Consider the following 41,168-nt stretch of genomic DNA (forward strand, 5'->3'; position numbering starts at 1 on the left):
AACTTCAAGGAGTTGTTCAGTGTAGGAAAGCTTTTCGCCAGACTGTTGTTTAACCGATGGAGTACCGATGCGACTCAAAGAAAAATCAAAGAAATAGACAAGGTCGTAGAGATGTTTAACAGGCATGTTTCCGGAGTGGTCAATGCATTACTCACCAACCTAAACAATGCAATGGCCGAACGCCTAAACGGTAAAATACAGGAACTCAAAACAGTGGGAAAAGGCTATCGAACATTCGCCAACTTTAGAAGCGCTATTTTATTCTTCCATGGAGGCCTAAACTTATATCCTCACTAACTTAAGGGTAGAACCCCATATATCATCAGTTGATATGGTTTAATACCGGAAGATCCAAGGCCCACTCCAATCCCCACCAACCGTCTGGTCAGCCGTTTGTCGGGGTTCGAATGCGGCAGATTTCCCCACGGATGATTGTGATTGAAATCAATAGACCAAGCGTTGGCTTTCACTGTTGGGACAAAGACCACGTTTCTGCTGACCCAAAACATCATACCCCGGTTACAACCCTCCCGAAACATCGATAAAACTTCCTGTGGTAAAGGACGACTTTTCGGATAATAGCCAAAGAATGGCCTCGGCGACCTCCTCTGCCTGTCCTCCTCTTTGAAGCGGAATCTTTTCCTTCAATCTGTCTATCCTGCCTGCCTCTCCACCGGATGCATGGATATCTGTATGAATCAAACCCGGCCTTACTGCATTGACCCGGACCCCTTCTCCTGCTACTTCTTTGGCAATACCCAGCGTAAAGGTATCAATGGCACCTTTCGAGGCGGCATAGTCCACGTACTCGAAGGGGGAGCCGGTTTTGGATGCGATGGATGATACGTTGACGATCGATCCTCCCTGGCCTCCGTACTTTGTTGACATACGGAGGATCGCTTCTTTGGCACACAGCATGGTGCCTAAGACATTGGTTTGCATGATTCTGGAAAGGCGGGCACTGTCCATCGATTCAAAACGCATCTGTTTCTCCAGGATTCCCGCGTTGTTGACCAGACCGTAGATACTTCCTACTTCTCTATCTACCAAGGTGAACATCCGTTCGATTTCTTTGGGCTTGGAAATATCAGCCTGAACCACAAAGGCATTTGAGCCCAAAGCTGCAACCTGATCCGCAATTGAATCGGCCTCTTTACGGCTTTTCAGGCAGTGAATCACCACTGCATATCCCGATTTGGCAGCCAGCAGAGCCGTGGCAGCGCCTATACCCCTACTCGCTCCTGTGATCAATACAGTTTTCATCTCACCAAGTTAAGTTATACCAAGGTATTCCATCCATGCCTATCCCGGACCTTTCCCGTTCTGATATCCTGCAGTTCATTTTTCAGGCTGTAAAAGAGGCAGTCATCCTGGACGGATGGGAAATAATCCTTTCCATTGATCCCTATCCGGTCTATGGGTGAGATCACGGCTGCTGTCCCTACCCCAAATGCCTCTATCTCTTTCCCCGCTTCAAAAGCAGCAATCAACTCCCGGTAGCTGATCTTCCGCTCTTCTACAGGAATGCCCAGGTCCTGAGCGAGGGTCAGGATCGAATCCCGCGTCACCCCATCCAAGATGTTGCCTGACAAGGCCGGTGTGATGAGTTTCCCATCAATTACAAACATCAGGTTCATGGTACCGGACTCTTCCATGTATTCGTGATGGATGGCATCGGTCCAGATCAACTGGTCATACCCCTCCCGGTTGGCAAGCTGAGTCGGCAGGATTGCAGCTGCGTAGTTGCCTCCGCACTTGGCCGCTCCCGTGCCGCCGTCCACTGCACGAACGAATCCGGTTTCGACCTTCACGCTGACATTTTGATCATAGTATTTGCCCATCGGCATGCAGACAACCATAAAACGGTATTCACTGGCTCCTTTCACCCCCAGCCTTGGTTCGGAGGCAAACACAAAGGGACGGATGTACAGGGAAGCATCCGGGTCCGATGGCACCCAGTCTTTCTCCAGTGCTACGAGTTGTCTGATTCCCTTCAAAAACAACTCCTCAGACAGCTCGGGCATTGCCATCCGGTAAAGGGATTGATTGATGCGCTGAAAATGTCTTTCCATCCGGAAGATACTGATCCCGCCAGCGGCGTGCCGGTAAGCCTTGAAGCCTTCAAACACTGTCTGGCCATAGTGCAGGCAAAGCGCCAAAGGACTGAGCGTAATGTCCCCGAAGGGAACAATCGCTGCGGAATTCCACGAGCCGTCCGAAAAAACAGCTTGCAACATGTGGGAGGTAGGATTTTTACCAAAAACAATCGGGTCATGAATTCCCGGTTTTAATGCCGAAACGTCCGCTTGGGTTACGGGGATAGGGTTTAAGTCAATCATCATTCAATAGGTTATGTATAGGATTTAAATGGTGTAAATCATGCTCGGCTACAAACAGCATCAGATCACAGCAGTTCATCCGTTGCTGTAAACGCGGATGCCTGCTGGTCTTCTGTAAATCCTCCTTCGGGAAACCGGAAAGTAAATACAGGGTCCTGTTTCTTTCCTCCTGAAACAATCCGCAAAGTATTTCCAGACTTTGCTTGTTAAAATCGCCCTCATGGGTGGCCCTGTTGCTTAAATCGGCGGGTCCCATCACCGGCTTTTCTTCCCGGATATCCTGAAACCTCAGTCTCCATACAGGCTCCAGCACCGAGAGATGGCCCAGATGCTCCTTGACCGACCATTTGCCCTCGGGTTTGCGCTGACAGCCCTCTTCAGAGGCTCGACCTATTCTTTCCATGAAAAGACCGGGCGAACCAGCCAGCCGTTCAGCCAATGATTCAAATGCTGAAACACCAGTATTGAATTCAAACTTTCGATCAAACCAGTTAATCCGCTGTAGGTCTTTTCGAAAAGAGAACTCCATCTTGATGTTTGCGCGGGCATAGACTCCCTTTTCTACAGGCCGCTCGACGAACCCCAGCCTCCTGTACAGCGCAATAGCCTTTTCCTGTAAGGTATTGGAATAGAGCACCATTTTGTCCGCGCCCATACTCTCCGCCTTTTGCATTGCTGCAAGGCAAAGAAGCTTGCCTGCCCCCAATCCCCTGTGCTCCTCCTTTACGGCGAGCTTGATCATTTCCATCTGGCCGCTATCCCGCAGCCGCAGACCGACCGTTCCTATGATTGTCCCCCGGTAGCTCGCGAAGAGGATTGCACCACCGGTGTCGATGACCGTTTGCCGGGGATGATCCAAGAGCTCCAGATCGGCCGGTTCCAGGGTGTAGAACTTTTGGATCCACTCCCTGTTGAGTGACCCGAAATAATGGGAATGCTCCTCGGAGAATTCAGAAATCAAAATACTGTCTTCTTTCTTCATACAAATTATTTCACCGGGACAGATGTCATATAGCAAATCTGGAAAAAGACCTGAAGTGAATACAGATACAATTTTATTATTTTTGATGAGTACAGTTGGAAAAAACCAAAAAACACAACGACTATGTCCCAGGAGTTCATTTATCAGAGTATAGCCCGCAGCATTGAGCATCAGATCAAGAAGCAGGTATATAAAATCGGGGACAAACTTCCTTCGGTGCGCGAGATCTGCAGGGAAAAGGGCGTGAGTATGAATACCGCCCTGAGTGCCTACTATCATCTGGAGTCAAAGGGACTGATCGCTTCCAAGCCGCAGCGGGGTTACTTTGTGAGCTACTCCCATCAGAAATTCCCAGGATTGCCGGAAACCAGCCGTCCGGTGAGGGATGAAGATGCGGACGAAACAGAAAGTCTGATTTCCCGGGTGTTCTCGGTACTGGGCACAGACAGCCATGTTAATTTTTCTTTGGGGGTGCCGGCAATTTCCCTTTTGCCCGCCGCCAGGATAAACAAGTCCCTCACACGGGCGATGCGGGAACTGCCCGGCAACGGGATCATGTACGACAGCATTCAGGGAAACCAAAAATTGAGAAACCAGATCGCCAAAGGCAGCATAAGCTGGGACGGCAACCTTGCAGAAGACGACTTGGTGACAACTCCCGGCTGCATGGGTGCGCTGTCCTTTAGCCTGATGTCCATTACCAAAAAAGGGGACATTCTGGTCACCGAAAGCCCGGTATTCTTTGGGGTATTGCAACTGGCCAAGAGTTTGGGATTACAGGTATTGGAACTCCCGACCCACCCGGAGACAGGGATAGAGATAGAAGCGCTGAAACAGGCAATCAACCAGACCAAGGTTGCAGCCTGTCTGTTGGTCAGTAATTTCAACAACCCGACGGGAAGCTGTATGCCCGATGAGCATAAACAGGCCGTGGTGGATCTTCTGGAGCATCACCAAATACCACTGATTGAGGATGATCTTTATGGCGATGTGTATTTCGGAAACCACCGGCCCAAGTCATGCAAAAGTTTTGACCGGAGTGGAAACGTGCTGTGGTGTGGATCGGTATCCAAGACGCTGGTTCCCGGCTATCGGGTGGGCTGGATAGCGCCGGGCAGGTTTAAGGACAAGATCATCAGCACCAAATTATACCAGTCTGTTTCGTCCACGGGGATTTTACAGGAAGCCGTGGGCAATTTTCTGGAGACAGGGAGGTATGAAAACCACCTGAGAAAGCTCAGGAGCATCCTGTATTCCAATTCCATCCAATATCTAAAGGCAATCGGCAACTATTTTCCGGAGGGCACCAAGGTGAGCAGACCCACGGGAGGTTTTCTTATTTGGATTCAGCTGGATCCCAGGGTGGATACAGCCCTTCTGTTTCAAGAAGCATTGAAACACAAGATCTCCATTGCCCCGGGCCGAATGTTTACCCTTCAGAACCAATACCGGAACTGCATCCGGTTGAGCTACGGGATGCCATGGAGTGAACGCATCGCTGAATCGCTGAAGATACTGGGAGATTTGAGTAAACAGAGTATGCGTTAACGCACCACTTTTCTACCATAAAAGATTAAAAAACAGCACTTGACAACGCTGCAAATGCTATCTAAAAAAAAAGGAGCCTAAAGCTCCCCTTCATCGGTGAAGGAATAGTATCCCTCCCGGCCCACGATAATGTGGTCCAAGACCGGAAGATCCACGGCCTTTCCAACTTCCATCAACCGTCTGGTCAGTCCTTTGTTCTGGATGCCACACGACATCGTTCAAACACTCATCGGATCATTTAAAACTGTCCAGGACTGGCTTTCCTCTCCAGCTTTTTGGCATATCCAATCCCAAAATCCAGGCAATCGTAGCTCCGGTGTCGTAAGTCATGATCAGGTCTTTGACTTCGTGATTTACTTTCACTCCGGGACCGGAGATGATCCAAGGGATATAAATTTCCTCCAGAGATTTTCCTCCGTGTCCCTTCCCCACTCCCCCATGGTCGGCTGACAACATGATGATCGTGTCATCTGTCAGGCCAGCCGCTGCCACAGCATCGAGTAGCTGACCGATCTTGGCGTCAACTCTTTCCAGTTCCTGATAGTACTCGGGTGTGTCATGACCGATGTTATGCCCTACCCCATCAGGTTCGCTGAGGTGCAAAAACATAAATTTGGTTTCTTTCTCCTGAATGATTTCTATTGCCTTGGCCATACACAGCTCCTCCGTCTCGCCATGGTAAACGACATCAATTGCATCCTTCTCTACCAATGGTCCGATTCCCTCCCAGCTATAGACTACCGCTGTCTTGGCGTCTGGGTTTTGATCCCTGATTACACTGAAGATGGACGGGAATAGTCCATACTTTGTCACCTCATACGGCTGGATTTCAGGCGTCTTACTTCCCCATTCGGTAAATCCATGGGCAGTTGGCCCGGCACCCATGAGCATTGACGCCCAGTTTACCGCGCTGGAGGAGGGCAACACAGTCCTCGCCTCCAGCGAATGTGAGCCGCCCTCCATCAGTTTCTTTAGATTCGGCATATTCGCCTTTGGGATGGCATAAGCCCCCAAGCCGTCAAAGCCTATCAAGATCACATGCTTGGCCTTTTTGACTTGGGACATAACACTACTTTGAAAGGCGAAAAAAAGCAAAAGACTAACGATGAGAAGGCGTTTCATAACAAGAGGTTAGGTTATAATTGGGATTTCCTTTGGCTCCGATAATAGTAGATATTTCCGGCGAAGTCGCAGATGTAAAATCCATTGGTCGAGATAGCTGCAGATGTCATAATCGGTGCGCCTAGAGAAGTTTTCCACAGCAAGGTGCCTTCTTTGGCATCAACCGCGTAGATTTTTCCATCCATCGCTCCAAAAATCAGTTGGTCCCCCACCAGTATCGGAGTGGATTCCAGACTTTGCTGCTGGTCCGCGTAATAAGAAGGCGTGTAAAACAAAGCCGGGTCCACTTCAAATTGCCACTGCTTCTTTCCGCTTGTTCTTTCAAATGAAGCTATCCCTGGATTAGAGCCGGCCAAAATGATCCGATCATCCAATACGATTGGGGCTGAGGTCCCCGTGTTTTGCATACCTGTAGCAAAGCCAGCTATCGTCTCCCCGGTTTGTAAATCGATCTGATGGAATTGGCTTTGTTCTGCCACCCAGAGATATCCATCTTTATAGGCGAGCACCCCGTCTCTGAATCGCAATCCTTGATCCGATCTTGACCAAAGGAATTTTCCGGTAAACCTGTCAAACGCTTCCAGCGCCCCCCAGTGTCTGCCTGTGATCAGCACAGAATCCGCAATCGTCATCGTAGGTGTTGTCCCCTCACCCCCACCTCTTTTGCCCGAGGTCCAGATTACATCGCCACTGGCAGCATGGATAGCCGAAAGTGTCTCCGCAAAACCGGTATAGACGATCTCTCCATCCGTCACCAGCCCCGTGACAAAGCCGGGCATGCGTCCATATTGCAAATCCCTCTCCCACTTCAGCTCCCCCGACGCAACATCAAGCGCGTATGTAATTCCCAGCATATCTGTGGCAATGACCAAATCCTGAGCAATCACCGCTTGGTTTTTCACGCCGTTTTTGGTTCTGAACTTCCATTGCATCTCGCCGCTGAAAGCATCCCAGCAAGCAATAAAATTCTTATCCTCATTGCTGTCGTCGAAACCGGCAGCCAAAACATATCGCTCATGCAACACCGGAGAACCCATAAAAATGTTAGACCCGATATTGGCTGACCATTCCAGTTGATAGGGAGGTTTCTGATCTGAGGAAGCAATAGCATCATGGGCTGAATTCCCGGCAAGATTGAACCAGGCAAGCTTTGCATTTGCATCCGAACTATCAGCCGGAACGAGTCTAAACATGGTTTTTCTGTGGATAATTTCTCCGCTTTTGAGATAAGCATCGACCACAAAGGTCATGGTATCCGAATCTACAGGAGCTGTTTCCGCCCGCCAGTTCCAATCAGTCATCTTTTCCATTTTAGACCAGTCCCCATCCAAAGCAGTTTTCCAATTGAGCCCTTTTCTATCCAGCAACCGATACAGCACACTATCCACCTCCGAGCCACTGTCATAGACATTCACAGAGAATTGCAAAAGTCCATCACGGGACACCACCATCTTCTCTTCTTGCGGATTGACGATCTGAATATCTCGGTTCAAGTAAGTCCAAATCAGTTGACTCTCCGTATCGCCATTGGCATCAACTTGAATCTCCCGAAAACTGGAAGGAGAATGATCAATTCCGCCTTTAGCCAGCGTGGCAGTACTGTAAGTGATGACTCCGCTTTCACCGTGCGTTTTCACCATATTATTGTGCCAATGTCCGTAAACCCATGACTTGAGATTATAGTCATTGAGGTGAATTGACTTCTCCTCATTTACTTTGAAATCAAAATTCTCTCCGTTGCTCAGTAGATCGTGGTTAAAAAATATTTTGGGTATGTCTTTATCATAGGCATCGACCAGATTTTGCATCCAAGTCCCTATGTCTTCGCGGGTGAAACTCGGAGGATAATCACCGCTCATCATCGGAGTAATCACATACAAGGTGTTTCCCGCTTCCAGTGCATACCAGGCCGGCCCAAACTTTTGTTCAAAATACTGCTCGCCATATTCCCCTTTGATCAAGTCATGGTTTCCCAGATTGTAATAAATCGGAACACCAAGCTGGGTCTCGGTGAGGTGTTCACTGTGCCATTTCATCCCGGATTCATAGCAGATATCACCCGTGTGCACCACAAAATCCGGCTTGTGAACCTTGATGTATTTCTTCAGATCATCCACCCAGTCTCCATACTCATAAGTTTCTGTATCTGAGATATGCAGAAAAGTCACCTCTTCTTTTTTGGCTTTTGCCATCACTCCAAAATCATAGTTTTGTGAATTGGGAGTAATTGGAATGTATCGGGTCGGAGCATCAAAATTCGCACTGGGATAGACGGTGACGAAGCGCTGCTTTTCCCAACCCTCCAATTCGAACAATCCCTCCGAATTCGTGCGAACGACGTGAAGTCCATCAGAAACGACCGCCTCAGGAACACCTCTTTCGGAAGGGTCTTTTCGACCATTTCCATTTTCATCCCAGTAGATGGTTCCCTTGAGCTGCGCAAAGACTGACTGGCTCATACTTATCAAAAAAAGTAAGACCAAGGAAAACTTACTATTCATTTCAAATTTCATTAGCATCATTGACTTAAGACACGGATATACAAATCTTGACCGTAGGTAGAATAAGGCAAAAAACAAGCTCCATTTACCCCGGAGCTTGCTTTCCCATTAGTAAACCATTCTATCTATTTAATCAAATTCGTCAAGGCCTGGGCTTACCAGTACTTGGTTTGCTCGAGATTCGGATTCAACACCAGTTGCTGTTGGGGTATGGGCCGGTAGTAATATTTGGGCCCCTCAAACATCGGAGGATTGTTTTTGTTCTTGGTAAACCGCACAAACCCTTTGGTGCCTTCCGATAGGTAGAAGCTTTGCGGAGTTCCGTTTTCGTCCTGGAGAAAGTACTTGGAAAGTGAGCTTCTCACTGCATCCGGAAGGCCTGCCAAAACGCCCTCGTCACCCGGCTTTTGCAACAAGGCGATATCCTCTACCCCGTCTCCGGTCACGTCAAAAGCACCCAGGCTTGGGAAGTACATTCCCTCTTGGCCTGTGTTGAACTTATCACCTGCTGCCCATCGCATCATATCCGTGTATCGAAAGCCCTCGCAGGCCAGCTCCACTCTCCGCTCTCTCCGCAATTCGAGCAGGGTGCCATTTCCGGCAATGGCCGGGTATTGATTGGCTAGGTAAGGATCGGCACTTGCTCCGAGCGGAAGTGCGGGCATACCGACCCGCGCGCGGATTACATTCACGGTTCGATCCAGATCTCCCTGAGTCAAGGTTCCCAATTCAGCCTTTGCTTCGGCCAGATTGAGCAACACTTCGGAATACCTCATGACCGGAAGGTCCGTGAAGTTGAGATTCCAGCCTTTTCGCTCCGATTCATTGGGATAGAATTTCACCTGAAGATAGCCTCCGAAATTCGGGCTCGTTCTCACCGGATCGCCTGCTGCGGTGGTTTTGAATCCCGGGTGGACGATGGTTGCTGCCATCCGCGGATCCCTACCTTTGAACATCTCTACAAACGGCTTCTTGTCAAACCCTGCCTGCGAAGTAAAGGGAGTACCGTCAGCCATCAAATAAGTATCTGCCAAGTCTTTGCTGAGTGACCACTGCCAGTTGAATACCACGTGCGAGTTGTTTCCCACGCCCAATTTTTCGTCGTTGTCTGCCCACCAGATCATCTCCGGATTGCCGTTTAGATTGGCGCTTTTGAAAAGGTTGGAATAATCGGCAGCACTTCCGGTGGAATACACACTGAAAACACCGCTTTCGACAATCTGCTCTGCGGCACTGGCAGCCCGCTCCAAAAAGGCATTTTCACTGCCGCTCAGCCCCAATTCCGGGTGATATTTTCTAAAAGTCCCTTCATACAAGGCAAACCGGGACAAAAGCGCAACAGCTGCATACTTGGTAGCACGGGTCCGGTCAGTGCCGGTTTTTATATTAGCGGCAGCAAACTCCAAATCCGCCATGATGTTGTCCACGACCATTTCCCGTGGGTCTTTTTCCTTATACAGCAGCTCCTCGTCGGTGTCTCTCAAGTCCACGTCATACCAGGGCACGTCGCTGTACCGCTGCACTTTGTCGATGTAAAACCAAGCTCTGAACAGCCTTGCAATCCCCACATAGTGATTGATATCCACCTCGGAACCCTCCACATTATCCAGCCGAGCCAGCATGTAGTTGATTCTGCGAAGATTGGACCAGTCGTTCCAACCCCCGACATTTCCCGCACTGACGCCACCTACGAGCACCTGATCCACTTCGTTTGCTCCGGTATTGAGGGAGATGTTGTCCGAACCCAGGTCCTCATAGCTATACTGCATCTGTGCGTAGAATCCATTGGTATAGGTTTCCAGATCTTTCACATTTCTGAAAAACTGGTCAGAGGTGATACTGACATGCGGGTCCCGCTGAAGAAACTCGTCGTTGCAGGAAGTGGAGATTCCAAGGATGAAACTCCACGCTAGTAACTTATAAATTGATGTTTTCATATTCTTTTCAGATTAATTTAGAAAGTGAAATTCATACCCAAAGACATGGTTCTCTGGAACGGATAAGCAGTCGTATTGCTGCTGCCGCCCGAGCCGATCACTTCAGGATCCAGCTTCGCTTTCAGATTGGAGATCTCCCAGAGATTTTCGCCGGTAAAGTAGAATCTGACTTTCTGGATTCTTGATTTTTCGAGCATCTTCGGAGAAAGGCTGTATCCCAGGGTGAAGTTTTTCAGCCTGACATAGGCCGCATTCTGCAGATAGCGGGTCTGGGGAAGACCCAATTCAGATCTGTCCTCTGCGATGTAGGCTTTGACTCTCGGGAAATAGGCATTTGGATTTTCGGGAGTCCAGGAATCCAGGTTATGAACCTGTACATTGGTCCAAGGCTGGGCATACACGCCCCAGAAGTAATGGTTGCTGTTTTCGGGATACCAGTCTTTTTTGCCGACACCCTGAAAGAACACCCGGATATCGAATCCTTTCCAGGCACTGTTGAGGTCCAATCCAAACTGGTATCTCGGTGTGGTATTTCCGATCACACGGAAGTCTCCGTGGTTTTCCAAGGTCCAGTCTCCCCGATCAATCTTGCCATCATCGTTCAGGTCTTTGAACTTCAAATCTCCCACATTGAAGATGTATCCCTGGTCATCCGAGCCAACGGCACGCTGATCCAGCGTCTCCAACTCATCCTCTGACTGGAAAAACCCGTCTGTGGTCAAGCCCCAGATCTGGCCCAGCTTCATTCCATTGTAGTAGTCGTTCAGGTTTCCGGTAGGATTATCATAGGATGTGATTTCGGTCTGATAATCACTGAGGTTAAAGCCTACGCCAACCATGATCGGCGAACCGCCCAGCGAGCCATGATGATTCCAAGAGATCCGACCTTCCCAGCCTTTCGTAACCAAGTCACCCGCGTTAATCTTTGGCTCAGAGGCTCCCAATACTGCGGGAAGTGTCTTGCCTTTCACCAGCATATCCTTGGTCTTGCGGGAATAAGCATCAAAGTTGACCCCCAGCTTTCCGCCGAAAAAGGCGAGATCCGTACCGAAGTTCAAGCTTTCCACGGTTTCCCAAGTCAGTGAACCGGCCACCAGTCCCGGAGGCGATACGGTGAGCGGACGTTCTCCACCCAGTATTTGGCCGATCTGGCCAGCACCTAGTGAGGGAATGTATCCATAGTCGTCTACGGCCTGGTTACCCAGCGAGCCGTAGGACGCTCTCAGTTTGAAGAAATCAAGCTTGATACTTCTGGAAACCCCTTCCATAAAACCCTCGTCAGAAACTACCCAAGCGACTGACGCAGAAGGGAAGAAGCCGAACCGATCCTCCTTGGGGAATCGGGACGTACCGTCGTATCGGCCGTTCAGCTCCAAGATGTACTTATTGTTAAAGGTGTAATTCACGCGATAAAAAGCACCACGCACTGCCCAGTCGGTATAGCCTTCCCCTCCGTTCCAGGTCCCTGTTGCAAGAGCCACAGAAGGCAAGTTGGTCGTGATCAGTCCCGCACGGGAAACGCTGAAGGAGCCCAGCTCTCTCTCTTCCTGGTTGTACCCCACCAATGCCTGCACGAAATGTTTCCCTCCAAATTCCTTTTTGAAATCCGCATAGGCATTCAGGATCGTATGGTTTACTGATTCAGAGTAGTTTTGTGCAAAGGCGGGGTTTGTACCTGTGAACAAATCTGCCTGATCGGGCCCGTTCTTATAGGCGATGGGCACATCAAAGGAATGTGCATATTGGCCCACTCTTCGGAATGTAGCATCACCCTTGATACTGAAGACATCTTTAATTACCGTGATGTCCACATCAAATTTGGACAGCATGTCATTCCCTTCAGAAACCGACCTTCCTCCCTCCTGCAACCTGCCCAGCAGGGCCGCGCCGGCACTGGTCCAGCTGCCGTCGGGGTTTCTGGGTACATCGAGGGAATTAGTCCTGTTTGCATTATGAAAAAACAGTGAGGAATTATAGTAAGGCTGATCGTAATCGATCTTGGAGTAGGCGGTATTGTTACCGATTTTCAACCAGTCCGTGATCGTAAAATCTACTTTGGAGCGAAGATTAAGGCGCTCGTAGACATCATTGCCGTACTTGAGCATCCCGTCCTGACGGTAATATCCGGTCGAAAACAGGTAGTTGATCGTCTCATCCTTTTTTGAAATGTTGAAATTGGCTGAGTAGCTCGGGCTCGTCTGGTTGTAGACTTCATCGAGCCAATCTGTCTGCCCCACGTAGAGGTATCGCTCAGGATTATTCGGATCCACGATTACATCCGGAAGCGAAGGATTAGCAGACCGCTCTTGTGCATAGGCTCTGGCTTCCTCAGGATACAGATTGTAGAGCGGTGTGGCCGCTTCATGCTTGTACTTCATGACCTGATAAGGGTCGGTGACGATTTCGGGTATTTGCCCCAGCGTCTTCACACCATAGATGACGTTTGCATTCACCGTCATCTTCTCCGACTGAGCCACCTTGGTCGTAATCAAAACCACTCCAAAAGCCGCCCTGGCACCATAAATGGCCGAGGCCGAGGCATCTTTCAGCACGGAAACGGCGGCAATATCATTTGGATTTATTGCGCTCAATTCTGCTGAGGTGACTGGAATGTTATCCACCAAGATCAGAGGAGAGCCGCCATTGAGCGAGGTGAATCCACGAATGTTAAACGCAGGGCTGTCGCCTGCCTTGCCGCTGGCACGGGTGATATTGAGGTTGGGGATAAGGCCCTGCAGACCCTCTCCTACGGACGTTACCTGTCTGTTTTCCAGCGTCTCGCCCTCCACCATATCCACAGCTCCGCTCAAATTCACCTTCTTCATCGTGCCATACCCCACCACAACCACATCATTTAGGGTAATCGCCTGTGGACTTAAGATGATATCGACACGGCTCTGATCTCCAATCGTGTATTCCTGGGCCTCGTAGCCAACGAAGGAGAAGACCAAAACGCTTGCATCATCTGGCACTGTCAGCGAATACCCCCCATCCACGTCGGTGACTGTACCGGTCGTAGTTCCCTTCAGTACGACAGTGACTCCGGGCATCCCGCTGCCTGTTTCAGAATCCTTTACAATACCGGAAATGGTTTTGCTAACCATTCTCTGCGAAAAAGCGCTCTTATCAGTCGCATATTCGACACCCAAACCGGAGTGAGCCTTGGCACCTTGCTGCAGGCTGAATGCCAGTATGGGAATCGCCAACGCGAGGCTCCATACAGGGCTGTTTCGTGTAAACCTGTTTTTCATAAGCGTAAATAATTTGTGTTTATTGTGAATTGTTCTTCCGTTATAATTTTCCTATTAGGAAATAAATATAAAACTAGCTAGATGATTAGATTCCTCAAATCTATACATATGACTCATATTCAAGCGAAAAAGTAGTATTAATTTTTCATTAACAGAAATATATTTTCATTAAGAGAAATTTAACGCAAATTCAGGCAAAATGGAAGTATTTTCTTATTAGGAAACTTTCATTACTTTGTCATCAAATAGAAAATCATGAGCAATTCAGATTATTTGACCCTACAGATTGGCAACAAACTCAAGGCAATCCGGAAAGAAAACGGATGGAAGCTGGGGGACCTGGCAGAAAAATCAGGCATGAGCATGGCGATGATCTCCAAGATCGAAAACGGGCGGGTGATCCCGACCTTACCTTCGTTGATCCAGCTTATCCAAACCCTGAATCTGGACATCTCGGAATTTTTCAGTGACCTGAAGTCAGAAAATCACTTTAAGGGGTATATCCTTCGGAAAAAAAATGAGTACACACCGCTTCACAAGGAAGAGGAGTCGACCGGTTTTGAGTACGAGATGATCTTGAATTATCCGATAGAGAAATCCTCCATGGAGATCTCCTTGCTCACGCTGAAAAGCCAGGCTGAGAGAGCGGCTGTTTCCACGGCTGGATTTGAGTACATCTACATAGTAAAGGGAAAGATCCAGTACAAGCTTGGATCCGAGACGTTTGAACTTGAGGAAGGCGACTCACTGTTTTTTGACGGCAACATTCCCCATGTCCCAAAAAACGAATCCAATGACGACGCAATACTTTTGGTGATCTATTTTATCACCATGGCCTAGACATTTACGGCCAACTCAGGCTGCTTTTTTGACTTTGCTTCAAGCAAAAACAGCGTGATGACACATACAACAGTCATAATGACTCCGGCCAGCTGGTTTAGATCTCCCAAAAAGTTAACCCAGGTCACCTGAGTGTTGCTGAATTCTTTGAACAGCATCACTCCGACACTCCCCGTATAACCGAGCGCGTCCGCCACGTAAAACAAAAAGCCTACATTTCCGCTAAATCTCAAGAGCGCAACAAAACGCTCAAAGATCAAGCAATGGAATAGTATATAAGGCAGATAAAGCCCCACGCCGTTGATGATCATCCACCAGATCGGAGACACGGCTCCCTTCTCAAACAGCCAGGTCAGTACCACAATCCCCATGCAGCATCCGATACTCAGGTACATCCCATAAGCAAACGCTTTGCGATTATCCCGGATCAAAACCCCGAAGGCCGCAATCAGCAAAACCAGCACTGCAACGGGAATCTCTGTCAGTGTGATCAACTCGGGCTGGCCCTGCATACCGAGTTCGGCCCAGAATTCCACCATGAAATTGTCGCGGAAATCACGCACCACCGTGAGCAGGATATACACGATCACCAGACCGCCGAATACCAGGCCGTGTTTTCTCAGGAAATCCATACGTTGCGCGGCATTCATCGGAAGCCGCTCAGAGCGAAGACTCAGATCTTCTGCAGAACGCTGCTGAGAACTGCTGAGCATCTTAACGGAAATTAGAAATAGCGGAAAAAATACCAACCCTGTAAGAAATGGCATGATAAACTCGCCCACCCCAAATCCCTGCATCAGCCAGACGCCTACGGTCTTCACAAATCCGGTAGAGAAGATAAACGTCGCGCTTAAAGCCGCAGCCAGGAGCTCCGTATTTTTTCTCCCTTCCAGATAGGAAAACACCAATCCAAACACCATCCCAAGCGGCATGCCATTCAGAAATAAGGCATACGGCTTAAAACTCACCGGCAATAACGCAAAAGCCAACAGCATCAACAGACTGAATCCGACCAAGGCCACCAAGGACGTCGCCCGTTTGGTAGAGGTCATTTCGGAGACTAGCTTGATGCCTACAAATTTGGAAAGCATATATCCCAAGACCTGGCTAATCACCAAAACGGTCTTGAAATCCATCCCGTGAAAATCCAGCCCTTCGTATTGTCCGGCAAGAAATGACTTCCGAACTGCATACATCCCGGTATAGCACAGAAAAGCCCCTACCATCAAAAAAACCGTAGACTTCTCTGGAAGGTACTTTCGGGATACACCACTCATTATTTTCATATTATGAAATTTTTCAAATCATTTTCCTCTCGCCTGTACTTCGAGTTCAAATCAAATCACACCCCGCGCCCATTTTTCCCAATTGAATAAACAGCCCTACAAATCGAGTAATTAGCTTAAATACAATCATTTGATGCGTCTATCCAATTATCGATTCAAAGGTAGAGGCACAGGGTTTTAAATTTGAATCCTGCATATTAAGTGATTGTTAACTTTTCTTACAAGAAAATAATTTTCAAAATAGGAAATTTTTTGGGTTTATTTGCAGTCAATATATCTACCGATAATTGACTTGAAAAAAGTCTGAAGACAGAATTTCTGAATATGAAGAATGAAGCCTTGGCAATGGTCTTTAGTGAAGCTGAAAAGCCATTCCACCCACTGCCTGTGGATCTGCCGCTCCTGAGCTCAGGTGAAGCACTTGTAGAGATCACCTACACCACTATATGTACCAGTGACCTGCACACCTTCTATGGGAGGCGCGGTGCACCTACTCCGAGTGTGCTCGGGCATGAAGTGATCGGAAGGATTGCCAGCCTTCCCGAAAACGGAGTGGAGGATTTCTATGGAGAGCATTTAAGAATCGGTGACTTGGTGACTTGGTCGGTCTATGCCCATAACCACGCAGGAGAAATGGCCTGCAAAGGCATCCCCCAAAAATCCACACCGCTTTTCAAATACGGGCACGAGCGAATAGAGCAAAACGATGTACTCAGCGGCGGATTTGCAACACACTGCCATCTGAGAAAAGGCACGGATATCTTCAAGATTCCTGAGGGAATCACTGCGAGAGAAGCTGCTCCGCTTAACTGTACCCATGCCACCGTTGCAGGAGCGATCCGGCTGGCGGGTGACTTGTCCGGCAAAAATGTGCTGGTGATCGGAGCGGGAATGCTGGGAATCTCAGCCTGCGCCATGGCTCAATATGCCGAAGCCAAACATGTTTTTGCAATGGACCTGGATGGTAGACGCGCGGAAAACTCCAAGAGGTTTGGCGCGAATACAGCAATTGATGCCAAGCTTTCGTCCGAAGAAATCCTGCAAATCATCCAGCCACTAGGCGGCATAGATGTGGTGATAGACACCTCCGGATCGGCTGCAGCGATGGAGAAAGGTCTTGCGATCTTAAATATCGGCGGAATCTCTGTCTGGGTGGGCGCGGTGTATTCTGAGCGAAATATCTCCCTGAATGCAGAAACTGTGGTAAGGAGAATCCTGACCATCAAGGGGCTGCACAACTACATCCCGGAGGATCTTTCCTATGCGATCAAATTTCTGAAAGCGACTCACATGACTTATCCTTTTGCGAGCCTGGTTGAGACCGATCTGCCCCTGTCCAAGCTTGACGAGGCATTTAAAGTCGCCAACGAATCCGGCAATTACCGGGTGGGAATCACTCCAAACTAATCAAAACATTCATTTATACTTTCGAATAAAAATGAGCGAAAAACACTACATCCGTCTGGTTGTCTTAGACATGGCGGGCACGACCGTCAATGAAAACAATGTAGTCTATAAATCCCTCCAACAGGCGATCAACCTCCTTGGGCACGATTTTTCCCTGGACAACGTCCTGCTGAATGGAGGCGGAAAAGAAAAACTCCAGGCAGTGCGCGACATCATGAGGTCCGCTTACGCCTCCGCAGAAGACCTGGAAGCCGACGCGCAAAAAGCATTTGAGGACTTTTTGAATATCCTAAAGGAGGCCTACGCCCATCTGGAGGTATCTACCTATGCCGGTACAGAAAGTCTGTTTGGATACCTGAGGGAAAATGGGATCAAAGTCGCTTTGAATACCGGATACAACCAAAAGACGGCCCTTTCACTTCTCGAAAAGCTGGGCTGGAAAGAAGGGGAAACCTTCGACGCCTTGGTTACTGCCGACGACGTGAAGAACAGTAGACCTGCTCCGGACATGATCTATGCAGCTATGGAAAAGTGCGGCATTTCCAATGCAAAGGAAGTGGCAAAGGTAGGAGACTCCATCGTCGATATCGAAGAAGGAAAGTCCGCCGGTTGCGGATTGACACTTGGTGTGACTACCGGTGCGCAGACTGCCGACCAGCTGAATACTGCCGATCCGGACTTCATTATTGACTCCCTGGTGGAACTGAGAGAAATCATTGCATTGATGCCAGCCCGATCTTAACTCTCAAGCAGGATGGAACGCCGGATTTTTCTCAAGAATTCAGCAATGGCCAGCCTCAGTTTTGCGCTGTCCCCTGCCCTGCTGGAATTTGGTTCGTTTGCCCAAAAATTGAGCTTCGGAATCATCACCGACCTCCATCAGGACATCATGCACGACGGCCCGGAGCGCCTGGATCAGTTTTTATCACAGGTAAAAAAGAAGTCTCCCGACGCCATCATCCAGTTGGGTGATTTCGCTTATCCTTCTACTTCGAATTTGCCCCTGATTGAAGCTTTCAATACTGCACATCCAGAAAGCTACCACGTCATCGGCAACCATGACACAGACTCCGGACATACCAAAGCACAGTGTCTGGAAGTGTGGGGTATGCCCGCTCCGTACTACAGCAAAGTGGTAAAGGGAGTCAGGCTGATCGTTTTGGATGGCAATGAAAAAGGTTCTCCTACGCATCAGGGAGGCTATGCTTCTTATCTAGGGCCGGAGCAAATTGCCTGGTTGGAAAAGGAGCTTCAGAATGCCCAAGAGCCCGCTTTGATCCTCTCCCATCAACCTTTGGCAGGTGTTATTGCGGTGGACAATGCCGCGGAGATCCAGAAAATCCTGAGTAAATACGCTTCCAAAATCCTGCTTTGCGTCAATGGCCATTCCCATATTGACCAGCATTTGGTCATCGGTCAGGTGAACTATCTCCACATCAATTCTGCCTCTTACTATTGGGTAGGCGAAGATTACAAGCATCAAAGTTATGATGCCTCAGTGATTAAAGATCACCCCTATATAGAGATGACCTGCCCGTACGAAGACAGCCTGTTCGCTTTCCTGACCATTGATCCACAGGCCAAAAAAGTAACCGTCACGGGCAAAAAGAGCAAGTGGGTCGGTCAATCACCTGCAGCGCTTGGCTACAAGATCGAAGGCGATCCAAGTCTGACAAATCTGGTAGTCCCAGAAATAAAAAATCTCCGTATCGGCTGATATCAAAAAGACATCCTCTCATTTTTCTCCAAAGAAACCACTCCATGAATCAACAACATGCTATCGTAATCGGCGCAGGTATCGTAGGCTTATCGATGACCAGAGCACTTCATGCAAAAGGCTGGAAAGTCACCGTCATCGAACGGCATCCGCAAGCACAGGGTGCCTCGGTCAGGAATTTTGGAATGATCTGGCCGATCGGTCAAGAGCAGGGTCCGAGCTACAACCGGGCAATTCACTCCCGGGAGATCTGGCTTGACATGTCCCAAAAGGCAGGTTTCTGGGCTGAGAAAACGGGAGCCCTGCATCTAGCCTACACAGATCTGGAGCTTCAAGTGGTCGCGGAATATGTGGCAGCGATGAAGCATCAGAAATCTGCGCATCAGCTCACTCCTGAAGAAGTGCTACAGAAAAGTCCCGCGACTGTTCAGCAAGGCCTGAAGGGAGCACTTTGGACGGAGGAAGAGATGATCGTTGACCCACGGGAGGCAATCGCAAAAACCGGCCAGTATCTGGAGTCCCTGGATGGAGTCACTTTTGAATGGGGCAAAGCGATCTCCCGCATCGAAGGGAATACGGTTTACAGCGGGCAGAAAACCTGGTCGGCGGACAAAGTATTCGTCTGCAGCGGTGCTGATTTTGAGACGTTGTATCCTGAATTGTTTGAAGCTACGCCGATCACCAAGTGCAAGCTCCAGATGATGCGGCTGGTGCAGCAACCTCAGGATTGGCGTATCGGCCCACCCCTTTGCGCTGGACTGAGCTTTATCCATTACAAGGGATTTCATGTAGCGCCTTCTTTGCAACAACTCAAGGAAGTCTATACCGCACAACACAAAGAACTTTTGGACCTCGGCATTCACGTGATGGTTTCGCAGAATGGACTAGGCGAACTCACCATTGGGGACAGTCACGAGTATGGCTTAAACTTCACGCCATTTGACACCAAACACATCAACGACCTGATCTTAAAGGTATTGAAGACCTTTGCCCAGTTTAAAGATTGGGAAATCGGAAGCTCCTGGCATGGGATCTATCCCAAGATGACCAATGGCGCTACGGAATTTGTGCATCAAGTCGATGAAGTCGTCACCGTCGTCAATGGCATGGGAGGCGCGGGCATGACCCTTTCCTTTGGACTGGGCGAAGAGGTAGTGGCTTCAATCTAAGGGATTACTCTTCGGAAATTTGGTTTAAGTGCATCCTTATCTACACACTTTTTGGGATAGCCTCTAGAGAATTAATTCTTCTTCGATTTTTTCTTTTTTAGAGCCGATTTCTTCTTTGCCTTCTTTTCCTTCAGCTTCTTTTGGGCTTTTTCTTTTTTTGCCTTCTCCTTTTTCTTTTTTTCAGCTTTTTTCTTGGCTTTCTTCTTCTTTTCCTTTTTTCTGTCTTTTTCTTTTAGCTCTTTATTTTTGCTGTTGTCATTCAATTTCTTTGACTTCTTTTTTCCCGTTTTTTTAGTATCCTTTTCTGATTTCACCCCTACGATATCTTTGCCCGGAGTGCCGGGAATCGCACTCTTCAATTCTGAATCTGTAGGATCAACAGTCACCTTAGCGGGAGAAGTTGCGGCTTCAGTTTCTGATTTTTTTTTCTGATTATCACTGTCGATTTTATCGATTTCTTTCATTTCAAGTGCTGATTTAAATTACTTCATTGTTAAGAAAATGTTAACCAAAAGTACAAAGTCGGGCCCGGAGGCTAATATTAAGTTTTTGCATTGGCCGAAAACTTAACATTGGAAAATTGAATTCTCCAGCTTCGATTGAACGAGCCGAAAAATTTCCAAAGTCTTCTTTCGCCAACAGAGTACCTGAAGTTCGTCTAGGCGCTGGGTGTGATTTGTATCCCATCCCGATATCCTAACCAATTTGTAATTGGATAAATCAAGATGTATCGAAATCAAAGAAACCGGAATCCAGGTATCATTGGGTGGATACGATAAAATGAACAAACAGAATTCATCTTCTCGGCAAAAGAAAATTAAGCCTTGGAAGAAATTGGAGAAAAAAATTTGCAAAATGAACCACTATCCATCCAATCATTATCTCCACAAGCTCTATTAAAGTTTTGTTAAAAATTTTCATTCAGGCTTGCCAATGCTTCATCCCTATTAAAAAATCAAGAAATGTGATGAACGGGCGTCGGCTGACTGATTGAAACCAGCTCAAGTAAGTGACGAGACACTAGTCTTTTTCTGAGCTACCACAAGTTAATGATTTAGTAAACGACAGCATTCCGAAAGAAAAGAGGAGACTCGGTAATTTTGGACATCACCGATGAGATTCATTTTTTCACTCCAACCCACCAAAGACGCATGGATTCCAAATTGCCGAATGAAGAGCAGCAACCGCTGATTGGCTCCGAGAAAATGGACAGAAGATCGTTTCTCCAAAAATCAGCCCTGACGCTTACCGGGGTAAGCTTGTTAGGGCCCTTTTCCTTTTTTGACCAAACCGAAGGTCTCCAAGAATATCCATTCACGATGGGAGTCGCCTCCGGGGAACCATGGCCAGATAGCGTCGTGATATGGACCAGGCTTGCACCCAAACCCTTGGAAGGCGGTGGACTGACAGATGAAACAATCCCTGTAAGCTGGGAAATAGCCTTAGATCAGGGATTCCAAACTATTGTACAAAAAGGAACTGAGACTGCCACTCCTACTTTTGCCCATTCTATCCACGTTGAAGTCGATGGTCTGGAACCCGCTCAGCATTACTACTACCGATTCAAAGCAGGGAATTTTGTCTCCCAAACCGGTAAAACCAAAACGGCTCCAAACTACGGAGCGGATGTGGCGGAAATGAATTTTGCTATTGCATCCTGCCAAAACTACGCCGCCGGATTCTATACCGCCTATGACCATTTGGTGAAAGAAGATCTGGATGTGTTGTTCTTCCTGGGTGATTACATCTATGAGAAAGGCAGCAGTGCTGACGCGCTACGCAAGCATCTCCCGGATAAAGAAATCACGACCTTGGAAGACTACAGGATCAGATATGGGCAATATAAAAGCGAACCTTCGCTGATGGCTGCGCATGCGGCATTTCCCTGGATAGTCGTCCCGGACGATCATGAGGTCAAAAACAACTGGGGCGGAGACGGACCTCCGTATGATGACAACGAGGCCTTCCTCCGAAGACGGGCTGTGGCGTTTCAAGCCTACTACGAGCATATGCCTCTGAGAAAAACCTCAATCCCGAAAGGCATTTCGATGGATATTTACAGGAAATTCAGTTTCGGAAAGCTGGCAGAATTCTCCATGCTAGACACGCGTCAGTTCAGGACTGACTTTGCATGCAGTGGAAATGCGGAGGTGGATTGTGCTGCGAGGTTTGACCCAAGCCGGACTATGTTGGGAGACAATCAGGAAAAATGGCTGGCGGAAACCCTTGCCAATTCCCAATCCCATTGGAATATTCTGGGGCAGCAGGTGGGTATGGCACAAGTCGGAAGAAAAGTAAACGGAAGTATGTCCTACGGAATGGATAAATGGGATGGATATGCAGCCACCAGATCCAGATTGTTTGACAACGTCCAAAAGAATAATGTCAAAAACCTGATCGTGCTCACCGGCGATTCCCACAAAAACTGGGTGAATGAGCTTCACTTTGATCCGGACGACCTGGAATCACCGATTGCCGGCACGGAATTCATGGGGACCAGCATCAGCTCTGCCGGCGATGGACGGGAAGATTCTCCTGTGGGCAAAGAACTGATGTCCGACAATCCGCATATCAAATTTTACAACGAACAACGTGGATACGTTTCTTTTCGGCTTTCCCCACAGGAATTGCTGTCGGAGTTCAAGGTAATCCCCTTTGTCACCAAGCCGGACGCAGCACTCCAGACTATTGCCAGATTTCAGGTTACAAACGGGATTCCTGGCTCCAAGCTTGTATAAACGAGCAATTGGAGAGGGCGAATCTTCATGTGGTCAGTTGGCTGAAACCCCTCTGGGTGTGGTCAAATTATCGTTTGGACTGGGTGGAGATTGCCTACCCTGCTCCCTGACAGTGGTCGGGATCGATGCCCTTCTTCTACTCCGTATGCTGTCAGCAATAGCGGATTCCCGCCAATGCTTTTCGGGAGCCCCGGGAACGTGTCTTTTTGGTGGCGTTGTCTCTACCTCACCGTCCACAGCCGGCTCTACCGGCAGGCTTCTCCATACGCGCTATTAGGACAGGCTCTCTTTTACCTCCCCCCCGCCCTCTCCACATGGAGAGGGAGCTTGAGCAGTGGTAGAGAGGGATATTCGAGTCCATTCCGAGATGGGCTCAACCTGAATCTAAGCCATCAACCGAAGGGATATGTGCCGTCCCTATGGAACTCTGAAATTTATTTTGGTTCCTTTTCTCCAGCCATTGTGGTTCCACACTTCGACACGCTCAGTGACCGAGCTCACCAACCGCGGCTGGCTATGGGATTGGATGGCCCGATGGAAGGGATTGAGAGGCATCCTACTTCACTTGACCACTTCACTTATAAGTATGACCGGGACGATGTCCGTATAGTTGGCAAAGTCAGCCCGTATGGCATCTCTATTCGGGCCTATAGCCTGTTGATATGCCGATAAGTCCTTGACATAGAATGTCCCTACTGCAATATAAGGCAGAGGAGTATTTGGAACGCCGCTGGCCAGCCCTTTTTCGATGGTGTATTTGACCAGATTGGTTCCCAGAATACCGGCCACCATCGGCATGTGTTTGGTTTCATAATAGTTCATATCAAAGACCTTCCCTTCTGCGAAAGGATCGAGAACGGATACTTTAATCAAGCCTTTGTCCATCTCCTCCAAATTGTTGTTCCGAACACTCACAAGATGGGGTTCTTGGCCGAATGATGAAAAGCCAATGCACAATAGAAACAAGATTATTAAAATTGGAAACTTCATGGTGTATTTTGGTTTTTTGAGAACATTGGTTAGATAACTATTACTGGTTACTATAAATATACTTCCGTCCGCCTTAACACACATGCCCAGGAAGTCGAAAATTCAATCAGTGGGAGCTGCATCATGCCCACATCCAGAGACCATCCCGAAGCACTACTCCTGACCTTCGGATACCGATCTTCTAACATTTAAACCGACTTCAACGACTACCTGTCTGCTGACTTTTCGCCACCAGTGGGACATAACTTGAATCGCTTTTTTCATCTTACGACTTTTCAACTTTCAGGCTTTCGACTTGTCAGGACTTGCTTCGAGTCCCCGTCAGTATTGCAAAATAAGCGATCCTTCTCCTTCCGGAGATTGGTGTACACCAAGATTCCTGATTTTGACAGCTTCTATCTTGCACTCATCAACAGAACGCAAATTTAAAATGAGAACAACCGGTAACTATGCAGTAGTAAACGGCCTGAAGATGTACTATGAGATATATGGTTCAGGTCAGCCACTTTTACTTCTTCCCGGAGCACTTTCGGGAATCGGGACAGCCTTCGAGAAGTTGATCCCGCTTTTGTCAAAAGACAGGATGATTGTTGCGGTAGAATTCCAGGGCTACGGTCATACAGAAGACCTGATTGACCGTCCGCTCACCTACGAACAACTCGCACTGGACGTCATTGAATTACTCCAGGCACTGCAAATCCAGCAGGCGGACATTTTCGGATACAGTACAGGTGCGGGAGTAGCATTGCAGGTTGCCATTAAAAGACAAGATCTGGTACGAAAGCTCATTCTGGCCTCCGGAAGCTACAACAGTAATGGCAGACATCCGGATCTCAAGATACTTTTCAATCCGGAATTTATGTTGCAGGCGTTGAATGGATCGCCCTATGAAAAAGAATATCACAGCACAGCCCCCAACCCTGAAGGCTGGTCCGCACAGCTCAATAAGGTGAGCACTTTTGAAAAGGAAGAACAGGACTGGGCCGAAGAGGACATCAAGAACATCAAGTCCCCGGCTTTAATAATAGCAGGAGATTCGGATATAATTCTTCCCGAACATACCGTTGCCTTATATAGGCTATTTGGTGGAGAAACCCTGGGAGAGTTGGCGATGCCCGCATCCCAGCTTGCTATCCTCCCGGGCACGATGCATTCCATGCTGACCCAACGGACAGATTTGCTCATGGCTATGATTCCCAAATTTCTCGATGATTAATGGGATGTCCAATCAGTTGAGAGTGGAAACCATTCATAAATAAAAAGCCGATCAAACCACGCTGCAAACCACCGGTGTCAGCGACACGCACTTCCAAGCTAAACTGACACCCCATAAAATAACCAAGATGATCAGGAACTATTACTATTTCGTAGTTGGGCTGCTTGCAATTCTATTTGCCTTCACCCACGCATGGAACGGCCATTCGGTATTATTCCCCCTTGTTGAGGCCTTAACTGTCGAACAGTCCCTTAAAACAAGCTTTTTCTATATCTGGCATATCATCAGCGTAGAGAATCTGATCTTTGGAATTGCTTTCCTAATCATGTCAGTTGACAGGGACTTTGCAAAAGTCAGATTTACGGCCAGGATGATGATTTTCATCATGGTGGCCCGATGGCTTGTAATTGCGGTTACCACTATCTCTAAAAACCGGGATGAAATTTCCGGCATTTTAGTAGACTCTCTGGCAATATTTCTACTTGTCGGGCTGATATTTCTTGGAACCACCAGACGGCAGTCCCATTTTTATTTGAAGGGGCAAGGGAAAGAAAATAAGTGAAAGCAAATCAATTAATCCCACATTGATCACAGGAACGAACCAACTATAAAGCTCATGAATAAGAACAAAACAACTGTTGTAGAAGCACAGATGCTTATCAGAAAACCTGCATCAATCGTCTTTGATGCATTTGTTGACCCTGCAATCACCACAAACTTCTGGTTTACAAAGTCCAGTGGACGGCTGGAGGCCGGAAAAACCGTCAAATGGGAATGGGAAATGCACCATGCAGAAACAACGGTCCTAGTGACAGACCTAATTCCGGACAGGAAGATATCCACTGAATGGGGGGACCCGATCACTAAAGTTGACTATGAATTTACACCCGTGTCAGAAAACTCGACCTATGTAGTCATTAAAAACTATGGGTACACAGAAACAGGTCCGGAATTAATTCAAGTGGTGATGGAAAACACCGGCGGGTTCACCACCGTGTTAGACGGCTTAAAAGCATACCTGGAACACGACATTAAACTCAATCTCATCGGAGATAAATTTCCAAAAGAAATAAAGGGTACTGAAGACTAATCTTTCATTTTGCACTAAAGATTCCCTCCTCCCCGAATCATGTCAACTGACGAAAAAAAATGAAAGCAAATGAATGACACTGAGACCGTAATTTCGAATTACATCACGGCATACAACAACTTTGACGTCTCGACTATGGTGAGAGATTTTTCTGATGAAATCATTTTTGAGAATATCCAGGACGGCAAGATTACGATGAGTTTGCATGGAATTGAGGCATTCATTGAGCAGGCAGAAACCTCAAAGAATTACTTTTCAGTGAGAAATCAGAAAATCACGGCGATCAATTGTGATGACAACAGGGTCGTTGTTGAAGTTGAATTCAAAGGTGTGTTAGCTATGGATTTTCCCAATGGAATGAATAAAGGACAAGAGATCAGAATGGTTGGGAAATCAATCTTTGAATTCAAGGACCAGAAAATAGTGAGACTAACCGACCTGAGCTGAGAATCCGCCGGCTCAGCGATTTGGTCCTGGTCGATCAAAGAAATCGAAGGAATTACAAAAAGTGATCTCACCGGGAAAATCAACTAAAAATCGACGGGCGCTCTAAGTGCCGTCACACAGATTTCGTGTAACTGAGTGCGATTGAACTTCATTCAAAACCGGCGCTCGGTACGCTGCTACTAGCGGTTGATCAGCCTTGGCTCACCGGAAACCAGCGGCGGAGCCTCCTTTGATTCAACTGCATAAAAGTAGTGCACCAACAGAAGACAAATCCCTGTAAATGTCAAGGATTCGCCCAAGCCTATCCATTCATCTCCTCCCTTTTCGATTACGTGGTACAGGTGTAGAAGCAAGAACCATCCAAAGATCTGCAATGCGGAGAGCAAGGCTACAGCTTTCCGAAGATAGGGTATCAAAATACCAATACTTGCCAATACCAGCGTCAAACCCGTTAAGTAGGCGAAAAACAGCCGATAAGGAATATAGTCCGGAACCATTTGGGAAACTAAATCGATGAAACGAAAATGCGCCAAACCGCAAACTTGGAAATACATGCAGGTGATAATTATGCCGGCAAACAGGATTTTGTTCTGATACTTTTCATATCCCTTGTAAGTTCCAAGAAGCAAAAAGGCCGCTGATATAACCCAAATCGATTTAAATGAATTAATAGGATCTTGCCACAGGAGCAGGATATGGCGGAAGGTGGCAAATAGTAAGAACGTGGTCCCCAACGCCACCAATGACCCTATTCTTTGGAAATTGAAAACATACATAACGATACAAACAAGAAGTATCCCTCCCGAGATGTATCCCATTTCCGGAGTCCAGTCTGCAAAAAACTCAGGATAGAGCCTTGGCCTGGTCATGGCAAAATCACCTTTGAAAAAACTATAGATCGCATTGATTGCGATTCCACTGAAATAAAATACACTCCCTATTGTGAATGAATACTTGGCGAAAACTTGGCTCCTCATGGTTTAATCAATGACATCATTTGAGATATGGTAACTACCGGCAGACTATTTAAAAACGTAGACAGTGACAGGAAACCAGCAGGAGGAAATTCAACAGTCCTTATTTCGAGGTTGGATATCCTTAAAAAGCACCTTTTGCCCCCACTCTTCTTAACTTCCGGAGATTGGAATGCCCGCGTGTTTTGAATAAATCTATTCAGACAAAAGTATGGGACCGGAATGAATCAAATATTGGTGTAGACCAACATCATATGGGTACACTGTTAAACAACTTGCTAAAATTGGTGGGGTCTATCCCTAAATAAGAGCTGATATACTTATGAGGGACCATGTGGAGCAGTTGCGGATTCTTTTGACAGAAATTCTTGTACCGTTCCTGGATCGTCATGGCCCTTAACTCGATATGAAGATCAATCATGCTTGAAAACATGGCTTCTGTCATTCTTCTGAAAAGCCTTTCGATTTGTTGTGACTGATCAATAATATTCTGGAGGTCATCAAAGGTGATGTACTCAAACTCACTGTCTGTCAAACAGGTTAAATAATATTTGGAAGGGACCTGAAAAGAAAATGACTCCGCGATTCCGCAGAGAAGAGGGAAATAAGTAAAACCCAGTGTATAGATTTTATCGCCGTCATCAAAATACGACATCTGGACTCCGCTTTTCACAAAATAAAGTTCCCGTTGGACCTGTCCGGGAACGATTATGTTGTCACCTTTCTTGAACGACCTCAATTTAAAACAGTCGCTCAATAGACGGTAGTCCTCTTCTTTTACATCGTGAAATTGTTGGAAAAACTTATAACGCTCCATAAAAATTACTTTGCCTTTGACTTCATTAAATGTAGAAAAATCTAACGGGTCAGGTCATATGCTGGTTTCGACTTCGAGTACGGAGACAATTTATGATCCTTCGGAGTCCAGAAACCATTCACTTCATATCGCATCAATTGGCAAATAACGCGGCATCGATAGGTATCGATGGAGATGCAGGATAACGGAGATTCTTCTTGATTGATTAGGATTGCTTCGGGATCGTTGATTTTGAAAATAATCGAATAGTTCGTTTGATCCCTCGCAATGACGATCGAATTGAGAACTCTACTTTCCCCAACAGTCAGATCAGCCCGCCGGGATCCCATAAACAATATCTATCCCTTTGGGTCACAGCGTTTCATTCATTTCTTATTGGCTGATGGCTCCGGCAGTCTGGTGGGCTTAGGCTATTTTAAGTAGTTTCGCATCAGATGAAAGTTTGTATTGCCGAAAAACCGAGCGTCGCCCGTGAAATCGCATCCGTTCTTGGAGCGAATTCTAAGCATGATGGGTATTTCGAAGGAAATGGATATATCGTAACCTACACTTTTGGTCACTTTTGCACCCTGTTTGAGCCAAATGACTACGACCCTTTTTGGAAGAGCTGGAGTCTCAGTCACCTGCCCATGCTGCCCGAAAAGTTCAAAACCAAGGTGGTGGACAATGCCGGGATACAGAAGCAATTTAACATCGTAAAAAAACTGTTTGAAACAGCCACACTAGTGATCAACTGTGGTGATGCCGGCCAGGAGGGTGAGCTGATTCAGCGATGGGTCATCGAACAGGCTGAGTACAAAGGAGAAGTCAAAAGATTATGGATCTCTTCCCTGACCACTGAAGCCATCAAAGAAGGTTTCGAAAAACTACAAAATTCTTCCAAGTACGACAATCTATACTACGCCGGATACTCCAGGGCCATTGGCGACTGGCTGCTAGGTATGAATGCCACCCGTCTCTATACCGTCAAGTATGGTGGATACAAGCAGGTATTGTCAGTAGGCAGAGTCCAGACGCCTACCCTGGCGATGATTGTGAACCGGTTTAAGGAGGTTCAAAATTTCCAGCCCCAACCCTATTGGGAATTACAAACCGTCTATCGGGAGACCACCTTTAACTACGAAGAAGGGAAATTCCTAAAGAAAGAAGACGGTGAGGCTTTTGCCAACCAAGTGAAAGCGCATGATTTTGAGGTGGTCTCCGTTGAAAAGAAAACAGGAAAGGAATCGCCTCCTAAGCTTTTTGACCTGACAGGCTTGCAGGTGTATTGTAATACCAAGTTTGGGCTCTCCGCCGATGAGACGCTCAAGATTGCCCAGCAGCTATACGAACAAAAGGTAATCACCTACCCGAGGGTGGACACCACTTTTTTACCGAATGACATCTATCCCAAAGCGACCGGGATACTGGAGAAACTCAGCCAGTATGAGGACTTGACTCGCCCTATCTTGGGCAAGAAATTAAAAAAGTCCGCGAAGGTTTTTGATGACAAAAAAGTAACCGATCACCATGCCATCATTCCCACCGGGGTACAGGCAAGTTTACATGGGAATCACCTCCGGGTATTTGATATTATCGCCAGGCGATTTATCGCGGTTTTCTATGAGGACTGCTCGGTAGCAAATACCATTGTGTTGGGAAAGGTGGATACCGTCCCGTTCAAAACAACCGGAAAAGTCATCTTGGGAAAAGGATGGCGGGTGGTTTTTGAGGCGGTAGAAAAAGAAAAAAAGGAGAAAGATGAGCTTCCTATCTTCATAAAAGGAGAAAAAGGGCCGCATGAGCCTTCCTTTCTCCAGAAAGAAACCAGTCCTCCAAAATACTATACCGAAGCAACCCTGCTGCGCGCCATGGAAACTGCCGGTAAACAGGTGGACGACGAGGAGATGCGCGAACTGATGAAAGAAAACGGCATTGGCCGTCCTTCTACCCGGGCAAGTATCATTGAGACGCTTTTTAAAAGACAATACATCGAACGGAACAAAAAGCTGATTTTGCCGACAGAAACCGGGATTCAGTTGATCGATATCATCAGTAATGACCTGCTGACCTCTGCAGAGCTGACTGGCCAATGGGAAAAGCAATTGCGGGAGATAGAAAAAGGGAATTACCATGCAGGCTCATTTGTGAAAAATATGAAGCTCATGGTGGAGCGGTTGGTATATGATGTAATCAGAGAGCAAAGCCGAACCCTCATCTCCCCTCCCTCCGAAATCAAGGTTGCTGAAAAGACCAAGACTCCGGAAAAAGAAAAAACAGCAACAACCGTGGTGGGATACGCTTGCCCTAAGTGCAAGGAAGGCTCGCTGCTAAAAGGAAGATCCAGCTATGGATGCAGCGCTTATAAAACCGGATGCAACTTTTTGCTTCCTTACACTTTCGAAGGAAAGAAAATCTCAGACAATCAGTATTTGCGACTACTTCAAAAGGGTTCTACCGTCAACTTAAAGGGATTTAAAACCCCGACAGGAGACAAAGAAGGATTGCTTCGCTTTGATGAGCAGTTGCAACTGGTATTGGAAGAAAAGAAGGAAGCAAGGCCGCAGGAATCTAACACTACTACTCCAGTCATTCCCTGTCCGCTGTGCAAGAAAGGCACCATCATCAAAGGAAAAACAGCTTTTGGGTGCAGCGCTTACAAGGAAGGATGTGGTTTTAGATATTCCTTTGACACCCTTCGGAAAAAAGCAAACCAGAGGCCGTTAACCAAAGAGCTGGTGATATCGATTTTGACTGAGAGTGTGGCTATTTAACCCCCAGCAATTCTACTGCTACCACAAACCGCTTTAAATCAGTCGCTACACTTCACTTTTCAATCTATCCTGTTGTCAGTACACTTACTAAATCCTCTCTGGCTTAATCTTCTCATTTCTGATTATCGACTTCAAACAAACCCTGAGCTCCATTTGGAAGCCCCTACCAAGCCGGAAAACTGGGAGAGATCAGTGAGGGAGCCTATGCTGACCTGATCCTGGTAGATGGCAACCCACTGGAAAATCTCAGTCTGATCGAAGATCCGGAGACCCATTTCAAGGTAATCATGAAAGACGGGGTAGTCTATAAGAATACGCTATTGGACTAGACTTTGGAAAATGGGGACCAAATTCATTTGGCCCCATTGATTGGGTGTATCATGTCGGTGCCACTTCTTGTTACAAAGACACGCTTCAGGATTTTGCTTTAACGATTACCAGGGAAAAAGCCCGAATGGCTGTATTTCTTGTAGGATTAGACGTGATTCGCCGTTTGCAGTATCTGAAGGTTTTATCATGTCAATTGAAAACGTAGGTCCGTAGTAAATAACCTCCAATCAAGCCAATTGGTATGCCCAGAAGAGCATTGATCAAAGCCATCCGAGATTTCCCCGGAAATCGGGTTCTATATCGATAACTCAGATAAAACCCTATTGGAGGCAATGCATTGGAGAGTATCGTAAGACCAATGGGCAATTTGTCATTTCTTGTGATTTGCTTGTTCATTTGCGTGGAATGGTGAATTAGCCTGATTGAATGAGAATGCAATTGGGGATTAGATAGGCGATGCAAAAAGCCGATCTTAAAACTCAACTTTTGCCAGCTTTTTAGATACTTCCCATAGTTGCAGAGATACTTTTAAGTCGCTTGCCTGAGCCGGAATTTTGGCGACAGAAGGAAATCCCCGGGTTTCCTGCATTTTGTCCGGGCCATAATACCTGCCTCCTTTAGCCTCCGGGGAGGTGGCAGCATATAATGTCGGCAAGGCTCCTTGGGAAGTGGGTTGGAACAAAAAAGGAAAAAAAGTTCTCATGATGCCCGGCCCACTCCACCGCCCTGCGCCGGTGATCAGCAGATTGGTACGTGAGACCCCGGGATGAGCCGCAATGCTTGTGATTCCCCAACCGTGTTTTTCACTCTGCCGCTGGAGTTCCAAAGCAAACATCAAGTTGGCGAGTTTTGCCTGGCCATAGGCCTTCATCGGGGTGTAGGAGGCTTTTGACTGAAGGTCATCAAAGTTGATTTGCCCTTCACGGTTGGCTACGCTTGAGACTGTCACAACGCGGGCATCCGGAGATTTGCGCAGCAAAGGAAGTAGCTGCGCTGTCAAGGCAACATGACCGATATGGTTGGTCCCAAACTGCAGCTCAAAGCCATCAGCTGTCTCAAGGCGCTTTGGCGGGGTCATCACGCCTGCGTTATTGATCAGGAGATCGATGGGTCGGCCTTTTGCAGTCATTTTTGAAGCAAAGGCTTTGATGGAAGACAGGTCTGCCAGATCTATTTTTTCAAAGCTCAACTTTGCCTTTGGATTGATATCCCGGATCCTGATGATAGATTCGGCCCCTTTTTGGGGATTACGGCCCATGATGATCACGCTCCATCCTGCGGATGATAAGGCCAGCGCATCCTCGTATCCGATGCCTTCCGTACTGCCTGTGATTACAGCGAGGCCTTCAGTCCTTTGAGGGATATCTGCAGCTGTCCATTTTTTGATTTTGCTTTTCATTTGCTCTGCTTTTTGATGAAGCAAAGTTGCGGTACCTTCAAAAAACAGATGTAGCCAAAACGCCTTTCGTTGTAGTCAAAAAATGGTAGTAGGCTAAGTTTTCCAACCCTCTGCCAAGGGCAAAGATGATCTTCCTCGGCTACGAATCTTCAGCCGCTCATGCTGTTGTACTTGTGATTAACTAAGATGGATTGCTGTACAAGGTGGCCACTCCATTCAAAAATTATATGGAAGTGAAAAGATTTCAGTTAAACGATTGCCTGAATTCCAATGGAGATACCTTGGTTTTTGCTTTGAACAGTTTGCTGAAAGACTGCGGATGCTCAAAACCCAGGTCATAGGCTATCTCGCTTACGGTCAATTGTGAGGTTGACAGTTTTTCCTTTGCCTTTTCGATCAGCTTCTCATGGATATGCTGCTGGGCCGTCTGTCCGGTCAGTGATTTGAGCAGACTGCTAAGATAACTGGACGACACATTCAACTCATCTGAAAGGAATTGTACCGAAGGAAGTCCCCGTGACACCAGATCATCCCCATTGAAATAATTGGTCAGCACCTCCTCCATTTCATCAAGGAGCTGATGGCTGGCTTTCTTTCGGGTGATAAACTGCCGGTTGTAAAAACGCTCGGCATAACTCAACAGCGTCTCAAGATGTGCGACGATGATCCCCTGACTGAATCCGTCGATATTCGAATCGTATTCCTGCCTGATCTTTTCAATGATATCGTTGATGATAAGTTCTTCCTTTTCAGAGAGGAAAAGTGCCTCGTTTGAGGCATAGCCAAAGAAGTCGTATTGCTTGATTTTTTTGGCCAGCGGAGTGTTCCACAACAGATCCGGATGAAAGAAAAGCATCCAACCCCGAAGCCCTGCAGGCCTCCCCCCTTCCTCTCCTCGTAGTAGCTGCCCGGGAGACATAAACGCCATCAGTCCTTCATCGAAATCATATTTTTGCTGTCCGTAGAGCAAGTTGTCACAGCCTCTTTTGATCGATATGGCGTAGAAGTCAAAGATTACCGCATGCACATCGGCATGATCTTTAAATTGGGAGACGTCCACCAAACTGATCAAGGGATGCTTTGGCATATCCAAGCCAATCAAGCGGTGGCCTTCTGTAATGGTCTTTATCCTGTAAGGTGCGGTGTTTTTCATCGGTGGTTTTTTTCAGGATTTAAACGGATACTTCAGCCAGATCATGAGCAACGGCATGGCCAGGAAGGGGATTTCGAACAAGGCCATTTTATAGTTTCCTGCATTGAGCGAAAGCGCCATGATCAGCACGATGACGACGGCATGAAGGATGTTGCTCAAAAGGAACGTTTGCGGAAAGAACAGCATCAGGCCAATCAGGATCGAAAAGACCCCGAAGTATGGCATCACGCTTTTGGTAATTCCCAAGTCCGCCATCATCTGGGCCTGTTGGGCATTGGCAGGTTGAAAGGCATCCCATCCATGTTTGAGGCTCAGGAATGCAGAGATCACTAAGAGTATTATGCTGAGGATTTTCATATCTAAATGTGTGGGCTAGTGAATATAATTCTGATAGGTACTGATTGTCTTACAGTTCGATCTTCAATCCAAAAGTCGGAAACATCCCAAGGCCTGAGCGTGAAACCTGACCCGTGACTGGGATAAACTGCTCAAAGTTTACATTGAAAGTGTTTTGGATATCGGTGATGTCCAAAAAGAGCGTCAGGTCACTCCTTTTCATCCGGATATTGTAATCAGCCCGGATATCCAAGCTCACAAAATCATTGAGCAGCCTGCCGTTTCTGGAAGTTAATTCCTGAGCATAGCGCAGGTAGTTCAGGTCATTGAACACATTGTCATGAACGATGTAATCATCAATAGGACGGCCAGTTGAATACCTGAACTTAGCAGAAAGCACCCATTTATCATTTGGCTTATAGCTTCCCAGAAGACTGAATACATGGGGGATATTGAAGGTATAATCGTATTCGCCGAGTCCGTCGTTGTCATCCCTCACGCTCTGCATGTAGGAGTAGCTTACCTGACCGTAGTATTTCTTCGAAAGGCGTTTGATCAAGCTGAAATCAGCACCGTAGGCGTAACCCGTACATTCATTTGTCAATAGACTTTCCGCCCGGTTTGGCTGCACGATTAAGTCATCAAACCGCTTGTGCCAGGCCTCTGCCACAAACTTCAGGTCGCCTGAGAACTGCATCTTGTATCCCAGGATATTCTGGACAGTCCGCTCGTTTTTGATGACATCTCCAAAACTTTGGGCTGCGACATTCGAATAAGCCACATCCTGGTAATAGACTCCGGTGGCAAAATTGATACTCTGCCTGTCCCCCAATGCCAGGCTTCCGCTCAAGCGTGGTGAGATGGTATGTTGCTCCGCAAAACCTGTATAATCGTACCGTAAACCGGGATTGAGGGTCAGGCGGTTGGTCACGTTCCAAGAAAGACTCACATAGGCCGAACCGTTGAAGGCCGTGTTTTCAAAGCTGGCATTGAACTGGGCAGGATCCAAGATCTGATAGTATTGGGAAGGATCAGGACGGAAATCCGTAGAACGGAACGTATAAAGCGTATCAGGTCTAGTCAGATTCCGCTCATAATCCAAGTTGATGGCAATGGCATCCACACCTACTGTGAGGGAGAGCTTTTCGTAGTTCTTGGTGTAGATGGATCTATAGCCAAACTCCTGTTGGTTATTTTTGATGGTTCGTAGTTCGTCTTCATGATGACCAAACTCCGGGTCCAGTATTTCACCGTCAGAAGCCAAAGACGGGGTGTAGTAGCCGAAGGTATTGTCCACGGTGGACGCGCGGAAATACAGCACGTTTTTCCAGTAACTCGACGAGCTAGTCAGTGTGCGGAGGTTGAATCCCACCAAGGCATTGCTTCCTCTATGATTCCAAAGCATTTGTCCCGCACTGTTGTCGTCATTGATATTGGTACCGGGATTGATATCCTCGATGGTTCTGCTGGGACTTTCCGGATTGTACATGGCGATAAATGAAAGCTTATTTTTTGCATTGATCTCAGTGGTGGTTTTGACCAGATAGTCGCTCAGGGAAATGGTGCCCATATTGGAGATGCCTGTGAGGTTGGCGACTCCGGCAAAATTCTGGTAGCGGGCGGAAGTAAAGAGGCTTGTCTTCTTGGAAACCGGCCCATCATAGATCAGTGTGACACCCAATAGCTCCGCTTGAGCGCTGAAGGAACTGCTTTCCTTATTTCCTTCCTTGATACCAAGGCCAAGGTAAGATGAAGATTTTCGGCCTAATGTGGCATCAAAACCACCATTCTGAAACTGCACGTTGTCCACAACCCGGGGAGCGAAGATGCTGAACCTTCCACCATTGGGATCATTGAATCCCGAGGAGATCCCTTCTGCCTCCAGATGCGAGAGATTGAACATTGGCATGTCATCTACCATGTACACGTTGTCTTGGGTGCCTTGTCCTCGGGCGGCGATGGCCGAAAACTGCGCTCCTGCGCTGACTACTCCTGGCAAAACAGCAAGTGCCCTCATGATATCTCCCTGCGATCCGGCATTCCGAAATATCTCCTCTCTGGAATAGGAGAAAGCAGATACCGGGGCAATTGGATTGTTTTCGCCCTTAAAGCCCTGAACGGTCACCTCCCCGAGCTCCCCCACTTCATCGAGCATCTCAAATTCAGCGTAGTAGGTTTTACTACTTGACACGATCACATCCGTGATCTTTTTGGTCTGAAAGCCAATGAATGAAATCGTCAGCGCGTAGGATCCGGCTGGTACGTTTTCTATCGAGAAGATTCCCTCGCTGTCCGTGACCGCTCCCTGTTGGGTATTGTCCAGTTGGACAGTCACCCCGATCATCGGTTGCTTGGTTGCCTGCTCAATAACTTTCCCTTTGATATTCCCGATCGTTTGTGCTACAGACAGGACGCTCATCATGCTCAGGACCAGCGTCAGGATGAGGATTTTGCAGGATTCATACCGCTTAAGTTCATTGGGTGTATATTGATTTATTTCCTGCATTTTTACCCGGTCTGTTCCCTGTAGTTGGTGAAGCAAAACTGGTTGATCTCTGCTGAACAGATTTAGCCAAAACTGCTTTTGTTGTAGCCATATTTTGGTGTAAAAAAGTGCCGCTTCAAACGGCGTCTTACCATCGGCGGAGCGCGTGGCTTTCCCACCTTCTTTTCGGTGCATCGATTTGTGATCTTTCATAGCGTGGATAGTTACTTGCGGATTTAGGTTTCCGGTTGCGCTAAAGTAGGATCGGTCATAACGCTGTTTTTTGGTATTATACCAAACGGGCCAGCTTTTATAGCAAATGGCTTTCCGCTCAGGATGACCAGTTTATGAGGATCAGGGGTGGAAAAAAAGTGAGCTAAATCTTTATTGCCTGAGCTCCGAAAGGCAGCAATCCTCGGTAAGAAGGCGGTTTTGCAGAACCTCTTTTTGCAAGAGTATCCCAACGGAACGATACAACATGAACTACAATCTTCACTCTTTATGATGTGAGGGTCGTTTCGTCTAAAAAGCAATGGCTTTGGTATAAAAAAGGACCGTGGAAGGCCAAAGGGTTTTACCTTTAGTCAGCACTTTGGTTAATGAAATGACTGGTTCAGAAAGATCCCAAGGGATGGAAAGAGATTGGATATTCAAGTTTTTTGTTTCACCCGACTACCGGTTGGTCCGTCACAGTTCGCTGATCGTGTTCGTCACCTTGGTTCTGTTCAACAGCCAGCCGCAATTTGTCGAACCGGTCCAAACCCTGATCAACCTTGGGTTGGTGATAGTTTTCGTCCTGCTGTTTTACCTGAATATGTATTGGTATGTACCCAGGTTTTTCTTTACGGACCGGTATTTTGCCTACGCGCTTTCGGTGATTTCCACGATTGCCATCATTTCCTTTATCTATTTCGTGAGTTGGGACGTCCTGGTTTCCTACCGAGGGGCAGATGCTTACAGAGAAGCTGCCGGTCTGCTTTCCGTATCCTTTGTGGTGCTTGTGCTGACCATGGCTTCCACTGCCATCAAGCTGTTCCAACGCTCGATCTTGGATAGTCTGAGGATCAACGAACTGGAGAAAACCACGCTACGATCCGAGATGGAGCAGCTCAAGAACCAGATCAATCCGCACTTCCTGTTTAACATGCTCAACAATGCCAACGTCCTGACGCAACGGGATCCGGCAAAGGCGTCGCAGGTACTCCTGAAACTCAGTGATCTGCTGCGTTATCAGTTGTACGACAGCTCCAGGTCCAGTGTGTTGCTCACTGCCGATATTCATTTTTTGGAAGATTTGTTAAGTTTGGAACAGACCAGAAGGGATAATTTTGAATACCTGGTTTCCAAGCAGGGTGACCTGAATGGGGTTCAGATTGCGCCGTTGCTTTTGGTCACCTTTGTCGAAAATGCGATCAAACACAGCATAGATCAGGAAAAAGGCTCCTTTGTCCAGTTGTATTTTGAGGTACAGAACAAGGACCTTCAATTTAAGTGCATCAATTCAAAACCCCGACTATCCCTTCCCAAAAGAGTGGCCGGAGGATTGGGGCTGACAAATGTGCAGCGGAGACTGGATCTGATCTATCCGGAAAAATACAGCCTGCAGCTTGCCGATGTTGCCGACACCTATACCGTACTCTTAACCATCAGCCTATGACCTGCATCATTGTGGATGACGAGCCGCTTGCCCGGGAAGCAATTCAATTACTGATAAGTAAGGTCAAGTCGCTCCAGCTGCTAGGCAACTTCAGCAGTGCTAATGCCGCGGCAGCGTACTTGACTGAAAATGCGGTAGACCTTGTCTTTCTTGACATCCAGATGCCGGGAACCAACGGACTGGATTTTGCCAGAAACATTCCAAGGAGAACGCTGGTGATCTTCACCACAGCATTCAGCGAATTTGCCCTGGACAGCTATGAGGTGGACGCGATTGACTACCTGATCAAGCCGGTCAGATTGGAGCGGTTTCAAAAGGCAATGGAAAAGGCAAAGGCTTATTTCAAGCTACTTCAGTCCGACCACCCCACCGGCAGTATAGAGTCGATTGCTGGAGATTACTTTTTTGTCCGGGCTGACAGGAGAACCTTTAAGATCTTCTTCAAAGACATCTTGTTTGTAGAGGGTTTGAAAGATTATGTCGTGCTTCATACGGAAGAAAGGAAGATCATCACTGCGATGAACATCAAAACGATCCAGGAACAGCTACCGCCGAGTCTGTTTGTCAGGACAAGTAAGTCCTATCTCATCAATGTACAGCACATCATTTCCTTCGACAACAACACAGTTTATATCCGGGAAAACGAGATACCGATCGGAGATGTATATCGAAGTTTCTTCTTTGATGAATTTATAGCCAATAAACTGATTGGAAGGAAGTAAAACCATCGAAGTCCTGCAACTGAGGTCAGTTTAAATCGTCCAGTGGGGTCACCTTCGCCGTACGTTGATGTTACATTTATCTGGTGATTTTGGTAAGTTGAAGAGGAAATTGTTTCCAATGCAGGCATAGGGACGAAAGCGCGCGTCCGGCTGTAGTTCCGTGCGAACTCTTTGAGAAGCATTTGAAAGTGAACTGTACGAGGCGTGGGTTTGAATCGAGCAAACAGTCTCCTGAGAGGCAATAAAACTACTAAAAGGATTAACGGACAGAGATGGATAAATCGGCTTTAGGATTAACATGGAATAAAGAAATCTCAAATCGAAAAGAAAAAGAACATATCGCCCGGTTTGTGGCACTCAGGGCCGCTGACGGTGAACTAATAGGTGCCGGCTCAGGGTCCACTTCTTTTCTGACGGTGCTGGCTTTGGGCAAGCGGGTAGAAACTGAGGGCATTTCTATCAGCATAGTCCCCACTTCCATTGAAATTGAGCTAGCCGCTCATGCAGTAGGTCTGAGCGTAGTGTCATCCATGGACAGGATGATTGACTGGTGCTTTGACGGGGCAGACGAAGTAGACTCAACCGGTCGATTGATTAAGGGACGAGGAGGAGCTTTACTCAGGGAGAAGATCGTATTTAGGGCCTCTCGAAAAATCGTTGTGGTTGCGGATGCTTCCAAGAGTGTGAATAGGTTAGGTAAAAACTATCCCGTCCCGGTAGAAGTAGACCCTCAGTGGGTCCGAAGAGTTTTTGACGATATCTCTCAAATGCCCAGCGTTGCTGAAGTGACCCTACGAATGGCTGTAAGCAAAGATGGCCCGGTAATCACAGAAAAGGGAAATCTGCTCCTGGATGTTCGGATGAACAAGATTGAGGACAGTGATGAAGCGGAATTGATGAAGATGCCCGGTGTCTATGAAACCGGTATTTTTTCGGGGTTTGAATTTGAGCGAATAATGGGATAAGGCGATCAAGCATTGGAGAATTGCGAGCTTCTGGTTCAATCCAGACTGTTCTCCGGCAAAACCAAACCAACAATAAACCGACACCGGGAGCAATGTCAGGCATGTATTGAAAATCGGGAACATTTGGGAACTGCTGGCAATTAATCCATTCCGCTCTATTTCAAGCTAACCCTCGCCCAAACCGGCCTGTGATTGGAAGCAGTCGGCCGATTGAGCACCTCATGGGCACGGACGGTAATGTCCTGATTGTTGGAAAAAAGGATAAAGTCAAGCGTTTTTTTCGGCACATCAGCCGGGATCGTCGGCATACAATTCGTCTCACAGGTCGATGTAAAGTATTGATTCAAATGCTGCATGGTCTGGCTCTCCTTCACCACGTTGAAATCCCCCACTACAAAAACAGGCAGTCTTTCGTCTTTCAGCTTTTCGGTGATCACCTTGGCTTGGGCCAGTGCATTTTCGTCTGCTGTGAAATCCAGGTGGGTGTTTGCAAAACGTATCTTTCGGCCATCGGGCAAAGTAGCTGTCACCAGCGATAGCGTTCTCTGCTCCGTATCCGGTGCCTCAGGAAGCTGAATTGTCTCCTGCTCAGAGAGCGGAAACTTAGAGAGGATTGCCGTGCCGTATGCCCCACCCTGGTAATCAATCCCTTTGGAAAAGTAATGGTACATCCCCGTCAATTCGCCCAGCTTTGCTGCCTGATCCAGGTTGACCCCGGAGCGTCCGTTATTGACATCGATCTCCTGCAGCCCTACCAATTCCGCCTTCGAATCCTTAATGATATTGGCGATTGCTTCCACATCGATGAGGCTTGGATTGGCTGGCGGACTGCAGTGGCGGACGTTGTAGCTCAGGATAGTGAGGTTGATCGCTTTTTTATCATCCTCTCCGCGCGGGCTGGTGGTGGTTGGTTTTTCCTCCGAACCTAGTTGGTAGAAAGAGGAAATTGACGATAAAATCAAAAACAAAATCGGTCGTAACAGCATGATCAATTTTT

The 41,168-nt window shown here is 47.4% G+C and carries 35 protein-coding genes; 16 read left to right on the forward strand and 19 right to left on the reverse strand.

All coding sequences use genetic code 11. From position 1 onward, the window contains the following. Positions 1–297: transposase (locus G459_RS28240; protein ID WP_035456667.1), on the forward strand; the 297-nt coding region annotated here is incomplete at its 5' end. Here the strand turns inward: G459_RS28240 and G459_RS30660 are convergent. From G459_RS30660 to G459_RS29195, 4 genes are read right to left on the reverse strand one after another with little or no spacing between them, the layout of a single operon-like run. Continuing rightward, the gene (locus tag G459_RS30660) at positions 294–539 is read right to left on the reverse strand and encodes a JAB domain-containing protein (RefSeq protein ID WP_084454632.1); all 246 of its coding nucleotides are present in this window, start codon (positions 537–539) and stop codon (positions 294–296) included. The genes G459_RS28240 and G459_RS30660 overlap by 4 nt on opposite strands. Further along, complete coding sequence (locus tag G459_RS0122145) at positions 520–1,263, reverse strand: SDR family oxidoreductase (RefSeq protein ID WP_026969580.1); 744 nt, start codon at positions 1,261–1,263, stop codon at positions 520–522. The genes G459_RS30660 and G459_RS0122145 overlap by 20 nt, the downstream gene beginning before the upstream one ends. Positions 1,264–1,277: 14 nt before the next feature. After that, positions 1,278–2,342: a branched-chain amino acid aminotransferase gene (locus tag G459_RS0122150; protein ID WP_026969581.1), complete on the reverse strand. Its 1,065-nt coding sequence runs from the start codon at positions 2,340–2,342 to the stop codon at positions 1,278–1,280. After that, entirely contained in the window at positions 2,332–3,321 is a 990-nt protein-coding gene (locus G459_RS29195; RefSeq protein WP_051315366.1) for a GNAT family N-acetyltransferase, read from the reverse strand. Before G459_RS29195 ends, G459_RS0122150 begins: the two co-directional genes overlap by 11 nt. Before the next feature lie 123 nt (positions 3,322–3,444). Between G459_RS29195 and G459_RS0122165 the strand changes: the two genes are divergently transcribed. Next, positions 3,445–4,869: an aminotransferase-like domain-containing protein gene (locus tag G459_RS0122165; protein WP_026969583.1), complete on the forward strand. Its 1,425-nt coding sequence runs from the start codon at positions 3,445–3,447 to the stop codon at positions 4,867–4,869. Positions 4,870–4,946: 77 nt separating this feature from the next. Here the strand turns inward: G459_RS0122165 and G459_RS29535 are convergent, their stop codons facing one another. The 5 genes from G459_RS29535 to G459_RS28250 all read right to left on the reverse strand — a co-directional run bounded on the left by G459_RS29535 (position 4,947) and on the right by G459_RS28250 (position 13,680). After that, a complete protein-coding gene (locus G459_RS29535) occupies positions 4,947–5,084 on the reverse strand; it encodes a JAB domain-containing protein (RefSeq protein WP_084454634.1) in 138 nt (45 codons plus the stop codon). Positions 5,085–5,103: 19 nt separating this feature from the next. Beyond that, positions 5,104–5,934, reverse strand: a complete 831-nt coding sequence (locus G459_RS0122175; protein WP_245588230.1) for an alkaline phosphatase family protein — start codon at positions 5,932–5,934, stop codon at positions 5,104–5,106. 71 nt (positions 5,935–6,005) lie between these two features. After that, positions 6,006–8,450, reverse strand: coding sequence for an outer membrane protein assembly factor BamB family protein (locus G459_RS0122180; RefSeq protein ID WP_211234416.1), 2,445 nt, complete (start codon positions 8,448–8,450; stop codon positions 6,006–6,008). A 197-nt stretch (positions 8,451–8,647) separates the two neighbouring features. Continuing rightward, the gene (locus G459_RS0122185) at positions 8,648–10,429 is read right to left on the reverse strand and encodes a RagB/SusD family nutrient uptake outer membrane protein (RefSeq protein WP_026969586.1); all 1,782 of its coding nucleotides are present in this window, start codon (positions 10,427–10,429) and stop codon (positions 8,648–8,650) included. A 17-nt stretch (positions 10,430–10,446) separates the two neighbouring features. Continuing rightward, positions 10,447–13,680 (reverse strand): SusC/RagA family TonB-linked outer membrane protein, encoded by a 3,234-nt coding sequence (locus G459_RS28250; protein ID WP_211234417.1) that lies wholly within the window; start codon positions 13,678–13,680, stop codon positions 10,447–10,449. 255 nt (positions 13,681–13,935) lie between these two features. Between G459_RS28250 and G459_RS0122195 the strand changes: the two genes are divergently transcribed. Further along, positions 13,936–14,520: a helix-turn-helix domain-containing protein gene (locus G459_RS0122195; protein WP_026969587.1), complete on the forward strand. Its 585-nt coding sequence runs from the start codon at positions 13,936–13,938 to the stop codon at positions 14,518–14,520. Here the strand turns inward: G459_RS0122195 and G459_RS0122200 are convergent. Then, the gene (locus G459_RS0122200) at positions 14,517–15,806 is read right to left on the reverse strand and encodes a DUF5690 family protein (RefSeq protein WP_026969588.1); all 1,290 of its coding nucleotides are present in this window, start codon (positions 15,804–15,806) and stop codon (positions 14,517–14,519) included. The genes G459_RS0122195 and G459_RS0122200 overlap by 4 nt on opposite strands. Positions 15,807–16,130: 324 nt before the next feature. Here G459_RS0122200 and G459_RS0122205 point away from each other — a divergent pair, with 324 nt between their 5' ends. From G459_RS0122205 to G459_RS0122220, 4 genes are read left to right on the forward strand one after another with little or no spacing between them, the layout of a single operon-like run. Next, complete coding sequence (locus G459_RS0122205; RefSeq protein ID WP_035456671.1) at positions 16,131–17,213, forward strand: zinc-binding dehydrogenase; 1,083 nt, start codon at positions 16,131–16,133, stop codon at positions 17,211–17,213. A gap of 31 nt (positions 17,214–17,244) precedes the next feature. After that, positions 17,245–17,955, forward strand: coding sequence for a phosphonatase-like hydrolase (locus G459_RS0122210; RefSeq protein WP_026969590.1), 711 nt, complete (start codon positions 17,245–17,247; stop codon positions 17,953–17,955). Between the two features lie 12 nt (positions 17,956–17,967). Then, positions 17,968–18,930 (forward strand): metallophosphoesterase family protein, encoded by a 963-nt coding sequence (locus tag G459_RS28255; RefSeq protein WP_051315367.1) that lies wholly within the window; start codon positions 17,968–17,970, stop codon positions 18,928–18,930. A 44-nt stretch (positions 18,931–18,974) separates the two neighbouring features. Further along, a complete protein-coding gene (locus G459_RS0122220) occupies positions 18,975–20,099 on the forward strand; it encodes a TIGR03364 family FAD-dependent oxidoreductase (protein ID WP_026969591.1) in 1,125 nt (374 codons plus the stop codon). 71 nt (positions 20,100–20,170) lie between these two features. Here G459_RS0122220 and G459_RS30305 read toward each other — a convergent pair whose 3' ends face one another. Further along, positions 20,171–20,563, reverse strand: coding sequence for a hypothetical protein (locus G459_RS30305; protein WP_211234418.1), 393 nt, complete (start codon positions 20,561–20,563; stop codon positions 20,171–20,173). A 687-nt stretch (positions 20,564–21,250) separates the two neighbouring features. Between G459_RS30305 and G459_RS0122235 the strand changes: the two genes are divergently transcribed. Beyond that, positions 21,251–22,837: an alkaline phosphatase D family protein gene (locus G459_RS0122235; protein WP_051315368.1), complete on the forward strand. Its 1,587-nt coding sequence runs from the start codon at positions 21,251–21,253 to the stop codon at positions 22,835–22,837. A gap of 561 nt (positions 22,838–23,398) precedes the next feature. Here G459_RS0122235 and G459_RS0122240 read toward each other — a convergent pair. After that, positions 23,399–23,752, reverse strand: coding sequence for an EthD family reductase (locus G459_RS0122240; RefSeq protein WP_245588231.1), 354 nt, complete (start codon positions 23,750–23,752; stop codon positions 23,399–23,401). A 505-nt stretch (positions 23,753–24,257) separates the two neighbouring features. Between G459_RS0122240 and G459_RS0122250 the strand changes: the two genes are divergently transcribed. From G459_RS0122250 to G459_RS0122265, 4 genes are all read left to right on the forward strand, one after another. After that, a complete protein-coding gene (locus tag G459_RS0122250) occupies positions 24,258–25,043 on the forward strand; it encodes an alpha/beta fold hydrolase (protein WP_026969597.1) in 786 nt (261 codons plus the stop codon). A gap of 127 nt (positions 25,044–25,170) precedes the next feature. Further along, entirely contained in the window at positions 25,171–25,605 is a 435-nt protein-coding gene (locus G459_RS28260; RefSeq protein WP_051315369.1) for a hypothetical protein, read from the forward strand. 54 nt (positions 25,606–25,659) lie between these two features. Then, positions 25,660–26,133 (forward strand): SRPBCC family protein, encoded by a 474-nt coding sequence (locus G459_RS0122260; RefSeq protein ID WP_026969598.1) that lies wholly within the window; start codon positions 25,660–25,662, stop codon positions 26,131–26,133. Positions 26,134–26,202: 69 nt separating this feature from the next. Next, entirely contained in the window at positions 26,203–26,580 is a 378-nt protein-coding gene (locus G459_RS0122265; RefSeq protein WP_026969599.1) for a nuclear transport factor 2 family protein, read from the forward strand. Between the two features lie 179 nt (positions 26,581–26,759). On the opposite strand, the gene G459_RS28265 is transcribed toward G459_RS0122265, so the two are convergent. Both G459_RS28265 and G459_RS0122275 read right to left on the reverse strand, forming a co-directional pair. After that, positions 26,760–27,398 (reverse strand): DoxX family protein, encoded by a 639-nt coding sequence (locus G459_RS28265; protein ID WP_157373411.1) that lies wholly within the window; start codon positions 27,396–27,398, stop codon positions 26,760–26,762. Positions 27,399–27,804: 406 nt separating this feature from the next. Further along, on the reverse strand, positions 27,805–28,209 hold the full coding sequence (locus G459_RS0122275; protein WP_245588232.1) for a Crp/Fnr family transcriptional regulator: 405 nt from the start codon (positions 28,207–28,209) through the stop codon (positions 27,805–27,807). A gap of 596 nt (positions 28,210–28,805) precedes the next feature. On the opposite strand from G459_RS0122275, the gene G459_RS0122285 reads away from it, so the two are divergent. Further along, positions 28,806–31,124, forward strand: a complete 2,319-nt coding sequence (locus tag G459_RS0122285; protein ID WP_026969602.1) for a type IA DNA topoisomerase — start codon at positions 28,806–28,808, stop codon at positions 31,122–31,124. Positions 31,125–31,926: 802 nt separating this feature from the next. Here the strand turns inward: G459_RS0122285 and G459_RS0122295 are convergent. The 4 genes from G459_RS0122295 to G459_RS0122310 all read right to left on the reverse strand — a co-directional run bounded on the left by G459_RS0122295 (position 31,927) and on the right by G459_RS0122310 (position 37,040). Beyond that, positions 31,927–32,853: an SDR family oxidoreductase gene (locus tag G459_RS0122295; RefSeq protein ID WP_245588233.1), complete on the reverse strand. Its 927-nt coding sequence runs from the start codon at positions 32,851–32,853 to the stop codon at positions 31,927–31,929. A 244-nt stretch (positions 32,854–33,097) separates the two neighbouring features. Further along, on the reverse strand, positions 33,098–34,006 hold the full coding sequence (locus tag G459_RS0122300) for a helix-turn-helix domain-containing protein (protein ID WP_026969604.1): 909 nt from the start codon (positions 34,004–34,006) through the stop codon (positions 33,098–33,100). A 12-nt stretch (positions 34,007–34,018) separates the two neighbouring features. Beyond that, entirely contained in the window at positions 34,019–34,363 is a 345-nt protein-coding gene (locus G459_RS0122305; protein ID WP_026969605.1) for a hypothetical protein, read from the reverse strand. Positions 34,364–34,412: 49 nt separating this feature from the next. Then, positions 34,413–37,040 carry a TonB-dependent receptor gene (locus tag G459_RS0122310; RefSeq protein WP_026969606.1) on the reverse strand — a complete coding sequence of 876 codons (2,628 nt, stop codon included), beginning with the start codon at positions 37,038–37,040 and terminating at the stop codon, positions 34,413–34,415. A gap of 418 nt (positions 37,041–37,458) precedes the next feature. On the opposite strand from G459_RS0122310, the gene G459_RS0122315 reads away from it, so the two are divergent. The 3 genes from G459_RS0122315 to rpiA all read left to right on the forward strand — a co-directional run bounded on the left by G459_RS0122315 (position 37,459) and on the right by rpiA (position 40,171). Then, entirely contained in the window at positions 37,459–38,484 is a 1,026-nt protein-coding gene (locus G459_RS0122315) for a sensor histidine kinase (RefSeq protein WP_035456696.1), read from the forward strand. Next, the gene (locus G459_RS0122320) at positions 38,481–39,206 is read left to right on the forward strand and encodes a LytR/AlgR family response regulator transcription factor (RefSeq protein WP_026969608.1); all 726 of its coding nucleotides are present in this window, start codon (positions 38,481–38,483) and stop codon (positions 39,204–39,206) included. The genes G459_RS0122315 and G459_RS0122320 overlap by 4 nt, the downstream gene beginning before the upstream one ends. Positions 39,207–39,478: 272 nt before the next feature. Beyond that, positions 39,479–40,171: a ribose 5-phosphate isomerase A gene (gene rpiA, locus G459_RS0122325; RefSeq protein WP_026969609.1), complete on the forward strand. Its 693-nt coding sequence runs from the start codon at positions 39,479–39,481 to the stop codon at positions 40,169–40,171. A 155-nt stretch (positions 40,172–40,326) separates the two neighbouring features. Here rpiA and G459_RS0122330 read toward each other — a convergent pair. After that, the coding region (locus G459_RS0122330; protein ID WP_342664346.1) for an endonuclease/exonuclease/phosphatase family protein at positions 40,327–41,168 on the reverse strand (842 nt) is incomplete at its 5' end.

The organism is Algoriphagus terrigena DSM 22685 (genome assembly GCF_000429445.1).
In the GTDB taxonomy this organism is placed as follows: Bacteria; Bacteroidota; Bacteroidia; order Cytophagales; family Cyclobacteriaceae; genus Algoriphagus; species Algoriphagus terrigena.

Bases quoted from the DNA above. Each gene is read 5' to 3' on its own strand.
- G459_RS30660 (WP_084454632.1), bottom strand. From the start codon at position 539: ATGTTTCGGGAGGGTTGTAACCGGGGTATGATGTTTTGGGTCAGCAGA.
- G459_RS0122145 (WP_026969580.1), bottom strand. From the start codon at position 1,263: ATGAAAACTGTATTGATCACAGGAGCGAGTAGGGGTATAGGCGCTGCC.
- G459_RS0122150 (WP_026969581.1), bottom strand. From the start codon at position 2,342: ATGATGATTGACTTAAACCCTATCCCCGTAACCCAAGCGGACGTTTCG.
- G459_RS29195 (WP_051315366.1), bottom strand. From the start codon at position 3,321: ATGAAGAAAGAAGACAGTATTTTGATTTCTGAATTCTCCGAGGAGCAT.
- G459_RS0122165 (WP_026969583.1), top strand. From the start codon at position 3,445: ATGTCCCAGGAGTTCATTTATCAGAGTATAGCCCGCAGCATTGAGCAT.
- G459_RS29535 (WP_084454634.1), bottom strand. From the start codon at position 5,084: ATGTCGTGTGGCATCCAGAACAAAGGACTGACCAGACGGTTGATGGAA.
- G459_RS0122175 (WP_245588230.1), bottom strand. From the start codon at position 5,934: ATGTCCCAAGTCAAAAAGGCCAAGCATGTGATCTTGATAGGCTTTGAC.
- G459_RS0122180 (WP_211234416.1), bottom strand. From the start codon at position 8,450: ATGAGCCAGTCAGTCTTTGCGCAGCTCAAGGGAACCATCTACTGGGAT.
- G459_RS0122185 (WP_026969586.1), bottom strand. From the start codon at position 10,429: ATGAAAACATCAATTTATAAGTTACTAGCGTGGAGTTTCATCCTTGGA.
- G459_RS28250 (WP_211234417.1), bottom strand. From the start codon at position 13,680: ATGAAAAACAGGTTTACACGAAACAGCCCTGTATGGAGCCTCGCGTTG.
- G459_RS0122195 (WP_026969587.1), top strand. From the start codon at position 13,936: ATGAGCAATTCAGATTATTTGACCCTACAGATTGGCAACAAACTCAAG.
- G459_RS0122200 (WP_026969588.1), bottom strand. From the start codon at position 15,806: ATGAAAATAATGAGTGGTGTATCCCGAAAGTACCTTCCAGAGAAGTCT.
- G459_RS0122205 (WP_035456671.1), top strand. From the start codon at position 16,131: ATGAAGAATGAAGCCTTGGCAATGGTCTTTAGTGAAGCTGAAAAGCCA.
- G459_RS0122210 (WP_026969590.1), top strand. From the start codon at position 17,245: ATGAGCGAAAAACACTACATCCGTCTGGTTGTCTTAGACATGGCGGGC.
- G459_RS28255 (WP_051315367.1), top strand. From the start codon at position 17,968: ATGGAACGCCGGATTTTTCTCAAGAATTCAGCAATGGCCAGCCTCAGT.
- G459_RS0122220 (WP_026969591.1), top strand. From the start codon at position 18,975: ATGAATCAACAACATGCTATCGTAATCGGCGCAGGTATCGTAGGCTTA.
- G459_RS30305 (WP_211234418.1), bottom strand. From the start codon at position 20,563: ATGAAAGAAATCGATAAAATCGACAGTGATAATCAGAAAAAAAAATCA.
- G459_RS0122235 (WP_051315368.1), top strand. From the start codon at position 21,251: ATGGATTCCAAATTGCCGAATGAAGAGCAGCAACCGCTGATTGGCTCC.
- G459_RS0122250 (WP_026969597.1), top strand. From the start codon at position 24,258: ATGAGAACAACCGGTAACTATGCAGTAGTAAACGGCCTGAAGATGTAC.
- G459_RS28260 (WP_051315369.1), top strand. From the start codon at position 25,171: ATGATCAGGAACTATTACTATTTCGTAGTTGGGCTGCTTGCAATTCTA.
- G459_RS0122260 (WP_026969598.1), top strand. From the start codon at position 25,660: ATGAATAAGAACAAAACAACTGTTGTAGAAGCACAGATGCTTATCAGA.
- G459_RS0122265 (WP_026969599.1), top strand. From the start codon at position 26,203: ATGAATGACACTGAGACCGTAATTTCGAATTACATCACGGCATACAAC.
- G459_RS28265 (WP_157373411.1), bottom strand. From the start codon at position 27,398: ATGGGATACATCTCGGGAGGGATACTTCTTGTTTGTATCGTTATGTAT.
- G459_RS0122275 (WP_245588232.1), bottom strand. From the start codon at position 28,209: ATGTCGTATTTTGATGACGGCGATAAAATCTATACACTGGGTTTTACT.
- G459_RS0122285 (WP_026969602.1), top strand. From the start codon at position 28,806: ATGAAAGTTTGTATTGCCGAAAAACCGAGCGTCGCCCGTGAAATCGCA.
- G459_RS0122295 (WP_245588233.1), bottom strand. From the start codon at position 32,853: ATGAAAAGCAAAATCAAAAAATGGACAGCTGCAGATATCCCTCAAAGG.
- G459_RS0122300 (WP_026969604.1), bottom strand. From the start codon at position 34,006: ATGAAAAACACCGCACCTTACAGGATAAAGACCATTACAGAAGGCCAC.
- G459_RS0122305 (WP_026969605.1), bottom strand. From the start codon at position 34,363: ATGAAAATCCTCAGCATAATACTCTTAGTGATCTCTGCATTCCTGAGC.
- G459_RS0122310 (WP_026969606.1), bottom strand. From the start codon at position 37,040: ATGAAAGATCACAAATCGATGCACCGAAAAGAAGGTGGGAAAGCCACG.
- G459_RS0122315 (WP_035456696.1), top strand. From the start codon at position 37,459: ATGGAAAGAGATTGGATATTCAAGTTTTTTGTTTCACCCGACTACCGG.
- G459_RS0122320 (WP_026969608.1), top strand. From the start codon at position 38,481: ATGACCTGCATCATTGTGGATGACGAGCCGCTTGCCCGGGAAGCAATT.
- rpiA (WP_026969609.1), top strand. From the start codon at position 39,479: ATGGATAAATCGGCTTTAGGATTAACATGGAATAAAGAAATCTCAAAT.